The organism is Actinoplanes sichuanensis (assembly GCF_033097365.1).
Taxonomy (GTDB): Bacteria; Actinomycetota; Actinomycetes; order Mycobacteriales; family Micromonosporaceae; genus Actinoplanes; species Actinoplanes sichuanensis.
The window spans coordinates 11893127-11950420 of the sequence record NZ_AP028461.1 but is presented as its reverse complement, the minus strand read 5'-3'; the positions used below and the strand labels follow the sequence as shown (position 1 = coordinate 11950420).

Below are 57294 nucleotides of genomic sequence, written 5' to 3'. Positions count from 1 at the left end.
ACCGTGTGGTCTCTCGACGATTCCCTCAAGAGCCGCTCGACGCAGCTTTTCGACGCTGCAGGGCTTCACGGATAGTCAACTCACGATCCTGGCTGAAATCGACAGATTCGAGGAGTCGATCCAGTTCTCCGAAGATCCAGCCGTCAACCATCTCGGGGTAGTGATTCCTGATTGAAGGAGCGGGTTCTCTCTCACTAATCTCGTAACACCACGTCGAGACAAGGTTGTCGCCCACGGCAAGATCGCTGACCGCCGATCGCAGCCGGGCTGCATGCTCGGCCAGGGAGACCGCCCTCAGTTCCGGGAGCAGGCCGACGTTCATCCCCTCGTGAGCGATGAAGTTCCTGGCCTCGCGAGCCTTTCCCAGGACTTCGCTCACAGAGGCCCGGTCACCGAAGTCTTCGTGCGCCAGGATTCCTTGGATGGTCTGGTGCAGCTTCCTGTCCGGCGGGAGCGACGCCAACGTGTCCTCAAGGGACCGGATGGAGTCCGCCTCCACCGCCGTCACGAGATTGAAAATCTGCAGAACGCTCTTGCACTTGGCTTCAAATGCATTAGCGATATAGAGACTCTTCCCGGCAGCAAGAAGAACTGCGTCGACCAGTTCAGGGTTGCGCGTTGCTCGAACACTCAAAGACCACGACACGCGCCCAGCATAAGCGGCACGTCAACGACAATATGGACTTAGCCAAGCGGCCACCGAGCCTAGACGCTGAGCACGCGTCGGGTAGTGCGCTGAAGGCCGCGGCCTCCGGCAACCTCTGTCCGCGCGCCGAGAACCCGCGGTCTGGCACCTCAGCGACGGCGTGGGTTCTCACATCGTCAGGCTCGGTTTTCATGAACTCACCGGGGATCGGCTTTGATCCTTTTTATTGCATTCCGGGACAAGAGGGGGCTCACGAGAAGGGCGGCGTCGAGCACGAGGGCGGGCGTTTCCGGCGCACGCACTTGGTTCCCGTCCCTGAGGTCGACACCATCGAGGAGCTCAACGAACGCCTTGCGGCGATCGACGAGGCTGAGGACAAGCGGCACATCCACGGCGCCAACACCAGCATCGGGTTCAACTTCGCCGAGGAGGCGCCGCTGCTGGCGCCGCTGCCGGCCGACGACTTCGACTGCGGGGTCACCCTGACGCCGACGGTCCGCCGGGACTCGCGCATCGTGGTGCGCCAGAGCTACTACTCGGTGCCGGCCCGGTTCATCGGCCGGCAGGTGCGCGTCAGCCTGCGCGCCAACGAGCTGCTGGTCTTCGACCGCCACCGGGTCGTGGCCCGGCATCCGCGGTTGACCCGCCGTTACGCCTACCGCGACGAGCTGGATCACTACCTGGAGATCCTGATGGTCAAGCCCGGGGCCCTGGCCGGGTCGACCGGGCTGGCGCTGGCCCGCGCCGCGGGGACCTTCACCGACACCCACGACGCGTTCTGGGCCGCGGCCCGCGCCGCGCACGGCGACGCCGCCGGCACCCGCGCGTTGATCGAGGTGCTGCTGCTGCACCGCCGGATGCCGCACGAAGCGGTCCTGGCGGGCATCACCGCGACGCTGAACGCCGGGTCCAGCAGCCCCGAGCTGGTCGCGATCGAGGCCCGCAAAGCCGAACGCCGGCCGGAGACGCTGCTCGACGACGAGGACCTGGTCGAGTTGGCCGAGCCCGGACCGGGCGAGCAGGCCGCGGCCGGGAAGCCGGCCAGCACGAACGTGATCACCCTGCCCGTCCGCAACCCGGTCCTCGACGACAACCGTCCGTTGCCGTCAGTGGCCGCCTATGACCAGCTGCTCAGGCTCCGATCCTCGAAAGGCACCGCATGACTGCCACCACTGACGCGGCGCGACCGCCCACCGCAACACCCGCCCGTCCACCGGCCAAGACGCCGCGGCAACGGGTCGTTGTCCCGGGCATGGATCCGGTCGACGCCGCGATCGAGCAGGCCGCCCGGACCTTGCACCTGCCGACCATCCGCGACGGCTATGAAGAGGCCGTCGAACACGCGCTGCGGGAGCGGTCCACCTACAAGCAGTTCCTTGCCGACCTGCTGGGCACCGAGGTCGATCACCGCGATGAGCGCCGCAAGCTGCGGCTGGTCCGTGAGGCGAACTTCTCCCGCCCCAAACGCATCGAGGACTTCGACTACAGCGCCAACCCGAACGTCTTGCCCGAGCAGATCAACACGCTCTGCGACCCCGGCTGGGTCGTCGCCGGTCAGCCACTTTGCCTGATCGGTGACTCCGGCACCGGCAAGAGTCACCTGCTGATCGGAATCGGCACCGCGATCGCCGAGGCCGGCTACAAGGTCCGCTACACCACTGCGGCGAACCTGGTCAACGAGCTGGCCGAGGCCGCCGACGAACGGCAGCTGACCAAGGTCATCGCTCGCTACGGGCGCTGTGATCTGCTTTGTCTGGACGAGTTCGGCTACCTCGATCTTGACAAGGCCGGCGCGAAACTGCTGTTCCAGATCTTCACCGACCGTGAGGAACGCCGGGCCATCGCGGTCGCATCCAACGCCCCGTTCTCGGAATGGCATCGCACCTTCACCGACGCCCGGCTCTGCAAGGCCATCGTCGACCGGCTCACCTTCAACGCGCACATCATCGAGACCGGCAACGAGTCGTTCCGGCTGCTCACCACCACCCGCAAACGCGGCAAGAAGTAGTCACCCGCACCCACTCCCGGCGGCCGCGGCGCGAACCGCGTCCGGCCGCCCGGCCCGGCAGGCGAGGAGCACCGTGAACGATCCCAGCCCAGCCGACGCCCTCACCGAAGTGCCAGTGCACGCAGCCGTCCTGGACGCCACCGTCGACCTGCTCGACCTGCTCAGCGACTTCTTCACCAGCACCGACCCCGCGACACGCTCCCGGCTCGGCTGCTTCCTCGTCGACCGTTACGGCCACGAGAACACCACCGATTCGATCACCGAAGCCGCCGTGCTGCTCGAACAGCTCAGCCAGGCCGCCGAACTGCTGCATGCCCTCGCCGGGCAGGATCAGCCACCGACGGACTGACAAGCGTTGCTGTCGCCTCTCTTGGTCACGCACGGCCCAGCGGGCCCTCGGTCCATGCCATCAGGCCGTCGCTGCTGCGTTCACGCGGATCGCGATGACGACGTCGTGTCCCATGTCCGGGTCGACAACGCAGTGCAGCCCGAGGTCGGTGATGCGGCCATCTGGTCCATCTGCTACGCGGGCATCGACAGCGTGTCCCAGCAGTGGACCCAGCGAGTCGATGGTGACCTTCCACAGGTTCGGCCAGGCGCGCCTCGGTCCGACTACGAACGAAAGTTGGACGGCGATCGCCCCGTCCGGCAACGCCCGGGCCGCAGCGATCTGGTTGCGGATCTGCTGCCGGAACGCGTCGGTGACAATGGAGGCCGTCGTTCGGACCTGAAACTGCTGAGCGCCGCCTGGGTCTCGAGCCGGGCGGGCTTGAAAGACCGCGATCGAGGATGTCGGCGCGTGTCGTTTGCTGGCCCATACCGAGACGAACGGGCGCCGGATTGCTGCGGTGAGCCGTGGCACCAGCGGGCAGATGAACGTGTCCAGGTCGTTGGAGGTCAGCAACGGCACACCGTCGGGCAGCCCGAGGTCCAGCGACAGGCCGAGCGGATCAGGCGTTGCCCGCAGGTCCTCAGCGACAACCCGCCGGACATCGCCAGCCAGCGCCGCCAGCCGCTCCTTGCGGCTACTACCGGCCTCAGCATGACCGGCAAGAACGGTGGTGACATCGAGCGCCTTGCCGACCGCATGAGGACGCGCATAGAAGACCGGCATGATCACTTCTAGACGATACCCACTGAGAGCCGAACCGACCGGCCCCAGAACCCTCGATCGACCCTGAACAGGAAGAAGCCGGGCCTGTCGATTCACCTGTCGGGGGCGAACCAGACCGACCCGGTCCTGACTTCGATGCTACGACCCCAGGCAGCTCGATCAGGAGAGCCAAGGTGGGGCCAAAACAAGTTCTCGTCCCACGTTCGAGCGACACCCGCCAAGGCCGGGTGGGGCCAAAACAAGCTGGAATCGCGGCCTCCGGCCGCGACCCGTCGACGCCCTCGGTCACCGCCCGAGTGGGGCCAATAGAAGGTCTACTCGATCAAGCGATGGTCCCGAAAGAAGTTCGATCAGTGGGGCCAGAACAGGCTCTTACAAACAGGTCAGGGCGATCCTGACGTTGTCGTGACCGGCGATCAGCCACAGACCGAGCTCCGGATCGTGGAAGATGCGGCTGCTGGTGAAGCCGTCCAGCGCGTGCCGTATCTGATCGAACTCGGTGCTGCCGTGGGTGTCGCAGGGATCGAGGCGCATGGTGAGGTGTCCCGTGGATGATGAGCGCCCGCTGCTCGGGCGCAGGGCGGCTCAGTTGATGGTGATGTGGTGGCGGGCGAGCCACGCGTTGGTCTCGATGAGGTAGGCCAGGGTGGTGTGCCAGTCCCGGACCGGGGTGGTCGCGGCCGCTGTCAGCAGATGCTCGACGCGCCCCCGGTGCAGCAGCCCGTGCAGAGGCGCAGCGTGGTCGGTGACGATCGCGTGCAGGCGCTCACGGTGGGTTTTCTCCCAGGCCGCCAGCAGATGCGCGCCCGGGAACGGGCGTTGCGGTAGCCAGCTGACCGACGGTGGCAGCAGGTCGGCGGTGGCGTGGCGCAGCAGCCCGTTGGGGATGCCGAGCAGGTGCCGTAGCGGCCATGGGGTGTTCCACAGCAGTTGAGCCAGCAGCCAGTCCGCGATCGGGGTGTGCACGGTGACGCCGGCCCCGGCGGCGAGTTGGTCGAGGCGGACCAGCTGTGACGGCAGGTAGTGGGTGATGGCCAGGTGGTGCATGATCCGGCGCCGGCGGTCGATGACGTCTTCGCCGTCGGTGGCCGGGATGTCCTCGAGGGCCTGCTGGAAACGCATCGTTCGGTAGCCGCCGGGGATCAGGTGCCAGCGGGCGTCGTCGTTGAGTAGATCGGTGGCCGCAAGCCCCGACGGCAGCCACGGAAACTCGTCATGGGCTAGTGCCTGCGGGTCGTGCAGCCAGCGGTAGCCGCCGACGACGGCATCGGCGCCCAGGCCGCAGACGGCGCTGGTGTGGCCGCGGCTGGCGACATGCTGCAGCGCTGCCATCAGCGGGGCGTCGAGGTTCGTCGGGCCTGGGAAGTCGAGCGCCAGCCGGGCGCTCGCGGCGGCGTCGAGCAGCCGGTCCGTGCCCGTGGTGATGATGGTGTAGTCCATGCCGAGATGCGCTGCGGTACGTGCGGCCGCGGTGATGTCGGCGCCGGCACCCGGCGGTTGGTCGCCGGGTTCGGCGAGCGTGAGCGAGTAGCCGCTGCCACGGTTGACGTCAGGCCGGGACTGGAACGCGGCGGTGACGGCGGAGGCGATACCGCCGGACAGCAGGACCGCACCGGCGGGGCGCTGCCGCAGCGGCAAGGTCTTGTCCGCCAGCGCCTGCCGCAGGCTGTGGGCGGTCCCGTCGAGGTCCTGGCCGTGCTCGTCGGCCTGCAACTGCCAATACCGGTGCAGCCGGATACCGGCCGGGGTGGCGCGCAGCAGCTGGCCGGGCAGCAGCTCACGGACGTTGCGGATGACGCCGTGACCCGGCGTGCGGGTGGGGCCGAGGGTGAGCAGTTCGTTGAGGCCGTCGGCGTCGACGATCGTAGGCACGTCGGGGTGCGCTAGCAGGGCGGTGGCCGTGCTGGCGAACAGCAGGCCGTGCGGCTGGGGCATCCAGTAGAGGGTTTTGGTGCCGAGTGGGTCGCGGATCAGCAGTAGTTGCCGTGCCTGGTTGTCCCAGATCGCGATGGTGTAGGTGCCGTCGATGCGGTCGACCAGGGCGGCGCCCCACTGGCGGTAGGCGTGTAGCAGCACCTCGGCGTCGCTGCTCAACGGGCGGGCCCGCTGGTACAGCTGTTCCTCGAGGCGGATCCTGTTGGTCAGGTGGCCGTCGATGAGCAGCATCAGGTCGGGGTCGCGGCGTTCAGGATGGCGCCAGTCGGCGTAGCCGCTCGTGGGGCCGCGGCGGGCGAGGGCGGCATGCCGGGTCGCATGAGCCAGCCCGTCGCTGGTGGGCGCGAGCGCGTCGGCGAGGGCGCGCAGGATCTTTTGCTGGTCGCGGAGGTCGCGGGCGGTGTCGGTCCAGCCGGTGATACCCATGCCAGAGTTCTCCTCGCGGTGCCGGGACGTATGAATGCATGCGGTGTGAGTCAGCAGGTCAGGCGGCGGCGGGGCGGCCGACGACAGCAAGACGCTGAGCAGCGGGCCGTAGGGCGGGCCACAGTGGTGGCCCCGCCGGTAGGCGGAGTGCTTCGCTCGGCTGGAATCCCGCGTCCATCAGCGCACCGAGCTGCACTTGGTTGGCGGCGTAGGCGAACGAGGCGACGCCTACCCGGTCCAGGCGCTGCTGGCGATGGGCCAGCAGGGCGGCCGCGTCGGCCGGGTCCGGTGCGACGAGTACGGCAAGGTGCAGGTGCGGGACCGTTGGCGCATGGTGGGCGGCGATGTCGGCGAGCAGCAGCACGGCGTCGCTGTCGGGGCCGCATTCTTCTTGCAGGCGCCGCAGCTGGCCAGGCGCTGGTAGCGGCCGGGTGCGGTCGAGCCAGATCGCCACTGCCCGGTCACCTACGAGCCGGTCGACGAACCCGTTCTGCAGGGCCTGCTCGATGAGTAGCGCGAAGCCAGCGCGCAGGGCGGCAGGCCGGCGGCGGCGGTCGGGTAGCAGCCAGCCGGCCACCGGCTCGTCCTGGGTGTAGTGCGCCGCCACGGCGGCGACCGCAGGAATGTCGGCACGGTTGATGCAGGTGATTGCCGGCGCGGGAGCCGCGGGGTACTCGATCATGGGGCGCTGCCGCGGAGGGAAGCGGCTGGTCAGCTGCGCCGCGGCTTCCGTGGCGGTGTGCACGCCGAGCTCATCTTCCGGCCGACAGAACGCCGGCCTGTGTGACGGCGCCGCTCTGGTCGGGCCGGGTGTTCGAGATTCGGCCGGGGAGCCCTGACCAGCCGTCGGTGTGGCCGGTCAGGTCGGCGGCTGTCGGTGGTGGCATCGGCCGGTCCTGCTGCGGTGCACAGCTTGCCGAGGCGATGTTGATGACGGTGCTCTCTCCGGAGTGAACCCGGATTTGCATGCCGACGACGGTGGTCGAGCCGTCCTGGTTCTTGGTGCGCACGTCGTAGGCGACGGTCGCCGCGCCGTTCACATCGCCGGTGACGTCGACAGCCCGCGATGTCACGGCTCCCTGACGGCAGTGCGCGATGACGGCAGCTGCGCGGATGGTGCCGCCGAGCACGGTGATGTCGGTGGCGACAGCGTCCGCGTGCCCTTCGCCTGCGATGGCGTGGCCCCATCCGACGACCATCCGGCCGTCGGCCGACCGCGCGCCGCCGGTGTTCTCGCTGGTTCGGCTGGAGGAACTGTAGGCGTTCGGCCCGGCAGACAGTGGCTGATCACCGTAGGCGAAGACGACGAAGGCGGCGTCGTACGGCGCCGGCGCAGGGGGCACAGTGGCAAACAGGGCACCGCCGCCGGCGAGGGCGGTGGCCGCGAGCAGGGCGTACGGGGACACAGTCATCGAGTGGCTTCCTTCTCGTGAAAGTGGCTGGGTCAGCGGTAGACGCGCACGAGCGAGCCGAGCCGGACACGGGTCAGTGCGTCCATGGCCTCGGGCGGTACGCGAATGCAGGTCCGGCAGTCCGGGGCGCGGTCGCCGGCCCGCGCTACCGCGGAGTGAATGGCTACGGTGCCGAGGGAGCCGGTGCAGGCCGACGGGGTCGCGCCGTGCATGCCGAGGGCGAGAACCCTGGCCGGCGCGCCGTCCGGTGTGCCGGCCAGAAGGAAGGTGCGCCCGGCGGGTGTCGGTGTCTCTGAGGTGCCTGGCCAGGCTTTCCAGCTGCGGGCCAGATTCCCGTTGGTGAACAGCTGCAGCCTGTGGGACCTCCGGTGCAGTCGCAGTTCGTACGGAGTCACCGTGAGATCGAGTTCGGCTGCGCGGATCCAGCCGCTGGCGTCACCGGGGTGTGAGGGCAGCAGGACCTGCACCCAGCCGGGTTGCTGGTCGATGACAGGCAGCCAGGTGTCGATGCCGTTCTGCTGGGGTGCGAGCCAGGCGATCGCGGGAGCGGCCGGGGCCGCGTAGACGTGTACCGGCTGCCGGTTGTGGGCGATGACCCCCGCCGTGCCGCGGGCGGCGAGATCACGTGGCGCAGCGTCGAGCCTCTGCGACGGCGTTACCTCTGGCAGTGACGCGAGGTCGCCGATCTCAGCCGTCGACAGTATCGACGGCGGCGTCTCCGAAGGCGTCCTGCGATACGGGTCGATGCCGGTGAGGTGGGCGCTAATACCGCGACGCAGGAGCAGGGGGGTGATCAGAGCGAGCCCGGTGGCGGCGCACACCACGGTTCGTGACCATGGGCTCTGCGCCACTAGGCGGTGGTGAAGGACGTGGGTCAGCCGATGGCCCCGCAGAGGGCGGACCGGCGGCCTGAGCTGTCCGGAACGGATTGCGGTTTTCATGCCCGTCGCGCCTTGTCGGCGCCGCAGGCTTGCCGCTCGGCCCGGCGGCACGCCACGACCAGTCGGATCCGGCTCACCTGGCGCCGAGCCGGTGCCGGTAGGCGCCGAACACTGGCGTTGACGCGCGCGCCCGGCTGGTGTCCGGAATTTGGCACATCGGGTGCCGGGGGCGACGTCTGGCCCCTTCCGGTGGCCTCGTTTAGAGTTCGTTGAACTTTGATCACGTCTCGACCCTCGGCCAATGGCGGCGCGATCGATAGATGACTCCGGTTGTCTCCGGTTGTCTGGGGTTGTCCCGCGAAGACAACGGACGTGATCTGAAGTGGCACGGGCATTGGTCAAGAAGCGGCCGGCGCGTGGTGTTGGCGCCGAACACAGACGCGACTGTGAGTACCCCGGGGGACGAGGACATGAGTGCGATTACGCACGACCTGTTACAGCGGGACACCGGACTTCCGGAGCCGGTACGGCAGGCTCTGAATGAGTACGGCAGGGCCTGCAATCTGGCCGCGATAGCCGTCAATCAGGCGTTCACCATTGCGGTGCAATACACCACCGCCCGGGAGATGCGGGCAGCGGACGATCCAGCAGAGGCGCAGGCAGGATCGGGGAGGCCTTCACCCCAGGCACAGGTCATCGTCGATTTGGAAGCGGTCGCTGACAACTTCCATACGCAAACCTTGGTCGCGCTGGCGCGGGTTGCCGCCTCCTACGCTGCTTACGCGACGCAGGTCGCGGTTGCCGCTATCGCCGGTGAACCTCTGCCGCTGCCGGGCTCGGAACAGATCAGGCCGTCCGACCTGATCGCCGCATTGGATCACTTCGTACCGCAGGTCCGGTTTCTGTCCTCGGGTGAAGATCCGCGGTTGGCGGAGCAGAACGATGCGGTCCGGGCCGCCCACGAGGCATTGCGCCAGGTGATCTCGCATCAACTGTGGGGCCACAACGCCCAGGCGTACGACGATCTGGCCGCCGTCAGGGCGGGCGCTGACCAGCCGCAGGGGATCACTGAGGCGTTCCCCGAGACACTGCACCGCTACGCGGCGACAGTGGCGTGGGCGCTCGGCGTCGTGATGGGACTTCGTGACGAAGGCGACGCCGGATAGACCGGCGCCGCCTCGATCATGTCGTGCGCGGGTGGGGAAAGCCCGCGCGTCCGGATAACTGGGGGACTGGCGCCGCCGAGGCACCTATGGCTGCTGAAGGACCGCCGGTAAACAGCTCACCAGAGGAAGTCGGGGTCCTCTGTCAGGCCAAGATCAGCCACAGTGGTACCGAGTGCTGCGGCGAGCAGCCGCCTGTTGAACTCGTCAGGCTCTTTGTGCCCGTTCTCCCACTTGCTGATCATCGCCTTGAGGGAGATCAGCTCGGCTGTACCTCCGTGATCCACGGCGATGTCTCGCATCCGTTGCGCGAGAACCAACTGCGTCCAGCCCTGCCGCATGCGCAGCCGCCGCAGGCGGCGTCCGAAGCTGAGCCCGGAGAGCGCGTTGTTCTCCTCGCTTCCGGACGCCTGCATCGCTGATTCGTCTCCCCCCGCTGGCGTGACCCGTGTCGAGTCGTCGGCAGACTCTGTGTACCTTTCCGGATGGGCCGATTCGGCAGAATCGGCCATGAGCATGGTCACCACGGCATCCCCCATGGTCGTTAGTGGTCAATCAACCGCATTGCCGCGACCGTGCGTACGCAACCTCCTTTCCGTAGTGCCCCCAGTTATCGAACCGCTTGTCCCCAGGTTGAAGAGCGCTCTCCACGCCAGGTTGGAACAATCCCGGCCGCTGAACCCCCTGGTAGCTCAGAACCCTGATGTTTCGCCTCGCCGCGCCCACAAGATCGCGAGGCTCGCGGCTGGCGGGACGCCGGTCCAGGTAGAGCCACGCGCCAGGTCGTCACCGACGAGGGTGTGACAGCTGGCGTGACAGCGACGGTGATCTTCCGTCCTCTGTGCGCCGAGGACCACGGTAGGTGCCGAGAACCTCACTCGCAGCTGTAGCAGAGATCACATTCGCCGATTACGTCGAGCCATCGATTGCTGACCATGACACTGAGTCACTAATCCGGAACGCCCCCTCGCGGCGCACCCACACCCGTCAATGCGCCGCCGAACATGGCCTGGCTGTGTCGGCATCCTGGTCTGCCCCATCCCTCGCCTCCCGGAGCGAGCAGTGGGACAAGCCGAGTACAACCCGTCGCTGACCAGCACGAACAGCAGCAGCGCATCCCCCGCGTCAAGATCAAGCCAATATCCTGCACGCTACGGAGCGCCGAAGCCAGCCATTGAGAATTCCGCAACTGACAGTTGATGAATTGTCAATCACACTGCGTGCACCGTTGCGGATCCGCAATACACAGCGAACACACAGGCAAGCCGTCCCCAGATAGTTCCGCAACACAATTGACCACCCCCGTCATGATCGACACTGCTAAGTTAACGCGCCTAACAAGAGCCACCTTCACCTTTGAGCCGACGCAGCATGTACCGCGAGGTCAAGATGACACCAGGTCCACGGGGGACCGGCGGGCCCACTCCCAGCGCGAACGAGGAACTGGCTGCGCTGGTTCGCTCCTGCCGGCTACGACTCAACATCGACGACATCCCAGGCCTCAGCGCCCACTCAGCTCGCCGGCCACGGCGCCGGACCGTAAGCCAAGAACTCGTCGCCACCCTGGTCGGCTACAGCACCGCCTGGTACAGCAGCCTGGAACGCGGCGAACCGAAGAACTACTCCGGCGACTTCCTGGACCGCGTCGCCTACACCTTGCGGATGACACCCGACGAACGGCGACTGCTGTTCTGGTTCTCCACCGGCCACGAACCCACCTCGCCCCGGCTGCCCTCCGCCGTCAGCTCCACCCCCACGTTCAAGCACGTCCTCGCGGCTCAACCCTGGCCCGCCTACATCACCGATCCAGCGTGGGATGTCATCGCCTACAACGACATCGCTCGTCAGTGGTTCCCCTGGGTCGACGGCCATGAGACCAACGTGATGCGGTGGGTTTTCACCTATCCAGAAGCCCGCACCCAGCTGCACCAGTGGCGAACGGATTGGGCACCGAAAATGCTCGGCCAAATGCGCGCTGCCCGCGCCCGTTTCCCGGACAACAAACGACTCGAACAAGTCCTCACTGAAATCCTCGACACCAATCACGAAGCACGAAAAATCTGGGATCAGCCGCTGACATACCTCCATCCTGACGGCGACCAGCGCTGCCTCTATCTGCCGCACCATCGCAAGGTGACCCGGGTCGACATCGTCGGGCTCGAACCGATGCGCGCCCCCGGCACCCGCTTTATGCTGCTCATCCCCGCCGACGACCACCCCACCTAACCGTCACAGGGCACCCACCATCGACGCCGCTCTTGGTCGTCCCCGCCAGGTCACCGGCGAGGGGCGATCTGGAACCCAGGCGCAACAGCCCACCCCGTCCTACCGCCGACACCCATGGGTGACAGGTGACAGATGAGGCGCCAGAAGCCGGTTCTTCGACTCCGTGCGCGCGTCACACGCTCGCGCGCCCGCGCGCGTAAGGCCGTCAACCGGGAAATGCCGGCACACCTGTCACCTGTCACCCCGCCGCTCACGACGCACGCCCCAGCAGAGCCTGCTGCCCGTCCTCGAAATCCAGCAGCGCGATCCCCTCGTAGAAGCGGCGCCCCTTGCCACCCCGCGCATCCACCACCCCGAATCGGCGCAGCTCCTGCGTCAGCCGTTTCGCCGAGACCGCTCGCTCACCGGCCTGCTCACACCACTGCTCGTAGGCGTCACGCAGCACTGTCGTTGGCACCCGCAGCGTCTCTGCGGCCTCCCCGTGGCGGCACATCTCCTCCACGAAACGCCCGACCGTGTCCTGGTCACGCGCGTAGGCTGCGGTTGCCGCGGATACCGACGCCGGTTCCTGCAACCCATCCGAGTGATAGGCAGCCGCTCCCGCCACGATCCAAGCCAGCACCGCCGGTGCGTCCTGCGCCAGGATTTCGCCCAACTTCTTGATCTGTCGCTCAGGCGGCACAATATTGACGAACGGAAGTACCCGGATCCGCCGCCAGAACGCCGGCCCACCAGCCCGCGCCGCAGGCAGATGGTTAGCCAGCAACCACAGCGTGTGGCTCGGCAAGAACGTGAAAAAGTCCCGGCGCATGAACCGCGCGTTGATCGAGTCCCGGCCGGTCAACTGCTTGACACGAGCCTCCGCGAACCGCTGACCTTCATCAAGCTCCGTACACACCACCAGCCGGGTACCCGCGAGCTGCGCCAACTCCGCCGGATGCTCAGCGTGCTTGCGCACCATCAGCATCTCCGCCGAAGCGGCAGACGCATACCCGCCTTCGCCCCGGCCCAGCGCGTGCATTCCCGCCTCCAGCAGGGTGCTCTTGCCATTCGCTCCCGGGCCCACCGCGAACGGCAGCAACTGCTCCAGCACCACACCGATCGCGGAGACACCCACCAGCCGCTGCACATAGCCGGCCAACGCCGTGTCCTCGGCGAAGGTGTCCTCGAGGAACCGATCGAACGCGTCCGAACGCCGATCAAAGTCCGGGGCTGCGACCGTGCTCCTGGTGTGCAGCAGCGCCGGATCAGAGGGGGTGAGCGCAGCGGTGCGCAGATCCACCACCCCGCCTGGCGTGTTCAATTCGTACGGGCGCGCGTCCAGCCGATCGATCCCGACGGTGATCCCCGGGTCCGACCGTGCCAGCCGGATCACACCCGACACCCCGCCCGCCGACAGCGCCTGTGCCCGGAACCGGCGCCACGGCCCTACTGACGGCAGCTCTCGGGCCAGCGCTCGCACCAGCTCCCGATGCCACTCCTCGTCATCCCACGCCCAGCGATGCCCTACCCAGCGCAGCCACATCCCGCGCTGCGGGCAATACCGCAACTCGTGCCCATGATGAGCCACCAGAGCCCGGGCAAGGCCATCCTCTGTCGGCCCCCAGGCCGCCACATGCGGTACCGCCTCCGCAACAACCTGCACGGCCCGTCCAACAGTGCCAGCGTTCGGGGCCGCACCGCCTTTGCTCGTCGCGGGCTCTGCTAGTTCCACTGTTCGGGCGCCACCGAAGCCGCCCGCCCGCAGCGCTCGCGCCGCAGCGCTGTGGTCACCGCCGTGGTGCAGCACCGCGTAGGCCCGGAACTTGGTAATCGGACGCTCAACGTCGAAGACCGTACTGCTGGAGAAGACCCACAATCTGTCGCGATCATCCGCGCGCCCGGTCGTCGCCGAGATCCCGGCGGCCTTTCCCGGACGCCGCCAGTACCGCGTACGACCGAGCTGCGATACCAACACCCACCCCGCCGGCTCCAAGATGGCTGTCCAGTCAGTACGGCTCTCGAAGTCATCACCCGGCGCCAACCCGGAAGCGTCCAACGGTTTCGGCCTGGGCGACGGGACCGGCGCGGGAGGCGGCATCGCATCCAGCGACCGCACCACCGCCAGTAGCGCATCACGCTCGGCCGTCGTCAAAGTAGGAATACGGCCAGGCGCCGAGTCACCGATGGCGACCCATGGCCGCCGGCTCTCATGGACCGTCCCGTGCGATGGTGCAACGATCGTGTAGCCACCCTCGCCGCGGGTCTCGGCCAAGGTTTTGATCTTGTCGGCCGGATCGACTGCGAGTTCTCCCTCGGTGGCGGCTCGGCGGGTCAGCTTGAGGTTCCGACCGACCGGTCCACCGTCGACGCGGTAGAGCAGATGCACTCCGCCTGATGGCGTTCGTTCCGTGTAGCCGTCGACGGCGATCCGCTGCCAGAGCTCGCTGAGCCCGGCTGCTTCCACCAGCATGACAAGCTGGCGTGCCAATCCTTCGGTGACAGCCCGGCCTTCTAGTTCCAGCATCTCCAGGTTGCCGGAGGCGGCACCGCACAGCACGGCCATGCCCGGCGGACTGCCGGCGAACCAGGCTTGGACCTCCTCGCGGCTCGCGCGTTCGTTCTGGTAGCGGCGCCAGGGCACGAGGGGTGCCTTGCTGCCGTCGGCTCTGATCGGGATGACTGCGCAGCCGGCATCGTGCCAGGCAAGCGCAGCGGCTTGTGTATCTGGTTGTTGATTCACCCGTTCCCCATCGAGTGCTCCCGGTGAGGTATCCATCCGGGATGAGCTGATCGGGTACGATGAGGGAGTCGCCGACGAGGCAGCCGCTATCGAGCCGCCGGATCGTGGCAGCGATCAGCTGCGAAGGACCGGCGACCCCCACATCACCCCTTGTGGCGTTCAACCGCGCAAGGTGTCATCACCGCGGTCGGCCGCGATCCCTCTGGACCCTGGCCGCGATGCGATTGACGGACTTGTCGCGTGCCTTCTGCTCGGCAGGAATCACCGTGTGCTTGCTCAGGAGTTTGTCGACCTGGGCGCGTGTGAACTTGCGCTTGCGTGCCATGTGCACGTGCTCGACGCGGCCGGTCCGGCACTGCTCCAGCAGCCATCGCTTCGAGACCCGGAGCCGCTGGGCCACTTCCGTGACCGTGTACTCCCATTGCTCGTCGTCTGCGGCAGTCGGGTTCGCTGCCGGCTTTGCCTGCCCCTTCTCCGTCACGAGGTCCTCCGATCACTTCGAGTGGCCTACGCACCAGAACCTGATCGGTGGGACTCGGGCATGCTGGCTCACGGTTAGGCGTCAAGTCGTGGCCCGCCGCCGAGGAGAGGCCGTTCACAGACCTCGTGAGGCACCGGCAGGAACTCTGGTACTTAAAGCAGCGTGATCGACTGCTGGGACAGGGGATAGTTGTCCGCGGTGGTCCCCGGTTGTCCCACCGTCCGACCAGGGCGCGATTGGGTCACTCAACCGAGTGCCGCCCGCCCGGCCCTGCTGTGATACGCGTCACTACATTCCGCCCTTTGGGCGACAATGGCCGACGTGGGAACACGTGCGAACATCCCAGATTTTGGCGAGTTTCCGCAGCTCAGAGCGATTTCGGCGCGATCTAGGGGCGGTTTTCCTCGAACGGGTGTCACACCTTCAGGGGCTTGCAGATGTTCACATCTGTGCACAAAAAAATCCGCACCGTCCTCTTAGGATAGAGGAACGGTGCGTTTTCCCTGCTCAGAAAGGGTGGAGCTGAGGGGACTCGAACCCCTGACCCCCACACTGCCAGTGTGTCACGCGGCGCGCCGTTACCCGGTGGCCGAAGGCCTCTCCTAATTGTAACCGACCCAGCCGGGCTCAAGCAGCCCCCGATCAGGTGCGTGACGTCGCACCGCGCACCGACTTCAGCTTGAGCCCGGATGAATCTGGCCGACCCTACCGGTCAACGACGTTCAGCTCCCGTGAGGTTCGGGCACGGCGACGTCGATCGTGAAGGGGTGGACGCTGGCGTCAGACCCGTCGAATTCCTCAAACCACGATCCGATGCGCATGTCCGCCAGGCCGAGTTGGGTCGAGATGTCATCGTCTTCCTCGAACCCGTCAGCGTTCCCTTGATAGAGCAGCTCGTGGTCGACGTCGTCGAATGCAGCGTCCTGGAATCCGCTGTAGAAGTCCCTGACCTGTTCCTTCGTGACGAATCCGTGGTCGATCAGAAGGTACTTCGCACGTTCGGTCACCACGTGCAGGGCAAGCGCTTCGGCGACGGAGGCCGGCGATGACCACTGCTCGGCGGAAAGACGGCCGGTGATGGCGACCGTCGCGACGAGGAACTTGCGTGCGAAGCGGCCGTCGTAGTGGTGGGCGAACCGTGGAGGCAGGTCCTCCAGGACCAAGAAGCCATCGTTGTCCGCGACTGTGCCGCCGTTCTCCGCCAGCGTTCTGAGGTCCTCGAACAACTCGTCGATGACATAAGTCGACGCGAGCACCAACGCCCCCGCGGCCAGGCCAGCGGCCTCCCCCTTCTCCTCCTCGACAACGAAGACGTCCGGTTCAAAAGCACGGAGCAAGACCGCATGGCGAAGCACTTCGACGCGCCAGTCGACCTCCGAGTCGCCGACGTCAGGCTGCCGTCGCTCGCCGGACCGGCCAGTCGGTTCTTGTTCGCCCATAGCCGGATCATAAGAGCCGCTCATCTCTCAAACCTCTCTCTTAAGTCGTTCGAGGGACAGGGCCACGCCTCGCCTGTCCTCCAAAAAGGTCGAATAGGCTGCAAGAAAGGTCGCATCCCGTACATGCACTACGTGACTCGACAGCCGTGGAAGACCGTCACACAGCCGGATCAGCCCCGCTATCAGCACCGATGGCTTTGAGAAGGTTCTCCACTGCGACCACGTAGCGATGGCCGACCCTCAGCACAGGCACGGGAAAAGACGCCGACCTCGCCAGCCGATAGGCCGTCGTACGTCCGATGCCCAGCACCGACGCAGCCGTCTCGACATCGGTCACGGTGCCGAGCGTGCGGACCTCCGCCACCGTCCATTTTCGTTTCGCCATCCGGCTCCCCCTCACCAGTGATCGCGAGTATGCAGATCGCAACGGTTCACGAACCCGCCGTCACGCCGCGAATCTGCTGGATCAAGGGCAACACAGGAAGAGACCAACTGATAGTTGTCTCCGGTTGTCCCTGGTTGTCGCGCTGCACCGTTGACCCACGCCATGACGTCCGTCGCGGCAAGGCCGGCTCGGCGGGTTCGACATCAACGTCGATGGCAGTCCGGGGCACATCGATGTACGGTGGCCGCTGGTACGGAGCTCGGAATCGGACCTGAGCCACCACCACTTCTCACCGGGTACGGAGCGTCGGATCGCGCCCTCGCCACCACTCGCCACCGTCCTCACTCACCTTCGGCATGCCCGTGCGCGGGCACGCCGTACGGAAGGCAACCCGATGGCCATCTACTCGCAACACCCGTCCCGCGGCAGAGTCCAAATCCTGGCCACCCACCACACCGCCAGCGGCCTCGCCTCCTCGACCGTCACCAGCGTCAACGACACCGCAACCGCGACACCGATCGTCGACGCCCTCAACCGCGTCTCCGCCTGCGCGACCATCCCGATGCACACCCACGACGACCGCGACGGCAACTTCCGCCGCTACCCAGCCGACCACCTCGACGCGCTCGCCGACCCCGAAACGCGAAACGCGCTCCTTCGAGGCACCCACAGCTTCTGGTACGAGTACGTCAAAGTCCTTCTCAACCACGCACTGGCCGACCTTGACGACGCCACCGCCGACCTACCCGCCCCGATTCGCACCGCCATCACCACAGAGCTGCACACCGAAGTCGTATACCTGCGCGCCAAGCCGTCGAAGCACAGCGTCGCCGGCGCCGACAACCAGAGGATCTGGGACCACAGCCATCCCGCGGTGCTAATCGGCGGCGGCATGGAAGAACTGACCGACAACTACCGAGAGCGGCTCGACGAGGCCGAACAACGCTTCCCCAGGATGCTTCTGCACCGCGGGATCGAAGACCTCCGACTGCTGGCCGCGGCCCACCACCTACACGACAGCCTGTTCTGCCGGTTCGAGCCGGAATACCTCTCGATCAGCGAAGACCCCGACAACAGCGAGCGATACTTCGTCGAAGTCGCCGCACCGCACCCCGACAAGCGGAGCAGCAGCGGATGGACCATCGAGCTGCAGCGGTGGATCCCCGACAACGACGACTACGACGAGAACGGCGGCACAGCTACCAACGAACACATCCTGGACTGCCACCTGACCAAGCCTCCGACACCCGAGCAGATCGTCGACTTCCTGAAGCTGTGTACGAACCAACCCGACATACTCACCACCTGGGCCAAGACACCCACCGGTGAACTCCTGGCCGGCACCCGCTTCGTGGTAGCCGAACGCCACGACGAAGTCAGCTGAGACCTGCACGAGGCTGGGGCGGGCCGATCAGCCCACCCCAGCCCCACAAGCACTCGGATCCACGACAACTCCAGGACGCTCCAGAACACCCAGCACCCGAGCGGTCAGGCCGCCTCGTCCCACTCCCCCAACGCCGAGTCCATCAACTCCGCAGCCCGACGCTCGCTCTCCGGCAACACATGCGTGTACACCTCACGCGTCGTCCGCGCATCCGCATGACCCAGCCGCTTCTGCATCACATGCTCCGGCACACCCGCATCCGCGCCCGCCGTCGCCGACGTATGCCGCGCATCGTGCAACACGATCTCCGGCACCCCGGCCTCAACACAGGCCTTCTCCCACATGTCCGTGAAGTACCGCGGGTAATACGGCTCCCCATCCTCACGAGGGAACACGTAGTCGTAGTCGTGGTACAGAAGACCGGCCTCCGCCTTCTCCTGCGCCTGCCGCGCCTTATGAGCACGCAGCACCTTCACCATCGCCGGCCCGATCGCGACCGCCCGCCGGCTCTTGCCCTTCGGCGACTTCTCGATCACCTTCTTGCCACTGATCGTGCGCTGATTGTGGACGTACACGATCCCCAACTCCAGATCAACCTTCGCCCACTTCAAGCCGGCCAGCTCACCACGCCGCAACCCGGCGACAATCGCGAGTCCCCACGCCGCATACAACCGGGCGTCCTTATGGAACCGCAGAAACGTCTTCGACTGCATCGGCGACCACACACCCTTACGCCCATGGTCCTCCCGGTCGACCGGACGAGGCTGACGCACGTTCTCCAGGTTGATCCCCAGATCCTTGAACGCCTTCTGCAACACCCGGTGCGTGGTACGCACCGTCGTCGCCGACAACGGATTCTTTTTCGCGCCGCCCTCTTTCAGCAGCGTCTTGTACATGTCTTGGATGACGCGCTTGTCGATGTTGTAAAGCTGGCGCCCGCCGATGTGCGGGATGACGTACATCCGGATGATGTTGCGGTAGTTGTCCAGCGTGGTCTCTTCGACATCGAGCTCCCGCTCCGACAACCAGCCAGCCAGCTCGGCTGCGACACTGCCGTCCGCGCCGATCGCCGCCTCCCCGTACGCCTTACGCGCCTCGGTTTCGGCTTTCTCAGCGGCACCCATAGAGGGGAATCCGCGGCGCTTGTGCTGGCGTCGTTTTCCGTCTTCGCCGACCGGGAGGTCGATGACGAAGTACCAGTTGGTCTTGCCGTTGGAGAGTTCGTACGAGCCGACAGTCATCAGGTCTCCCCGTGGTCACACGTTCGAGCAGGTGAGATCCACGGTAGCCACCTCTGTGACCACGCCTGTGACCACAAGATCCACTAGAGCGATCTTGGTCGAGCGGTGTTGGTGCATGAAAAAAGCCGCTGACCAGGACTTTCGTCCTTGCCAACGGCCTTCAAAAGCTGGTCGGGCTGACAGGATTTGAACCTGCGACCCCTTGACCCCCAGTCAAGTGCGCTACCAAGCTGCGCTACAGCCCGATCCCGCCCGGAGCCTCAGCCCCGCGCGACATCTCCTACAGACTACCAACCTCACCCGTGGGCTTTTCCGCGACCCCCCGGCCCCGTCTTCTTCCGAGGCTTCACCGAAACCTCGATCGGGGTGCCTTCGAAGCCGAACTCCTCCCGCAGCTTGCGCTCGATGAAGCGCAGGTAACCGGCGTCGAACGGCCCCGTCGTGAACAGCACGAACCGCGGCGGGGCAACCCCGGCCTGGGTCGCGAAGAGCACCCGCGGAGCCCGCCCACCGCGCACCGGGTGGGGTGTGGCCTGGGTCAGTGCGGTCAGCCACTGGTTGAGCGCACCGGTCGGAACACGGGTCTCCCACGAGGCCAGCGCACGCCGGATCGCGGGAGCCAGCTTGTCGACGGCGCGGCCGGTCTTGGCCGAGATGTTGACCCGGACCGCCCAGGTCACCCGCTTGAGGTCGCGGTCGATTTCCTTGTCCAGGTAGAACCGGCGGTCGGCGTCGACCAGGTCCCACTTGTTGAAGGCGATCACCAGGGCCCGGCCGGCCTCGATGACCTGGGTGATCACGCGCTGATCCTGCTCGCTGATCACCTCGCCGGAGTCCAGCAGGACGACCGCCACCTCGGCCGCCTCGACCGCTCCGGCGGTGCGCAGGGACGCGTAGTACTCGGTGCCGGACGCCTGGTGGACACGCTTGCGCAGGCCGGCGGTGTCGACGAACTGCCAGACCTCGCCGTCCATCTCGACCAGGCTGTCGACCGGGTCGACGGTGGTGCCGGCGACCGAGTCGACGACGGCGCGCTCCTCCTTGGCCACCCGGTTCAGGAGGCTGGACTTGCCGACGTTCGGCCGGCCGACCAGCGCCACCCGGCGCGGGCCGCGTGGGCCGCCCTCGACCACCGGCGGGGTCGGCGGAAGTGCGTTCAGGATGTCGTCGAGCAGGTCACCGGAACCGCGGCCGTGCAGGGCGGAGATCGGGTGCGGCTCACCGAGACCCAACGACCACAGGTGTACGGCCTCAAGCTCGAGATTCTGGTTGTCCGCCTTGTTGGCGACCAGGATCACCGGCTTGTGGCTACGCCGGAGCATCTTGACGGCGGCCTCGTCGACATCGGTGGCGCCGACCGAGACGTCGACGACGAAGATCACCACGTCGGCGGTCTGCACGGCGATCTCGGCCTGCGCGGCGATGGCGGCGGCGCGGTCCTTGGCGTCAGGTTCCCAGCCGCCGGTGTCGACGACGGTGAAGCGGCGGCCGCTCCACTGGGCGTCGTAGGGGACACGGTCGCGGGTCACGCCCGGCTTGTCCTCGACGACTGCCTGGCGGCGGCCGATGATGCGGTTGACCAGCGTCGACTTGCCGACGTTGGGCCGTCCTACGACGGCTACTACCGGGACGGGACCGGCGAATTCCTCGGAGGACGAGTCGGAGGAGTCGGGACCGGAGAAGTCGAACCCGCCCTCGAAGTCGTTGAGATCGAGGCCGGCGGGAAGTTCAGTCACTTACTTACCTTGCTGTTCAGCAGATGCAGGAGGTGGGCGACGACGTCGTCGATGCCCATGCCGGTGGTGTCGACCTCGACGGCGTCGGACGCCTGCTTGAGGGGGTCGACGGCACGGCTGGAGTCGAGCTTGTCGCGACGGGCCAGGTCGGCCTCGGTGGCGGCGACGTCGGTGGCGTCCTCGGCGCTGCGCCGGGCGGCGCGGGCGGCGGCGGACGCGGTGAGGTAGACCTTGAGATCGGCGTCGGGGGCGACCACGGAGGCGATGTCGCGGCCCTCGACGATGATGCGCGGTTGGCCGGCGATGATGGCCTGCTGGAGGGCGACCAGATGCTTGCGGACGGCCGGGACCGCGGCGACCGCGGAGACGGCGCCGGTGACCTCGGGACCGCGGATCGCGACGTCGACGTTGGTGCCGTTGGCGGCGAAGTGCGGCGCGGACGGATCGGTGCCGATCGAAAGCTCGGTCTCCAGCGCGATCTTGGCGATCGCGTCCGGGTCGGCCAGGTCGGCGCCGCCCTGGAGCACGGCCCAGGTGACCGCCCGGTACATCGCCCCGGTGTCGAGGTAGACGCCGTCGACCGCGGTGGCCAGGCGTCGGGACACGGTGGATTTGCCGGAACCGGAGGGGCCGTCGACGGCCACCACGCACTTCTCCGGCCGTTCCTGAAGTGCCACCGTGCCTCCTGAGGGTTGCCACCGCCGAACCAACCCTCCCATTGTGCCGAAGGGCATGGCCATCGACGAACCGGGGCCGGTCCGCTATGTTACTCATCAGTAACTAAGGAGGCCTGCCATGCCGACCCTGGACCGCAACGAGGACGTCTATGTCCTCGACCTCGGCGACACCGAGAACCGCCTGCACCCCGACCTGATCGCCGCCGTCAACGGCCTGCTCGACGAGGTCGAGAAGGCACCGTCCCCGGCCGCGCTCGTGACCACCGCCACCGGCAAGCACTACAGCCTGGGGCTCGACCTCGACTGGCTCGTCGGGCACGCCGATCAGCAGGGGACGTACATCGCCTCCGTACAGGAACTGCTCGCCCGCCTGTTGACGCTGCCCATGGTGACCGTCGCCGCCATGCCGGGCCACGTGTTCGCCGGAGGCGCCATGGTGTCGCTCGCCCACGACCTGCGGATCATGCGCGCCGACCGCGGCTTCTGGTGCCTGCCGGAAGCGGACATCAACCTGCCCTTCACCCCCGGCATGAGCGCGCTGATCCAGGCCCGGCTCACACCGCAGACCGCACATGAGGCGATGGTCACCGCCCGCCGTTACGGCGGCCTGGAAGCCGCCGAACGCCACATCATCGACCAGGCCGTCCCGGCCGAATCGGTCCTCTCCACCGCGATCTCCCTCGCTCAATCCCAGGCCGGCAAAGCCGGCCCGACGCTCGGCACGATCAAAACCCGCCTGTACCCCGACGTCCTGCAGCACCTCCGCTCAAACCAGCTTTAGCGGTACGGCCACGCGCCCCACCAAGCGCAAAAGGCATCGACCCCGCCCCCTGGTTTCACGCAAGGCCCCCGGGTTTCAGGCAAGGCCCCCGGGTTTCAGGCAAGGCCCCGGGTTTCAGGCACGGCTGGTTTCACGGCCGCTGATCTCAGGCACGCGTCCCGTCACGGCTGATGTCAGGCACGGCGCCCGGGGCTGCACCCCGAAACACGCAGCCCCCGGCCCCGATGTCGACACCCACGGACCACCCCCGAACGCGCACCGCCCCGCGGCCGACCACCGACGCCCCGGCAGCGCGGCACCGGCAGTGGAGAGAACTCCCAGCTCAGGCACTCGATGTCACCGACCAGCCGAAGAACCCGCGCATCAACCAGAACCGTCATGCCCAGATCCTGCCCGCCGGGTACGACATTTTCCGCCGCCCGAACCCAGGCCGATCCCGGAGCCGAGAAGCTGGTCGTCAGTGCTGCCCGAAGCACCGTCCGACAGCACTGAAAAAGGGCCGTACCGGACCGACCAGCCGGACCGGGCTGGGGTGGGGTGGGCTGGGGTGGGACCGCCCGTGGGAGGGACCGGCGGTGGGGTGGGGCGGACCCGCCTATGGGAGGAGGAACCGGCGGTGGGAGGCACCCGCCCGCGGGAGGCACCGGCTAGCGGGAGGTGACCGGGGCGGGGGTGGGGCGGCTGCGGGAGACGGCCACGCCGGCCAGGCACAGGGCTCCGCCCAGCAGGGTCAGCCAGCCGGGGACCTCGCCCAGGATCAGCCAGGACAGCAGGACCACTACGGCCGGGACCGCGTATGTCGTGGAGCCCATCTTGCCGGCGGTCGTGCGGGCCAGCGCGTACGCCCAGGTGGTGAACGCTATCGCGGTCGGGAAGACGCCCAGGTAGACGACGTTCAGGGTGGCCGACAGCGGGGCGGCGGCCACGTCCGAGATCAACCGGCCGGCGAACGGGAGGCAGGCGAGCGCGCCGATCACACAGCCGAACGTGGTGGCCTGCAGGGCGGTGGCGTGTTTCAGGGCGGGCTTCTGGGCGACCACTCCGGCGGCGTAGGTGACCGCCGCCACCAGACACAACACGACGCCGAGGATCGACGTGCGGCCGCCGCCGGACATCGAGAAGCCGACCACGATCGTGCCGATGAACGAGACGACGATTCCGGCGAGCAGGCGCGGCGGGAAGCCCTCGTGCAGCAACCAGCCGGCGAGCAGGGCCATGATCGCCGGGCCGACGTTGACGAGCATCGCGGCGGTGCCGGCGTCCACCAGCTGTTCGCCCCAGTTGAGGGCGACCATGTAGAGACCGAACCAGATCACCCCGGAGATGATGATTCCCGGCCAGGCGGCGCGCGGCGGGAGGCCCTGCCGGCTGATCGCCAGGAAGATCAGCAGGGTGACGGCTCCGGCGAGCAGCCGCCCCAGCGCCAGCGAACCCGGGGAGAAGTGCGGGGCCGCGGCGCGGATACCGACGAACGCGGACGCCCACAGGACGACCGTGACCGTCGCCGCGGTGATGGCGGCGCGCGATGGCCGTACCGAATCGGGGGTCATGAAGGGAAGCCAAGCGTGTCTCGCGGCCGGGCGCTAGCGAAAATCGGACCTGGCGTTGGCGGAGAGGTCCGCGAGAAGCGGACCGGACCGCGAAACAGAACAGGCACGCGAAAGCGGACCGGACCGCGAAGCGGAACGGGCGCGCGAAAGCGGGAGGGAAGGCGTCAGAGCAGGCCGAGGGCTTCGACGGCCTCGAAGGCGGGGGTCCGGACCGCGTAGCGGGTGATCCCCCAGCGCTTCTCGTGACGCTCGATACTCGCCCGGATCTCGGCCGCGGTACCGATCAGGACGTACGGGGCGGCCAGCAGATCAGAAACGGACATGCCGAACTCAGAAGCGAGCGGAGTCGCGACCGATTCCGCATCGTCGGTGATGGTCATGACCTGGACCAGCGCCTCCAGCGCCGGAGGCGGCGAGTCACGCCCCTCGACACCCTGCCGGACCTGCTCGATCTGGGCGTCGATCTGATCGGGGCGCCAGCGGACGTCGTGCTGATGGCCGTCGGCGAGGGTGCGGCCGAGCCCGGACATGCCGATGATGTCGGCGTGCGCGCCGGCCCAGCGCAGCATCCGGGCGTTCGACGTGCCGAGCAGCAGCGGGACCCGGTCCTGGACCGGCCGTGGTTTGTCGAGTCGCGCGTCCTGGACGTCGAGTTGCGGGGTGTGCACGGTGACGGTCTCGCCGTCGAGCAGGGCGCGGACCGCTGCGGCGACGGCCAGGCAGCGGTCGACGCGGGCCTGGACATCCGGGCGTTCGCGGCCGACGGCGAGCCATTCGGCGGGGGTGTGGCCGGCGCCGAGGCCGGCACGGGCGCGTCCGCCGGAGACGACGTCGAGCGTGGCGATGTCGGCGGCGAGCAGGAGCGGTTCGCGGATGCCGGCGTTCGCGACGTAGGCGCCGAGGGTGATGCGGCTGGTCACGGCGGCCGCCGCGGCGAGGGCGACGTAGGGGGCGGCGCACGATCCGGGATGGTCGGCGGCCTGCAGGGTGTCGAATCCGGCGGCTTCGGCGCGGCGGGCGAGCGCCAGCCAGGAGGCGGCATCGGCAGGCTGCGCCTGCAACGCGAACGTGGTCACCGTCCGAGCCTTCCACCGGCTCAGATCAGGTCAAAACATTTCTGCGTACGGCAGAGTTCCGGAACCCCGACAGAATGAACACAACGGCGGTCTTCGATCAGAGGCCGAGCACAGTGATGGGCGCCACATCGAGAGAGGAGACCACCGCCCATGTTCGGACGAAGAGTCGCCATTCCGGCCGCCGTCCTGATGTTGCTGACCGTCGTCGCGGGTCAGCCCGCCTCGGCGGCGCACCGCGGTGTCGTCGACCGGCCGGTCCCGACCACCGGCTGCGGCACGAAGGCCCCGGCGGCCACGACCACCCAGACGGTGGTGAGTGGCGGCATCACCCGCACCTATCTGCTGCACCTCCCGTCCGGCTACCACAGGTGGACGCCGACCCCCGTCGTGCTGGCCTTCCACGGGCGCACCCGCACCAGCGAGTACCAGCGGGAACTGACCCGGATGGACCGGCTGGACGCGATCGTCGCCTACCCGCAGGGCACGATCGGCAACGACGGTGAGCCGTCGTTCCAGGGCGCGCCATACTCGTCGGGTGTGGACGATGTGCTTTTCACCAGCGACCTGTTGAACCAACTCCAGCGCCGGCTGTGTGTCGACCCGGCCCGGATCTACGTCTCCGGCAAGTCGAACGGCGGCGGCTTCGCGGGCGTGCTGGCCTGCCGCCTGTCCGGCCGGATCGCCGCGTCGGCGCAGGTCAGTGGCGCTTTCTATCCGCAGGGCGGTGTCTGCGAGCCACGCCGGCCGGTCCCGGTCCTGGAGATCCACGGTTCGGCCGACACCACGATCCCGTACGACGGCAGCACCGCGAAGAGCCTGCCCCCGATCCCGACCTGGCTGGCCGGCTGGGCGAGCCGCAACGGGTGCGCCGCCACCCCGGTGACCTCGACGCCGATCGCCACGGTGACCCGCTACACGTGGAAGCACTGCGCCGCGGCGGTGGAGCACCTCCGGATCGACGGCCTGGGCCACGACTGGCCGAGCACCACCCCGAACCTGGACTCGGACGTACCGAGCGTGCTCGACGCGACCCCGATCATCTGGCGCTTCTTCCGCGCTCACCGGCTGAACGGACACCACGCCCGCTGACCGAGACGATCCCGGCACACACCACAGGCGTTGCTTTCGGTATTCGATCGACTACCTTGAGTGCGTGTCGGGTTTCGGGGACTTCGTGAGCAGGCGCCTCAGCGACCACCTCCCCGAACCGGCGTGGGCCGACCTGCTGTCGCTCGGCGTTCCGGTGCATTTCCTGAGCCGGCAGGTCCTCTTCCTGCAAGGCGACGCCGGTCGGCATGTCTATGCGATCCGCGAGGGAACCGTCAAAGTCATCCGTACCGAGCACGACGGCCGACAGACCATCCTGACTCTGCGTGGCGCCGGTGACGTGCTCGGCGACATGGCGGCGTTCGACCGCGGATTCCGGTCGGCCACCGTGATCGCGATGAACCGGGTGCGGGCGCAACTCGTGACGGCCGCCGACTTCCGGGCCTTCCTTAGCCGGCCACATGTCGCCGCCGGATACGCCGTCTACACCGTCGAACGACTGCGTCAGGCCGACATCCAGCGCAGCGAGATCACTCTCTTGCCGGTTCGCACCAGGCTTGCCCGCGCCCTGCTGCGCGTCGCCGACGGGACCGCGGTGCGGATGTCACAACAGGACGTCGCCCTCTACGTCGGCGCGTCACGCAACGCCGTGGTCGAGGAGCTGACCGCGCTGCGCGTCGCTGCGGTCATCCGTACTCGTCGGGGCGTGATCCAGATCTGCGACCTGCCGGCGATGCGCGAGATCGCCGCGCTCTGACGCACACCCGACAGTCACTTCCATCACTGCCGATGTGCCCACCAGCGGGCAGTTCCCCGCCGCCGGTTCTCCGCACGATGACGTCGTCCTTCCGCATCACGTCAAGGAGAACCGATGACCACGGAAACCGGCACACCGTTCGTGACTTCCGAGGACCTTCCGCCGTACCGGGCCGTCCTCGCGGTCGACGCCAAGGACTACACCAAGACCCCGGGCCGCCTGCACCAGTCGATCAGCGGGCTGATCCCCCAACTCGTCCGGGACGCGTTCGACGCCATCGGCCGAGCCGATCTCTGGGACCAGCCGTCGTTCTTCGGGTCGACCGGCGACGGCTTCGCGATCGGCCTGCCCACTCGCGTTCTGCCGTACCTCCTCCACCCGCTGTTGCCGGAACTGCAGCGGATGCTGTCCGCCCACAACCACGAGCGGCGCGCCTCCGAGCCGCAGATCCGGCTGCGGGTCAGCCTCAACGTCGGACCGGTCAAGGAGCACGAGAACCCGTACCTGGGTGGAAACGGTGTGGCTCGCAACGACACCCACCGTCTGCTGGACTCCAAACCGGTCCGGGCGATCCTCGCCGCGGCCAGCCCGCAGGTGACCTTCGTGGCCGCGATCATCTCCGACCGCGTGTACGGGGACGTCGTCGCCCAGGGTTACGCGGGGGTGCACCCGGATCACTTGATCGAGGTGCCCGCGGTCGTCGAGGGTAAGCAGTTCCAGCAACGTGCCTGGCTGTACGTCCCGCAGCCGTCCGGCAACCTGCTCAGCCTCCCGGACCTCACCCCACCGCCCTCCACCCCGTCCGGTACCGGCACCGCACCCGCCAGGCAGCCCGGACCCGGCACGGTCGTGCACGCCCCGGACAACAGCGGTCAGGTCGCCGCGACCGTGCATGGCGGCATGCACCAGGGCTCGCGGGACCGATGATGGCCGCCGACGAAGAACCGGAGCCGGTGCCGGAACCCGCCGAGGAACAGTCGACCACCGACGTCGAGGAGCTGGAGCCTCAGCCGATCGATGCCCCGGACAACAGCGGTCAGGTCGCCTCGACCGTGTACGGAGGCATGCACCAGCACTTCAACGAAAAGCTGACACGCCTGCGCAACGCCCGGTCACTCGACGCGGACGGTGTCACACGTACCCTGAACGCCCTGGTGGGAAGACGGTTCACCGCTTTCCGGCAGACCCTCGACGAGGCGGGCGCCGAGCAGGTGTTGCGCAGGCACCACCACCTCGTACTCATCGGCGAGCCGCGCAGTGGTAGGCGCACCGCGGCCATCGGGATACTGGGCCGCCTTGGACTCCCCCTCCAGGAGATTCCGGCTTGGGACCCCGCTCAGCCGACCCAGTTCACCGCCTCGGATCTGCCCGCCGGCCACCGGACCGGCTTCCTGTTCATCTATCCCGAAGGGCAGCCGGCCGCCACGGACTTCAGCGAACAGCTCAGCGATTACACCGCCGGGTTGCCCGCGCGGGAGTCGTTCTTGGTGATCGTGGTGACGGCGGCGGACTGGCAGCGGCTCGACGGAACCATGGCCGGCAACGTCCTGACTGTGCATGCTCCGGACGGCCGGGCGGTGCTCATCAAGGAACTGCAGTCGCGGGCTCCGGGCCGGAACCTGCGGGCGCTGCTGGACGACGGCCGGATCCGGGAGTTGCTCCGGCGGGCCGCACCGCAAGAGGCGATGCGACTGGCCGACCTGATCGAAGGTGTCATCGGGACTCAGGGCGGCACCCCGGACACACCCGGGTGGCTGGACCTGGTCATCGACGATGTGTGCGGCGGCTTCCAACAGTGGGAGACCGAGCTGACCAACTGGTTCCCAGCGAACCCGGAGATGATCCGACGACTGTTCCTGCTGTCCGTCGCGGTGTTGGAGAACATGCCCGCGACAAACGTCCTCGACTTCGCCGAAGCGCTGCGCGACGGCCTGGGTGGTGTCGCCCCGCAGGGGCACGACATCACCTCTCCGGGAGTCCGGGAACTCACCGACGGGATCGGCGTGGAGCCCGCCGACCCGAGCGGTCGGTTGCGGTTCCGGCGACCGGCCTACGCCGCGGCGGTGATCGACCACTTCCTGACCGACCGCGCCGCATCCTTCCATGAGGCGTTCCGGGACAGCCTCGCCACCTTCCCGGTCCGGAGACCGATCGTCGCCGAGGCCGTCGCCACCGCGGTGCTCGGCATCATGCGCCGGCACCGTGACATCTCGTACCTGATCCCGCTGACGAACCAGTGGGCGCCGCGATTCCACCTGCGGCCCGTCCTGGTGCTGCTGCTGACCGCTGCCGCGCTCAGTGCCGAGATCGGTGCCCCGGTACGGCTCCGCCTCTATCGGTGGGCGGCCGGATCTCGCAGCTACCACCTCTGCAAGGTGGTCGCCGAGGTATGTGCCGGGCCGTTCGCTGACGTCTATCCCGAGTTCGCACTGACCCGGATCCGGAATCTGGCCGAACGGGAGACCGGCCTCGGCGAGCGCGCCCTGGTTGATGCCGTCCTGAAGCTGTGGGAACGGCCGGCGATCCGGCCTGCGGTACTGGCCCGGCTGTTCGCCTGGCTCACCGAACAGGACTCCCCTGCGTTCATCGTGGGTCTCACGGCCTTCACCCGCGCCGGCACCGACGCCATCCGAATCGCGCGGGAGAACTCCCTGGAGCCGGGTGCCGCGCTGTGCAACCTGTTCCGGGAGCCGGATCGCGACGAACGACTTCGCAACACCCTGTACGGCTGGCTCGACATCGCCGCCGCCGATCCCGTCCTGGCCGACTGGCTGATCGAGGAACTGGCCGGCGCGGTCCCGGGCACGGCACCGGCCCTGACGATCACCTCCATCCATGTCTTCACCCGTGACTGGCAGGGGGACGACGGTGTGCCGTTCCGCTCCGCCTTCCGCGGTCGCCTGCTCGAACGCATCACCGCTCTCGAATGGGAGACGGTGCCGAGACGCAGAGGAGTCGACGATGGCGTCGCTGTTTGAACGCGTGTTCCCGCCGATGAGTCCGCAATCCCCGCAGCTCGTCGAAATCGTGGACGATTTCGTCCTCGACCTGCCGAGCCTCATCGAGGGCGACTACTTCCGGGCCGATTGCACAGTTCAGTGGCTGGGGCCGGCCGCCCGAAAGGAACTGGACCGGGAGAAACTGCGGCACACCGTTCTTCGGTACGCGCGGCCGGAGTCGGCGAGACACAGCGCCGCTCATCTCGACACCGCTCAGATCGCCGTCAACGCACGTCTCAGCCGAGCGGTGCCACCGTCCGATTCGGAGGCGCGGCACCTGACGGCCACCGTCCGGCTGAGCGCCGACGCGGCGGTCCAGGAGGCGGCGGCCGATTGGGAGAGACTCCGGCGTGACCTCGAGGTACGCCGACTGAATGATCATTTGGAGCTGGATCGGCTCCGGCATCTGCGCGACGACATCTTCACCAAGCCCGATGTCGCCCGTACGTACTGGCTGGACAAGCATCCGGAGGCACTGGACGCCGTCCTCGAGGAACGCTTCGATCGGGTGGCGGAGATACTGGAGTCCGGGCCGCAGCCGTCGACTCTGGCGGTCGCCAACGTCATCCGGGAGTTCCTGGCCGGCCTCGGGCCGGAACACAAGGAGGTGATGATGGGTCTGCTGCACAAGGCGCTCGCCGACTTCGGCCGGGCCGATCTCGCGCTCCGGCTGCCGCCCGAACCCGATGGTCCCTGACTCAGACAGCCTGTGGGAGTTCGAGTCGCATCTCCGGCTCGAACTCCTGGTAGGTGCCCTTTCTGGTCTTCTTCGCCCGGTACATGGCCAGGTCGGCCTCCTCGAGGAGGCGTTCGGCGGAGCGGCCTCCGCTGTAGGCGACGCCCACGCTGGCGCGGGTGGTCACGGTGCGGCCGGCGATGTCGTAGGGGCGGGCGATCGAGTCGATCACCCGCTGGGCGATGTCGCGGGCCTGGCCCCGGTGGGTGAGCGGCTCCAGCAGTACGGCGAACTCGTCGCCGCCGAGGCGGGCCGGCATGTCGGTGTCGCGGATGGCGGCCCGTAGGCGGCCCGCCACGGCGCGCAGCAGTTCGTCGCCTGCGGCGTGGCCGAGGGTGTCGTTGACCTGCTTGAACAGGTCCAGGTCGAGGTAGAGCAGGGCGGCCGCGCCCGCGGTGATGGTCTCCTCGACGCGGTGCAGGAACAGGGCCCGGTTGGGCAGGCGGGTCAGCGGGTCGTGTTGGGCCTCGTGCACGGCGGCGAGGGTGTGCGCACCGGTCAGGGCGAGGCTGGCCTGTTCGGCGAAAGCGGCCAGCACGTCCCGCCGCTCAGCCGACCGAACCCCGGAGCCGGCACCGACAGCGACAGCGACAGCGAAGCCGTCAGTGAAACCGACGCCAGCACCAGCAGCGACACCGGCACCGACACCGGGGCCAGCACCGGCACCGGCAGCGGCACCGGCGGGGACGACAACCGACGGCGAGACCGGGACGGCATCGGTGGGCATGGCGATGACCAGGGCGCCGGCCACGTCGCCGTTGATGTGCACCGGCGCGGCCTCGAGATCATCGCAGGTCACCGGGGCTCCGGCGGTCACCGCGCGGTCGGCGGCGAAGGTCAGCCCCTCGCACGACGGTCCGCTGACCGAGGCGACCGCGCCCCGCAGGACCAGCGCCACCGTCACCCCGTCGAGCAGGCCGGCCGTACCCGAGGTGATCATGTCGAGGACCTCGGCGAGGGGGCGTTGCCCGGCCGAACGCTGCACGCTGAGCAGGGTCTCCAGGAGACGTTCCCGGCGTTCCAGGGCTTCCACCAACTCCTGCCGGGCGGCCGCCTCCCGTTCCTGGGTGCGGCGCAGCTCACGTTCCGCCTCCAGGGTGCGCAGGCCGCGCAGTGCCAGCCCGAGGACCCGGGCCATGCCCTGCAGCATCTGCCGTTCCTCGGCGGCGAACGGTTCGTCGGTACGGGCGATGACCAGGCGGTCGGCGGTGGGGGCGTCCCGGTCCAGGACGTGCACGGTGACGTGCATGGTCCCGACGCCGGGGAAGGTCGTCTCGTCGCATCCGGTTTCGAGGCTGGTGAACAGCGTCGGCGACGGCGACCGGCCGAGGCCGACCGACGCGGGCACCTCGTCGTCGCAGATAACCGCGGCCACCTCGGCGTCGGTGGCCTCGGTGGCGCGTTGGACGGCGAGGCGGGTCGCGGTGGACACGCTTCCGGCGCGGGTGATCGCGCTGAAGAACTCGGTGAGTTGCAGGGTGGACCAGCCGGACATGACCTCAACCGAAGGCGAGCGCGACGACGGTCAGGTGGTGCATGCCCTTGGCCTGCGGCTTCCGGACGATCTCGCCGTTGGAGTAGAACCCGCCGTACGGGATCGGCTTGAGAGCGTCGTGCAGGCGGGACGCGGCGAGGTCGGTCGCGTCGGGGCCGAGCGCGATCGACCGTACGCAGCAGTCGAAGACCAGAAGTCCGAGGGCTTCGGAAGGAAGGTCGGTGGTGGCTTCGACGGCGGCGGCCGAGGCGGCGTCGACGATCCGGTCGGGGTCGGCCTCCATGAACCAGACCATCGCGCCCTCGGGCGTGTCGGCGAGCCCGGAGATGGACCTGGTGGCCGGGTCGGCGGCGAAGATGACCCGGATGTCCTCGCCGGTGCGGCGGGCCAGGCCGAGCGGCCGGATGGTGGCGAAGTTGAGGAAGGCGGCCGGGTCGTCGGCGAGCGCCGGGTCGGCGCCGGTGCGGCGCAGGTAGACGTCGAGGGCGGGTTCGCCGTCGAGTTCGAAGATGGTGCCCGACTCGCTGCGGGAGACGACCATCGGGTCGCCCGTCTTGCGCCAGCCGTGGGCGATGCCGATGCCGAACGGGGCCGGTGAGCCGAGGGCCGCGCCGAGCACCGCGTTCGGCAGCAGCTGCACGTCCGTACCGTCGCTGAAGAAGTGGAACGTCCCGGTCTGGGTGACGTTGTCGCCGGCGCAGCCGCCGACCAGCGGAATCAGGGCGCCGGCGACGCTGTAGGCGCCGCGGACCATCTCCTGCTGGTCGCTGCTGCGGCCGTCGCCGAGGAGCAGGACCACGCGGTTCTCGGCGTCGACGTCGTCGAGGCAGGAGGCGGCGCGGATGCCGGCTTCGTAGAGGTCGTCGACGTCGCGGGGGACGGCGCGCACGGACGCCTGGTAGCCGCCGAGGGCGTTGACGACGACTCCGGCGCCGCGGCCGTCGGCGGTGAACTCACCCGACGTCGAGCAGCCGATCATGAGGACGTCGCCGCCGGCTTCGGCGTGCACGGCCCGCGCCATCTCGATCGTGGCGTGCGTCAGCGACGCGAAGACGATCAGCAGGCCGGCGCGGCGCCCGCCAAGGGCTTCCCGGCAGGCCTCGGCGCCGGCTGTCGCGGGGTCCGCCGCCAGGCTGCGTCCCACTCCGAACCACCGATCCGCGCCCATGTCCACTCCTGAGATCCGCGGCCCGCGGTGCGAACCGTCCGAGGGATCTTCGGCCGCCCGGTCCGCCTTTTTACCTCTTTCGTACGGCCTACCGGGGCCACTGTGGCTGTCCCCGCGAGGCAGGCCGGACACCGGGCCGCCAGCGCGTCTTTCGGGCGGCCGCAGTGGGTCACCGCTGTGAACGCACCACAGTCGATCATGAGCAGCTCGACGTCCACTCTTGACTAACCCCTTGTGATCGTTAACATACCGGTAATCGGATAGACACCGATGAGTACGAAGCCCCTTTCGGCCGCGGACTCCGTTTCCCCGAACGGGACCGCGCATCCCCCCGAAGGTGACATCCCCATGCGCATCCGCAGACTGCTCGTCGCCGGTGTGACCGGCATCCTCGCCCTGACCGTGGCCGGCACCGCGCCGGCCGCGGCCGCCTACCCCAACCCGGGTGTGGTGACCGGCTCGACCGGCGCCCACGACCCGACCATCGTCAAGCGCCCGACCGGCGGCTACCTGCTGGCCACCACCGGCGACGGCATCACCCTCAAGACGTCCGCCGACCGTACCGCGTTCGCCGACGCCGGCAAGGCGTTCCCCAGTGGTACCTCCTGGGCGAGCTCCTACACCGGCGGCAGCGCCAACCTGTGGGCGCCCGACCTGTCCTACCGCAACGGCAAGTACTGGCTCTACTACTCGGCCTCGACGTTCGGCTCCAGCAAGTCGGCGATCTTCCTGGCCACCAGCACCACCGGCGCGTCCGGCTCGTGGACCCACGTCGGCAAGGTGATCGAGTCGACCACCAGCAGCAACTGGAACGCCATCGACCCGAACCTGACGGTCACCCCGTCCGGCGAGTGGTGGCTGACCTTCGGCTCGTTCTGGTCCGGCATCAAGATGGTCAAGCTGAACTCGGGCACCGGCCTGCGCGCCGACTCCACGCTGTACAACATCGCCGAGCGGTTCGTGAACAGCAAGTCGGTCGAGGCGCCGTTCATCCACTACCGCAACGGCTACTACTACCTGTTCATGTCGTTCGACTTCTGCTGCCAGGGCGCGTCCAGTACCTACCGCACCATGGTGGCCCGCTCGACCAGCATCACCGGGCCGTATCGGGACCGGGCCGGCACCTACACCACCTCCGGCGGCGGCACCGAGATCCTCGCCTCGCACGACGCGGTCCACGGGCCCGGCCACCCGGCGGTCTTCACCGACACCGACGCCGATGTGCTCGTCTACCACTACTACAACGCGTCGGGCGCGGCCAAGCTCGGCATCAACCTGCTCGGCTGGGACTCCTCGGCCTGGCCGTACGTGTACTGACCGCGGACGGCGCCGGCACTCCTCCCTGGTGCCGGCGCCGCGACCGGTTCAGATCCCGGCGGCGCGCACCGCCTCGTACAGCTCCCCGGCCCGGCCGATCAGTTCCTTCACGTCGCGCATCCCGGCCGGGAGTGTCAGGTACACCTGGTCGGCGCCCGCCTCGGCGAACGCCGCCACATCGGCGACCAACTGCTCGATGCTCGCGGTGAACGGCTGTCGCGGCTCCACCGACGTCTCGGTCACCCCGAGCACACCGATCTGCACGACGCACTCGATCGGCGTGGTCCGGCCGGATCCGGCGGCGAGCTCCCCCAGCCGGGCCAACGTCGCCGCCACCTGCTCGGGCGTGACCCCGCTGGCCACCCAGCCGTCGGCCCGCTCGACCACCCGGCGCAGCGCCCGGTCGGCGCCGGCACTCGCGCCCAGCAGCACCGGGATCCGGCCGGCCGGCTTCGGGCCGATGTCGGCCGCGCCCACCTCGTACCGCCTGGTGGAGTAACCGACCGGATTCGGTCCCCAGACCGCCGCCGCGATGTCCAGGAAATCGTCCAGCGCCCGGCCCCGCTCGCTCAGCGGCACCGGCGCACCGGCCGCGAACTCGTCCGGCGACCAGCCCGTGCCCAGCCCGGCGACCAGCCGGCCACCACTGAACGCGTCGAGCGTCGCCAGCTCCCGGGCCAGCCGCAGCGGCAGGTGCAACGGCACCACGAGCACCCCGGTGGCGAGGGTGATCCGCTCCGTCACGGCCGCCGCCGTACTGAGCGTGACCAGGGCATCCGCCACCCCGCGGTAGATCTGCGGCCACTCCAGCCCGGGCACCCCGTAGAGGCCGTGCACACCACTCTGGTCCTCGGGCACGAGAACCCGCTCGAAGACCCACAGACTGTCGTAGCCGATCTCCTCCATCGCCCGCGCCGCGGTGACCACGTCCGCACCGGGGGCGAACTGACTGAACTGGGGAAGGCTGACGCCGAGTTTCACCATGCCCCCGACGATTCCACACCGGACGGTCGGGTGCTGACGGGTTCCGGACGGGCGCGCTCCCATACCTGTGAAGATCCGATGAATTCAGTTGATCCGATCGGCCCCCCGATACGTGGTCTTGGATACAGGAATTTCCGTGCAGGTTTTCCACCCAGGCCATGGAGGCACACGTGCTCGCCGTCGTCCGCATGTTCGCGTTGCCCCGCAGGGTGACCGCGTTGCTCATAGCCGCACTGGCTCTCGTCCTGTTCAGCCCGCAAGCGGCACTGGCCGTCGAGCCGGGCGTGCCGGACCCGCCGACCAACCTGGTCCCCGACACCGGCGAGGGCAAGCTGGCCGCCGCCGACAAGGACTTCGTGATCAAGGTTCGGCTGGCCGGTCTGTGGGAGATCCCGGCCGGCGACATGGCGCAGGACAAGTCGAGGAGCAACCGGGTCAAGGGCATCGGCGCGGACATCGCCGAGCAGCACAAGGTTCTCGACCAGCTGACCCGGGACGCGGCGAAGAAACTGAAGATCACGCTGCCGAACGAGCCGAACGAGGATCAGCAGGGCTGGTTGCAGGAGATGGAGGACGCCGCCGTCGGCCAGGAGTTCGACCAGATCTACATCGACCGGCTCCGCGCCGCGCACGGCAAGATCTTCCCGGCCATCGCCACCATCCGGACCAGCACCCGCAACGACACCGTCCGCAAGCTGGCCCAGCGCGCCAACCAGTTCGTGATGACCCACCTGACCCTGCTGGAGAGCAGTGGCATCGTCGACTTCGCGGCGCTGCCCACCGCCCCGCCGCCGAACGCCGCCACCGCCACCACCGCCGCGGCGAACCCGGTGCTGTCGGCCTCCGACACCGCCACCGGCGGCACCCCGTCGGTGAGCCTGCCGGTGGTGGGCGCGGTCGTGATCGCGGCCCTGGCCGGCGGCCTGCTGGTGACCCGCAAGATGATGAACGACCCGCGCCGCCGATACCGCCAGCGACAAAGCCGAGGCGGATACGGCTACTGACGACGGCCCACCGAAAGCGGTGATCACCCCGTGGTGATCACCGCTTTCGTCATGTCGGGGCGGCCGCCGGGCGGCCCCTGACGGCACCCCCGTCGATACGGTATCGTCCCGTGCTTCGATGATCTTTCAATCGACTGCTCGGGACAGGGATGACTGCCGCACGAACCAGGATGCTCGCCGCGCTCTCGGTGCCGATGTGTGCCGCCGCGCTGATGGCCTCGGCGCCCGCGCGGGCCGACTATCACGACACGAAGATCCTCAGCACGACGATCAACAACGGCCGGCCGATCGTCATGGGCGCCAGCGGGTCGGCGACCGCGACCGTCCCGGTCACGGTCGAGATCTACGACGACTCGGGCGGTGTCGAGACGATCGACGCCCAGCTCAAGAGCGTCAACCTGTCGTTCTTCGACTTCCTCGAGGAGATTCCGGACAACGACGGTGACAACATGCGCTGCGTGGCGAAGACGGCCACCACGCAGCTCTGCTCCGGGACCGCGGTCATCCACCAGTACGACCTACATGACAACTCGGCCGGTCAGGCGCTGTGGCTGCACATCTCCGGCTACACCATGGACTCCGAGCAGTACGTCCTCTACGGGCACACCGCGGCCCCGGTCCGGCTGTTCAAGCAGACCTGGCTGACCACGGCGAACGCCACCCCGGAACCGGCTCGCAAGGGCTCGAACCTGACGGTCACCGGCACGCTCACCCAGCCCGACTGGAGCTACCTGCTGGCCGACGGCAGCACCAAGATGACGGTCGGTTACGCCGGCCAGCCGGTACGACTGCAGTTCGCCCGGGCCGGCAGTACGGCGTACACCACCGTCAAGACGGTCACCTCGGGCGCCGGCGGGGCGTTGAAGGCGGCTGCCCCGGCGAATCTCTCGGGCACCTGGCGCTGGTACTTCGGCGGCAGCGGCACCTCGGCCGCCGCGGTCTCCGGCGGCGACGCGGTCACCCTCTACAAGGTGGCGCGCCTGACCGCGAACGCGACACCCGAGCCGGTCCGCAAGGGCGGCAGGCTCACCGTGACCGGACGCCTCACCCGGGCCACCACCGACGCCGCCACCACGTTCACCGGCTATGCCCGCCAGCCCGTGCGCCTGCAGTTCCGGCGGGCCGGGAGCAGCACGTACACCACGATCAAAACCGTCTGGACCGATGGGTACGGCTACCTGCGGACCACCACGAAGGCCACCGCCGCCGGGTACTGGCGCTGGTCGTACGCCGGAAACGGATCTGTCGCGTCGGTCTCCGCCACCGGTGACGGAGTCGCCCTGAAGTAGCGGCGCGGGGGCGTCGCGGACAGCGGCGCCCCCACGCACTGATCAGGCGAGGTTGATGTAGTCGAGTTCGGCGTAGCCGGTGCCACCCGCGAAGTTCGGGGAGCCCTTGGCCAGCCGGATCATGTTCCAGCCGGCCTTCAGGGTCACCGAGGTGCTGACGGTGGAGCCGAAGACGCCCCACGCCGCGGTCTGCGGGTAGCTGACCGTCTGCCAGGCGCCGCCGTTGTAGGCCAGGCCGTGTGTGGCGGTGGCCCCGCTGGCGTTGGCGTATCCGATGGTCATCGTGTAGCTGCGGGCCGTCGGCACGTTGACCAGGAAGTCGACGAACGACTGGTTGCGCGGATTGGCCGTGCCGTCGATCTGCCCGACGTATCCGCCGCTCGACGCCGACCCGGAGGAGAACCGGTTCGCGTTGACGACCGTGGCGTTCTCCGCCTCGTAGCGCTGCTGCCACGTCGGGACACCGCTGGTCGGGGTGATCAGCAGCTGGTAGGAGTCCCAGGCGTGCATGCCGGTGACCGGGACGCTGATCGCCCCGCCGGACACCGGGTAGGTCGCCGACGACACCGCGATCGGCGCCGACTGGTTGGTGGTCCGGCCGGTGATGCCGCTACGTACGACGGTGGCCCGGACCTGCGAGCCGAGCGCGCCGAGCCCGGTCACCCGGACGGTGTTGTTCCCGCTGTCGCCGCCGAACACCACGTTCACGATCTTGCGGGTGCTGTCGTAGGCGGCGACACCCTCCAGCCAGGAGCCGGGGGTGGTCCGCACGACGTTGCCGGCCATGTCGCCGTACCACTTGTAGGTCCAGTACGAGCTGGTCGGCGCGTTGTTGTGGAGCAGACCGTCAAGGGTGCCCGCCTCGTACCAGTAGGCGCGTTCGGCCGACCGGATCCCGTGCCGTTCGAAGACCGCCATGTAGTGCACGGCCACGCTCGGGATGTCGACCTGGGACGGCGAGGCGTACTCGTTGATCGAGATGGGCCGCGGCGAGATGCCCAGCGAGCTCTCGATGGCCCGGTAGTCGGCGACGTGCGCCTGGACGTTGAGGTACGAGTCGTTGTCCAGCTCGTGCCAGACGATCACGTCCGGCAGGGTGGCGGTGTCGCGGGCGTTGGTGAGGAAACCGACCATCCAGTCGTGGTTGTAGATCGAGTGGCTGGGCCCGACGATCGGGGTGACCGTGTCGAGGGTGCGGATCAGCCGGTGGGTCCGGGTCCACCCGGCGTTGAACGTGCCGGCGGCGCTGGTGTTCCAGGTCCAGTCCGGCTCGTTCCACAGCTCGTAGCCGTCGACGTTGGTGGTGCCGGTGGCGGCCAGCCGGGTGTTGACCATGGTGCGGACCTTCGACTCCCAGTCGGTCCAGCTGACCCACTTGTACGGGAAGTCCTTGTAGATGTCCGGCAGCCGCCAGAACTGCTGTGCACCGGCGCTGGTCACCTTGCCGGCGGCCAGGTGACCGTCGCAGCACGGGGTGGTCGCGCCGTTGCCGAGCTGCTGTACGCCGGGCGGCGGCTGGGTGAGGTGGTTGAGCCGCAGTGGATACATCTGCTCCAGCGGCGGTTTGGTGCCGGTGTCGACGGCGTAGAGGCCGCCGGCCGCGACGTGCGTGACCGGGCGGACGACGGTGCCGACGTCGACGGTGAGGGTGTTGCCGGCGGCCTGCGCCGGGCTGGGGACGGCCAGCCCGGCCAGGACGAGCAACAGTGCGGCGGGGATGCGGTGGCGCACGGTGTCACCTCGGTGGGGGTGATAGGGGATTCTTAGTCCTCCTGTGCGGCGAGCGGGATCCAGACCCGCATGGGCCCGGGTTCCCGGTTGGCCCACAGGAAGTAGGGGATGGCGGTGACCGTCAGGGCCGCCGCCGAGCCGCCGTCCCACCGCAGGTCACGGTAGAGCGGGGTGTTCTCCGCGGCCCGGGCGCGGACCCGGACCTGGAGGGTGACCGGGGCGAGCCCGGTGCTGTGGAAGGCGACCGCCGCCGGGGACCGGGCGTCGAGCTCGTAGTCCTCGAAGAGGGTGCCGTCGGCGGGCATGTCGGCGTGTTCCAGGCAGTACACGATCGGGCCGCGGACCAGGGCGGCGGCCCCGCGGACGGCGTCCACCCGCGGATGTCCGGCGACCAGGCGGGCCGGCATGGCGAGGGTGAGCACGACCTCGTCGCCGGTGTGCCAGATCCGGTTCAGGCGCAGGTAGCCGTCCTGCGCGCGGGCCGGGGCCGGGGTGCCGTCGACGGTCAGCCGCACGTCGGTGCACCAGGCCGGCACCCGCAACGACAGCGTCCACGGCTCGGCCCCGGTGTCGGCGATCGTGACGGTGACCTGCTCGTCCCACGGGTAGCGGGTCTCCACCCGCACGCCCCGCTCACCTGAGAAGAACGCACCGGAACCGTAGAGGTGCAGCTGGAGGCCGCTGTCGTCACCGGTGGCGGCGTACGTGTGCAGCGACGCCATCAGCCGGGCCAGGTTCGGCGGGCAGCAGGCGCAGTCGTACCAGTCGAGGCGGTGGCCCGGCGCGTTCTCGTCGCCGCTGTCGTGGCCGGTGCGCCGCTGCAGCGGGGTGGAGTAGAAGAACGCCGTCCCGTCGACGGCGGTGCTGGCCGCGATCGCGTTGTGCAGTACCCGTTCCATCTCGTCGGCGTACTTGACCTTGCCGGTGGCCAGCAGCAGCCGCCAGGCGAGCTGGAAACTGGCGATGGCGGCGCACGTCTCGGCGTAGGCGCGGTCCGGCGGCAGTTCGTAGGCGTCGCCGTAGGCCTCGTCGCGGTGCCGTGACCCCTGGCCGCCGGTCAGGTAGGTACGGCTGTCCAGCGCCGAGTCCCACAGCTGTTCGGTCTTCGCGAGCAGCGCCTCGTCGCGGGTCTCCACCGCCACGTCGACCGCACCGGCCAGCAGATAGAGCTGGCGCACCACGTGGCCGGTCACCTCGGTCGCCTCGCGCAGCGGCTGATGGTCCTGGAAGTAGGCGGGACCGAACCGGCCGGGGCCGATCACCCCGTGGCCACGGTTGTCCAGCAGCCGGGCGGCGAGATCGAGGTACGGGCGGTGTCCGGTGACCCGGTACAGCTCGGCGAGCGCCGTCTCCACCTCCGGATGGCCGTCGGTCTCCGGCGATTCGCCGTACCGCTGCACCAGAAGATCGGCGAAACGGCGCGCGACCGAGACGACCTGCTGGGCCACCGCATCTCCGGGCGCGGAACGCGCGGCCGCGACCGCGGCCTGGATCAGATGGCCGGCGGTGTACATCTCGTGGCTGAAGTGCAGCTCGTTCCACTGCCTGTCGCGCTTGTCCGGGTCCTGGTAGTAGGAGTCCAGGTAGCCGTCCGGGTCCTGGGCCTTCTCCAGCAGGGCGGCCGCCTCGGCGGCGAACTCCGGTGCGGCACCCGACCAGAACGCCGCTTCGAGCGTCTTGTGCACGTCGGTGTCGGCGAACCAGAAACCCTTGAACGCGGGCTCGCCGTCACCGGTGACGCGGCGCAGATTGCCCAGGTTGCCGTAGGTGTCGAGCCGGGCGACACAGTGCGGCAGGGTGGCCTCGGCGTTGCGGGCCTGCCAGCCGCCGAGCAGGCCGTCCGGTGCCAGCCGCACCCGGTTGGCGGGCAGCGGCCACAGGGTGCCGAGCGCCTGCGGGGTGGGCGCGACGGGGCCGTGGAGATCAGAGCTCATGGTGTTCCTCTAGTCCTTGACGGCGCCGGCGGTCACACCGGCGGCCACGTAACGCTGGGCCAGGATGAGCAGCAGCGTCGCGGGAATCGACGCGATCACGGCGGTCGCCATGATCGCGTTCCACTGCTGGTTGTTGTTGCCGATGTAGTGGTAGATGCCGAGGGTGATCGGCTGGGCGTCGCCGCCGCCGTCGAGCGTCGTCGCGAAGACGAAGTCCGACCACGCCCACAGGAACGCGAACAGGCTGACCGTGACGATCGCGTTGCGCGACACCGGCAGGATCACCGAGACGAAGGTCCGCCACCTGGTCGCGCCGTCGATCATCGCGGCGTTGATCAGCTCGTCGGGGATGCCGGACATGAACGCCGTGAAGATCAGCACACCGAACGGCACCGCGATCGTCGAGTCGGCCAGGATCAGGCCACCGACCGTGTTGAGGACACCGAGTCGCAGGTAGATGGCGTAGAACCCCATCGCCATGATGATTCCGGGGATCATCTGGGCGATCAGCAGCACGAAACCGAGCGCGCCGCCGCCCTTCGGGCGCAGCTTCGCCAGGGCGAATCCGGCCGGCGCGGAGAGCACCAGGGTCAGGATCACCGTGCCGAGACCCACGATCAACGACGTGCCGAGGTACGGCAGCTGCTGATCGATGACCGCGCGGTAACCCTCCAGCGTGCCGTTGACCGGGAACAGGTGCGGTGGGTCGGCCCGCATGTCGGTGTCCCTGGTGAACGACACGTTGATCATCCAGTAGACCGGGAACAGCATGACCGCCGTGAAGAACAGGCCGAGCGCGGTCTTGGCGTACCTCATGCCTGCCTCCTCTGGAAGCGGATGTAGAGCAGGCCGAAGACGAGCGCCATCACGATCAGCAGGTTGCCGACCGCGGCGCCGGGGCCGAACTCGGGCAGCAGGCTGCCGAAGCTGAACCGGTACGACCAGGTGGCGAAGGTGATCGAGGCGTCCGCCGGGCCGCCCTTCGTCATGATCCAGATCAGGTCGAACACCTTGAGCGTGTAGACCAGTCCGAGCAGCAGCGTGATCGCCGAGACCGGTCGCAGCAGCGGGAAGGTGATCCGCCAGAAGCGTTGCCAGCCGGTGGCGCCGTCGATCGAGGCGGCCTCGTACACCTCGGCCGGGATCGCCTGCAGTCCGCTGTAGAGCACGACCAGGTTGAACGGGATGCCGATCCAGATGTTCGCGATGATCACGCTGGTCAGCGCCCAGTCCGGCGAGGTCAGCCAGTTGACCGGGTCGAGCCCGACGCTCTTCAGGGCGAAGTTGACGATCCCGGAGTCGCTGTTGAGCATCCACGACCACGTCGACGCGCTGACGATCAGCGGCAGCAGCCACGGCACCAGGAACAACGCCCGCAGCGTGGCGGACAGTTTGAAGTTCTGCGCGAAGAACACGGCCAGGGCCAGCCCGATCGCGAACTGGAACGCGATGCTGACGACCGTGAACGTCAACGTGTGCAGTAGCGCCGGCCCGAACGCCGGATCGGCGAACACCTCGCGGTAGTTGTCGAGCCCGGAGAACGGGGCGTTGCCCTGCACGAACGAGCGGACCGTGTAGTGGCGCAGGCTCAGGTCCAGGTTGCGGTAGAGCGGGTAGGCGTAGAACGCGAGCAGGTAGATCACGATCGGCGCGAGGAACGCCCACGCCGTCCAGTGCCCCCGGCCCCGCCGGACCCGGGCGGATTCCCGGGTCCGGACGAGGGTCGACGCGTGACTCGTCACTTGGTGGCCGCGGCGGCCGTGGTCTGCGCCGTCTTCAGTGCGTCGGCCGGGGACGCCGACCCGCTGAGCGCGGCCTGGAACGCGGTCCACATCGGCTGCGAGATCTTCGGGTACTTGGTGCCCAGGTCGTCACTGGTCCGGCCCTTGGCCGCCTTGACCGCCTGCACCCAGACCGTCAGCTCCGGGTTGGCGGCGACCTGCTTCTGCTGCACCGCCTCGGTGGCGGCGATGTAGGACAGCGTGGTGTCCGTGGTGAGCGCGTTGTCGCTGCTGCTCAGGCAGGCGATCAGCTTCTCGGTGACGGCGTAGCGGGCGGTCTCGGTCTGGACCGGGGCGGTCACGAACTCACCGCCGGTCGGGGCCGGTGCGGTGCCGCCGGCCTGCGACGGGATCGGGATGATGCCGTACTCGAAGCCGGTCTTCTTCGCGTTCGCCAGCTGCCAGGTGCCGTTCTCGCTGAACGCGAAGTCACCGGCGGCGAACTCCTGCCAGCTGGTGGTCTGGGTGTTGTTGAGCACCGAGTTCGGCGCCAGTCCGTCCTTGAGCCAGCCGTTCCACAGCTCGAGGGAGGCGACGCCCTGCGCCGAGTCGAGCTGGGTCAGGTTCGCCCCGGAGCCCCAGAACCACGGCAGGAACTGGAACGAGCCCTCCTCGGTACCGATCGCCGAGAAGGTGATGCCCTTCTTGCCGGTCGCCTTGACCTTCTTCAGCGCGTCGGTCAGCGACGCCCAGTCCTTGATCGCCGCCGGGTCGACCTTCGCCGCGTCCAGGACCTTCTTGTTGTAGTAGAGCGCGAGCGTGTTGGCGCCGATCGGGATGCCGTAGGTCTTGCCGCCGATCTGCCCGGCCGCCAGCAGGTTCGGCTCGACCGCGGCGGTGTCCACCTTCAGCTCGTCGGTGGTGGTGAGCACCCCGGCGTCGGCCAGGGTGGAGACCACCGGGTTGTCGACGATCAGCACGTCCGGCGAGTTGCCCTGCTGGGCGGCGAGCAGCGCCTTGTTGGTCAGGTCGGTGGTGTCGTAGCCGGTGCGCTTGACCGTCACCCCGGCGTCGGTGCCGCACTTGGTCAGCAGCTTCACCCAGTCCGAACCGTCGTCGAACTGCGGGTACGGGTCCCAGATCGTGTAGTCGCCGCCGGCCGCGCCGGTACCGGTGTCGCCGGGCTCGGAGCCCTTCGAGCAGCCGGCCAGCAGGCAGACGGAGATGGCGAGAGCCGCTGCCGCACGCAGACGTCCCCGGGTAGTGGTCATATCGGATCCCCTTGCACGTGGAGGAGGATGGCGGGAGGGGTGGCGGTCCATATTCAGGAACGCTAGGAAATCGATTGCCTAGACGCTAGGTAGCGTCTTGCTCGCATGTCAAGAGCAAGTTACGGTCACATGACGAGGGTGCCGGAAACGGTGCCGGAAACTGGGGAGGAAACGCTGAGCACCATGGATCGCGCGGTCACCATCAGCCAGGTGGCGGCGCTCGCGGGGGTCTCCACAGGCACGGCGTCGAAAGCGCTCAACGGCCGGGGCGCGCTGCGGCCGGAGACTCGGCTACGCGTGCAACAGGCCGCTGAGCAGCTCGGCTTCGTCGCCAACGCGGCCGCCCGGAGCCTGCAGACCGGCCGCACCTACACGGTCGGGATGATCACCACCGACAGCATCGGCCGGTTCAGCATCCCGCTGCTCATCGGCGCCGAGGACGCGCTCGGCGCCGGCCAGATGTCGATCTTCCTGTGCGACGCCCGCGATGACCCGATCCGCGAGCAGTACTACCTGCGTACGCTGCTCAGCCGCAAGGTCGACGGGATCATAGTGACCGGACGCCGCACCGACGCCCGCGCGCCGATCGGGGTCGGCCTGCCGGTCCCGGTGGTCTACGCGTTCATCAGCTCGACCGACCCGCAGGACTGTTCGGTCGTGCCGGACGAGGCCGACGGTGCCCGCCGCGCGATCCGCCACCTGCTCGCCGTCGGCCGCCGCCGGATCGCGCACGTCACCGGCCCGGAGCACCATCACTCGGCCAGCGTCCGGGCCCGGGCCGCCGAGGAGGCGCTGGCCGGCGAGGGTTTCCGGCCGGCCGTCCCGACGCTGTACGGCGAGTGGAGCGAGGCCTGGGGCCGCCAGGCCGCCGGGATCCTGCTGAACACCGGCGCCGACGTGGACGCGGTGTTCTGCGGCAGCGACCAGATCGCCCGGGGTCTCGCCGAGGCGCTCAGCAAGGCCGGCAAGCAGATCCCGCGGGACGTGGCGCTGGTCGGTTTCGACAACTGGGACGTCATGGTGGAGGGCTGCCAACCGGCCCTGACCAGCATCGACATGGATCTGGAGGGGATCGGCCGGTCGGCGGCGGAGATGTTGCTCGCGGCGATCAACGGCACTCCGGCGCACGGCCGGCACGCCCGCCCGGGCCGCCTGATCCCCCGCTCCTCGACGGCGGTCTGAGCCCGGCCGGCCCGCACCGGCGCCGCACCGGAAGGCAGCGGTGAGAGCCAGCCGGCGACTCTAGGCAAACGTTTTCCTGCGGAGGCATTGACTGGCGTATCTGCGGTTCGTAACCTGGGCGAAATCCCACGTTGACAGAACGCAATCGCTTGCCCGCGTTCGCTTGTTAACGCTCACATCACGCTACGGAGCGATGCATGAGAGCCTGGAAAGTCCCCGTCCTCGCCGTGATACTCGCCGCGACGCCCGCGACACCCGTGCTCGCCGCGGCCGATCTGCCCGCCCCGGTGCTGGCCTACGAGTTCGACAGCGCCGGCCCGACGATCACCGACAGTTCCGGCAACGGCCTGGACGGCACGCTGGTCAACCCCGGCACCGCGGTCTTCGCCGACGGCGCCCTGACCCTGCCCGGCGGCGCGCCCACCTCGAACGGCGCCTACGTCACCATCCCCCGCAAAGCCCTCGAAGGCCGCACCGAACTGACCGTCGCCACCCGCGTGAAGTGGGACGGGACGACCGCGCCCTGGCAGTGGATCTACGCGCTCGGCAAGGACAACGGCCGCTACCTGTTCAGCACGCCCTACAACGGTGACGGGCGGCTGCGCACCGCCATCACCAAGGGCGGCGGCGGTGCCGAATCGCAGGTCACCGGCTCGGCGGCGCTGCCCGCCAACGCGTGGAAGTCGCTCACGGTCACCCTCGGCGGAGGGCGGCTCACCACGTACCTCGACGGGGTGGCGGTCGCCGCGACGACGACCACCCTGACCGCCGCCGACCTGCTGGACGCCGGGACCACGTCGGCGGGTTTCGTCGGCAAGTCGTTCTACCCGGACCCGCTCTTCGACGGCGCGATCGACTCGTTCCGCCTCTACGGCACCGCGCTGACCGCCGATCAGGTCGTCACCGAATCCGGCGTCACCCCGCCGTCCGTCACCGGCATCGCCGAGACCGCGTTCGACGTGCGCACCACGATCGGCACGGCGCCGGCCCTGCCGGCCACGGTCAACGGCACCTTCACCGATGGGTACGACCGGAGCGTCCCGATCTCCTGGGCGCCGGTCGACCCCGCCCGGTACGCCCAGCGCGGCACGTTCACCGTCGCCGGGACCGCGGCCGGCCGGGCGGTGACGGCGACCGTGACCGTGATCCGCGAGGGTGAACTGGTCATCGACCTGGCCGACTCGACCGGCCCGTTCCACGGCGGCGCCTCCGGAACCCTCTACGGTCTCTACGGCGACGGCGTGCCGACCAACAACCTGATCGAGGGCATGCGCCTGCGTACCGTCTCGACCAAGGCGCAGGACGGCCCGCAGCATCCCGGCGCCGACGCCCTCGAAGTGGTGAAACCGCTGGCCGACAGCACCGGCGGCGACACCTACATCTACATGACCGACATCCACCGCGGGTTCCCCTACCAGTGGCCGGGCAGCACGCCTGCGGAGAAACTGAGCCTCTTCAAGGAGAAGATCGCCAAGCAGGTCGACCAGGTGCTCACGCTGGCGCCCGAATATCAGGACAACGTCGTCTTCGTGCCGTTCAACGAGCCCGAGGGCAACATGTTCGGCACCGGCGAATGGAGCTACAACGGGGTCAGCTGGCTCAGCGACCCGGACGACTACTTCCAAGCCTGGGACGACGTCTACGCCCTGATCAAGGGCAGGATGCCCGCCGCGCGGATCGCCGGTCCGAACACCAGCATCCTGTTCGACCAGGTCAAGGGCTTCCTCACGCACACCGTCGCGGCCGGAACCGTGCCCGACGTGATCACCTGGCACGAGCTGAGCCACCCCGAGGCGGTCCGGGACAGCGTCGCGAAGTACCGCGAGTGGGAGAAGACGATCATCGGCCGGGAACTGCCGATCAACATCAACGAGTACGCCTTCAACTACCACACCAGCGTGCCGGGGCAGATGATCCAGTGGATCTCGGCGATCGAGGAGTCGAAGGTCGACGCCGACATCGCGTACTGGAACATCGACGGCAACCTGTCCGACTCGGCGGTGCAGGCCAACCGCGGCAACGGGCAGTGGTGGCTGTACAACGCGTACGGCGGCATGACCGGCGACACCGTGCGGGTCACCCCGCCGTACCCGGGCCGCAACTACTCGCTGCAGGGCGTGGCCAGCCTGGACAAGGCGAAGAAGCAGGCGCGGGCCATCTTCGGCGGCGCGACCAGTGCCGGGTACATCAGGTTCGACAACGTGCCGAAGAGCTTCGGGAAGAACGTGCACGCGTGGATCCGGGAGATCCCGTGGACCGGGCAGGTCGGCGACTCGGCCCAGCCCCGGCTGCTCGCCGAACGTGACTTCAAGGTCGTCGACGGTTCGGTCGCCGTGGAGTTCGACAGGCTGATCGAGTCGTCGGCGTACGAGATCGTGCTCGGTCCCGGCAGCAAGAGTGCCGCCGGGAAGACGCCGACGCTGTGGCAGGGCTCGTTCGAGGCCGAGGACGCGAAGTACACCGGTGGCGGCTACAGCCGCAACGGGCCGGAGGGCTCGCCGTCGGACGTGTCGAAGTTCTACACCTCGGGCGGCTTCAACGTCGGCGGCCTGCGCACCGGCAGTGACGGCGTCCTCGACTTCACCGTCGACGTGCCCGCCGACGGCACCTACGACCTGAGCGTCTTCGCCAACTCGCTGAACACCTACAACCTGGTGCAGGAGCAGGGGCCGACGAACGTGTTCCTGCGCGTCGACGGCGGCGCCGAGCAGGAGGTCCACCTGCCGCTCGGCTACAAGTGGGTGGTCTGGGACCACGCCGACACCACGGTCGCGCTGACCAAGGGCACGCACACGATCTCGCTCGCGGCCAAGAGCCTGGACGGTGTGCGCGTCACGAAGGGCGACGCGATCGTCGACCGGATCACCCTGGCCCTGCCGAACCCGGCCGCGGCCACCGCGGTCTACGAGGCCGAGCTCGCTTCTCTGCACCGGGCACGGGTCTCCGACGGCCACGCCGAGTTGGGCCGCCGTGGCAGCGCCACGTTCTGGGTCTACTCCAAGGCCGACGCGGCGGCGATCGTGGAGGCCGTCGGCAGCCGTGACGTCAAGCTGACGGTCAACGGGATCGTGGTCGGCGACCGCAAGGCGACGGTGTCACTGTCCGGCGGCGTCAACAAGGTCGTCGTCACCGGGGCTTCCCCGAACGCGAAGATCGACCGGCTCACGGTCCGTGCCGGGTCGCTGCCGTCGGTCGCCTACGAGGCCGAAGCCGCGACTCTCGCCGGCACCGCCACGGTCACCGCGAAATCTCTGGCCGGCGGCGGGGCGGCGGTCACCGGGGTGACCGGGGCGAGCACCCTGACCTTCGCGGTCAAGGCCGACAGGGCCGGGACGTACGCGCTACGGATCCGCTACTCGAACCCGGAGCAGGCGGTCGCCACCCACTACAACCCGGACCCGCTGACCAGGCACGCCGACCTGACGATCAACGGCGGGCCGGTCAAGCGGGTGCTGTTCCCGCACAGCTTCCACGACAACAACCTCTGGGAGCTGACCGTGCCGGTGACGCTGAAGCGCGGGATGAACTCCCTCGCTTTCTCGTCGGCGGAACTGCCGAACTTCGACGGGCTCACGTACGCCTCGCAGACCTGGCCGGACGTGCTGCTCCGCTCGAAGTACGCGCCGGTCATCGACCGGGTGACAGTCGCGCCCTACAGCAGGTGACTGGTCCAACCAGTTGACGGGTTGACGTGATGGCGGGCACACTGCCGCCATGACGTTCGCACCACTCGACCGGCAGTCCGTCTCCGATCAGGTGTTCGGCCGGCTGCGTGACGCCGTTCTCAGCGGCCGTTACGCAGCCGGCGACGCCCTGCCCGGCGAGCGTGACCTGGCCGCCGCGTTCGGAGTCAACCGGCACGCCGTCCGGGAGGCGCTACGCCGCCTCCAGCAGCTCGGCCTGGTCCGGGTCAGCCAGGGCGGCGCCACCCGGGTGCAGGACTGGCGGGCCACCGCCGGCCTCGACCTGGCCATGGCGCTCACCCAGACCGGCGACGTGCTGCCGGTGCCGACGCTGGCCCGCGACGTGATGGAGATGCGGGCCGGCATCGGTGCCGACGCGGCCCGGCTCTGCGCCCTGCGCGCGGATGCGCAGGCGCGGGCCGCGGTCGCCGCCGCCGTCGAGGATTACGCCGCCGTGGTGCCCGACCTCACCGCGATGGGCGTGGCCGACCTGGCCGTGTGGCGGCGCATCATCGAGGGCTCCGGCAACATCGCGTACCTGCTGGCGTACAACAGCCTCACCGCCGGTGACCTGGCCGTCGGGCACGTCCCGCCGCACCTGCGGGCCGCCGAGCTGCTCGACGTCGCCCTGCACCGCCGCCTCGCCACGCTGATCGCCGACGGCGACGCCACCGGCGCCGAGCGGGCGGCCCGGGCGCTGCTCACCCCGTCGGTGCCCGCGTCCGACTCCACCGCCTCCAGCAGGAGGGCCGACCGCCGATGATCCCCGCCGTCCTCTACGCGGTCCCCGCGTTCCTCCTGCTCATCGTCATGGAATTCCTGTCGTTCCGGTTCCTGCCGGACGACGAGGAACGCGGCTACGAGGCCCGCGACACCGCCACCAGCCTGTCCATGGGCCTGGGCAGCCAGATCATCGGCGTGCCGTGGAAACTGTTCACCGCCGTCGCGTTCGCCGGGCTCTACGTGATCAGCCCGGTCAAGCTCGACCCACACGACTGGTGGGTGTGGGTGCTGCTGTTCTTCGTCGACGACCTGGCCTACTACTGGTTCCACCGGCTGCACCACGAGGTGCGGGTGCTGTGGGCCGGGCACGTGGTGCACCACTCCAGCCAGTTCTTCAACCTGTCGACGGCGCTGCGGCAGAGCTGGACCCCGATGACCGCACTGCCGTTCTGGCTCGGGCTCGCCGCCCTCGGCTTCCCGCCCTGGATGATCTTCCTGCAGCAGTCGATCAGCCTCGCCTACCAGTTCTTCCTGCACACCGAGCGGGTCGACCGGATGTGGCGGCCGATCGAGTGGTTCTTCAACACACCGTCGCATCACCGGGTGCACCACGGCTCCAACGACCCGTACCTGGACCGCAACTACGGCGGCATCCTGATCATCTGGGACCGGCTGTTCCGCAGCTTCGAACCCGAGGGCGAGACGGTCCGGTACGGCCTGACCAGCAACATCCAGACGTACAACCCGCTCAAGGTGGCGACACACGAATACGCGGCGATCTGGCGGGACCTGCGGGGCGCGCGTTCGTGGCGGCACCGGGCCGGCTACCTGTTCGGGCCGCCCGGCTGGCAGCCGACCGCATGATCCTGCGCCTGTATCTCGCGATCGCGGCGATCGAGATCGTCGCCGTGGCCGCCGACTGGACAGCCGTCCAGTGGATGACCAAACCGCTGCTCGGGCCGCTACTGATCCTCTACATGCTGACGCGCGGGCGGCGCGACCTCGTCACCGTGGCGCTCGGGTTCGCCACCGCCGGGGACGTCGCGCTACTCGTGCCGGGGCAGGTCGCGTTCCTGATCGGGATGGGGTTCTTCCTCGTCGCGCAACTCTGCTTCGTCGCGGCGTTCCGGCCACTGCGCGCGAAGTACGCGGTGCCCTACGGCCTGTTGTGGGTGCCGGCCAACCTGCTGCTCTGGTCTCGGCTGGGTGCTCTGGCCGTACCCGTGCTGATCTACAGCCTCGCGCTGACCATGATGGCGGCGGCAGCGGCCGGAGTCTCCCGGCGGGTCGCCGCCGGTGGTCTGCTCTTCCTCGTCTCCGACCTGCTGATCGGGCTCGGCGCGGCGGGATTGCGGCCGCCCGCCCACGGCGTCCTGGTGATGACCACCTACGCCGCGGCGCTGTACCTGATCACCACCGGATGGGTGCGCGCACGATCATCATCGACCTGATCGGGGTGCGGGCCCTGCCGGATTCGAACCGGCGTCCTTCGGCTTTGCAGGCCGACGCGACGACCTCTGCGCTACGAGCCCGCACCGGCCGTGATCATATCCGCGAGTTCTCTCAGGACGGTCGCCCGGTCGCGCATCAGCCGATCCCCCGAGCGGTCCGCGGCGTGCGCGGCCTGCGCCGCCAGCATCCGCAACCGCGGCACGTGCGCCCGCGCCTCGACCGACGCCGGCAGACGTGCCGCGACCAGCCGTAACACCTCCGGGTCGGGGTTGTCGATCGCCCCGCCCACGGCGTCGGCGGTGACCAGCGCGCCGCGGGCCAGCAGCGCCCGCGCCAGGTCGGCGGTCACCGCGTGCGCGCCGGTACGCAGCGTGTTCGTCACCGGGACCCGCCGGTCGAGCAGGCTCCGGGCCGCCTCCAGACGGCCGTTGACCAGGGCGATGTCGATCGGCGCCAATCCGCCGCGGACCGGTTCGGTCAGGTCGCAGCCGGTCTCGGCCAGGTGTGCCAGCAGGCCGGTGTCACCGGCGGACGCGGCCCGGTCCAGCGCCAGCCGCCGCAGCCGGGGCGACTCGACAAGCGTTCCCGCGGCCAGCGCCGCCCGCCAGTCCAGAACCGCCGACCGCACCAGGTCACGCAGCTTGTCCGCGACCGCCGGATGCTCGTCGGCCAGCTCGTCGACGGCGTCCCGCAGATCGGCGCCGGCGTCGGCGTCACCGCCCGCCCACGGGTCGTCCTCCAGCGCCAACTGCCTGAACAGCGCCCGCACGTCCGCCGCGAGCCCGCCCGCCCGGTCGCCGTCGGTCAGCTCCCAACCCGGCGCGAGCCCCTGCTGCCAGTAGACGACCCGCCCGGTCTCGATGTCCGCATAGAGCCGATCGAGGTACTCGAACCCACCGAACGGCAGAAACCGCACATTTCCCGCCTCTTGCTCGTGGTCGATCCAGCCCCACAGATCGTGATATCCATCCGAGCCCGGCCAGAACAACTCGGTGAACGAGATCTGCCCATCCAGCTGATAGTCGATCCGCCCACCGAAACTCACCCGCCACAGCGCGGCCAGCGCCGCCGGCACCGGCCCGGCACACCGGGCCGCCACCGCTTCCAGGGTCTCGTCGTCGATCGGCGGCCGCGCCCCGAGGATCAGCCGGTCAGCGAAAACGGCGATCCCGGCTTCGCCGGCGATCCACCGATCCTTTTCATCGAGGAACGTCGCTGACACCATGCGGTCACCCTACTCATTCGGTACGGGGCCGCCCGCCCCGCCGAACCACGCCGCCCCCCGACTACGACGCGACGTCACCGCGGTTCCGGCCCACCAGCGCGCCTTTCGGGCGGAATCCCCCGGTCACCGCCACCCCGACCCCCTCACTCGCGGACGATCGGGATGCAGTTGCCGGTGTGGTAGCTGCCGTCCGCGGCCAGGGCCAGACCGTGGCCGGACTTGGCGATCCGGGCACAGACCTTCACGGCGTCACCGACCGCTTCGAAGTCCTGGTCGGTGATCTTCCGTACCGACGGCTGCTTGTCCTCGTAGTAGTACTTCCCGTGCGCGGTCGCCTGGCTGCCCATCGTCGACTCCTTCGGCGACTGCCCGTCACCGCCGTAGATGTGCAGGTGGAAGCCGTTCACCGTGTCCGGTTTCTCGTCGTTCCACTCGGCTTCATACCAGAGGGTGAACTTCCCGTCCCGGATGGTGGCCCGGGTGAGGCAGACCCAGCGTGCACTCTGCCGCATCTGATCGGTGCAGGCCTCGTCCGCCGGGAGCAGCGCGGCGGCGGTGCTCGGTGCCGCGCTCGGCGAACCTGTCACACCGGCCGGGTCCTGGCTGTGCTGCCCGCCGCTGTGCTGCGGGCTCGCCCCGGCCGACGGCGTCTCCGGGTTCTTCGCGCCGTCGTCGAGCCGGCCCAGTGCCCAGGCCGTGCCCGCGACGCCCGCCATCATCACCACCACCAGCGCGGCGACCAGGACCGTGCCGAGCGAACGCCCCGATTCGGCGGCGGCTCCACCCTGATTCCCGCCGGGAATCGGCGGGTGCGGTCCACCCTGACTCCCGCCGGGGATCGGCGGGTGCGGTCCGGCCTGACTCCCGCCGGGGATCGGCGTGTGCGGTCCGGCCATGCCGTCGCCGTCGACCGGCCGGATCGCCGCGCTCGCCTCGGCCGCACCGGAATCCATCGCGCCCGAACCGGCCTCGCTGGACAGGCCCGCACCCGAACCGGCCTCGCCGGACAGGCCCCCACCCCAACCGGAATGGCCGGACACGGCAGCGGCGGCGGCGTCCTGGGCCGCGGCACTCGAGGCGTCCTGGGCCGCGGCACTCGAGGCGCTCTGAGCCACGGCACTCGAGGCGTTCTGAGCCACGGCGCGCGGAGCGTTCTGGGTCGATACGGCGGCGGAGGAACCGGAGACGTCGGGTGTGGCGGGGATCGGCAGGGCGTTGTCGGGCCAGGCCGCGGGGACCGCCTCGGCAGCGCCGGTCGCCCACGGGTCGACGGCCGCGGGCAGCACCAGAGCGGTGCCCGCCTCGGAGATCTCCGCGCCCGCCTGCCACGCCGCGCCGAGGGCCACCGCGTGTTTGGGGTGCGCGTCGACCGCCACCGGGCGACCCAACTCCGCGGCGACCATCTGGCCCACCAGCGGAATCCGGGACGAGCCGCCGACCAGCAGAACCGCGTCCAGGTCGCCCGGCTCGACACCAGCCGACCGGATCGTGCGGCGCAACACGTCGATCGGCCCGTGCAGCACCGGACGGACCATCGACTCCAATTCGGCGCGGGTGAGCCGTACCTCCGTGGTGAGGTTCGGCAGTGACACCGGAATCGTCACGTCGGTGTCGGCCGACAACGCCTCCTTCGCCTGCACGCACTCCTCCCGGAGGCGGGCGACGGCGGCGGTCGCCGCCGGATCGTCCTCGTCGAGGGAGTCGAGGGCGCCGCCGAGCGCCCCGGCGACGTGGGCGAAGACCGCAGCGTCGAAATCGATCCCGCCGAGCCGCTCGATCCCCTCCGGCTTGCCGATCAACTCGAAGCCGCCGACCGTCTTACGCAGCACCGCCGCGTCGAAGGTGCCACCACCGAGGTCGTAGACGGCCACCGTCGCACCCGGCTCCAGCCGCTGCTGCCGGGCGTAGAAGACCGCCGCGGCCTGCGGTTCGGTAACCAGCTGAACCGGCCCTTCGATGCCGGCGAGCCGGATCACCTGATACAACAGATCGATCTTGTACGGCCCCCAGTTGGCCGGATGCGACACGCAGATCCGCTCCGGCTCACCGCCCTCACGCGACGACACCTCGTCGATCACTGATCGCAGCATCCGGGCCATCAGGGACTCCGCCGAGTACGGCACCCCGCCGAGCAGGATCGGAGTCGGGTCGCCGAGGCGGCGCTTGAACTCCCGGGCCACCCGATTCGGTTCGGTCAGACCACGCCGACTGGCGGTCTCACCGGTCAGAACCGTCTCGTCGGACCGCAGCAACACCACCGACGGAACAGCCGCCGACCGGCTGCCCAGCGACGCGATCTCGACGTGCCCGTCGCGCCACACCGCCGCCGCCGTGTAGGTGGTTCCCAGGTCGATACCGAGCGCATACATCCCGAGTGACTCCGGATCCGGTCGAGCCGAGACCGACACGTGTCCGCCTCGGCTCCCCAGTAAGGGGCCCCCAGAATAGGGTCACCCGATCAACGGGACCGCCCCGGGCGAGTCACCCCACGACCTTCCGGGGTGACTCGCTACACCCACTCGCCGTACATCGGCGGCCGAGACGGACCGAGCCGACCGGGTCACACCCGGCGGACGACCAGTCCCGGTTTGACCTCTGCCGCGGCTCCCAGTCGTGTGATGTCGTCCGGATCGCTGGTGAACACGATCGCGCCATAGGCCAGAGCGAACGCGACCACGGTGGCGTCGACGACATCACGGGTGCCCGCCTTTCCGCACAGCACCCCGGCTGCTTTCGCCGTCTCCATGCCGACCGGGACGACTTCGCAGCTGTGCAGAAACCTGCCGAGCTGCACTTGGCGGCGCCCATCACGCCAGGCCTGCGCCACGATGACAGCGGGAATCAGAAGACGACGCCCCTCCTCCACCGCCAGGTGATGAATCGTCCACATGCGCCGGTCATTGTCGTCGATCGCCAGCAGCACGCCGGCGTCGTACACGTACGGAATAGTCATGCCGCCGTCGTCTCGGCGACGTCGAAGGCCTCCGCATCCGCCGCGGCCATCTCGGCCCGTGCAGCCGCAAGCTCCTCGAGCGTGAACGCCCCGTGCTCGGCCTGCCAATCGGCGACGAGCTTTCGGCCGACCCTTCGGCGCAGCTCGTTCTCCGCCGCACTCGCCACCAGTCGCGACAGCGGGACGCCTTCCTCACGTGCGGCCGAGCCGAGAGCCTCGACCAGTTCCTCGGGGAGCGTTACCGTGACCTTCTTGACCGCCATAGAAACACCATACGCCGATATGGCGTTCGTTGCTGGTGAGCATTCCGGATCGCTGACCAGCAACCGAGGACCGGTCAGGGGCAGACAGTGGGCTCCAGGAAGAGGTCGTACCACGAGTCCGTGCCGCCGAGGACGGCTTCCAGGCTCGCGGTGAGACCGCAGTCACCGCCGGCGGCGGTGGCCGTCAGCGTGTAGGTGCCCGCGGCCAAGCCGGGGAACTCGAAACCGCCCCACTCGTTGGTGGTGGCCTGGAGACCGCCCGGCTGGAGCGTGACGGTGACCCCGGCGACGGCTTCGCCCCACACCAGGCCGCCCAGCGTCGCCGCCGGAACCTCCGGCTCGGCCGGCGGCGGGCACGGCTCGCCGTCCTCCGTGTACAGGGTCAGCCCGAAGGTGATTCCGTACTGGTCGACGAAGAGCAGCTGGCTCCTCGAAACCGGGCAGTCGCCGTTCAACGTCGTGGACGCGGACACCAGGTACTCACCGACCGGAAGGTCCGTGAAGAGGACCCGGCCGGAGGCGTCGGAGTTCTGCTGGTAGCCGCCCGGCTCCAGAGTGACCGTCACACCTTCGAGCGGAAGCCCACCAGGATCCTTGACCCATCCCTCGAACGTGCCGGTCGGTGCCGCAGGGTCGGCGAGAGCAGGCGCCGCCCCGGTGGTGAGAAGAAAGCCGGCCAGCAACACCGCGAGTGCGGTGGCCAGCAGACGCCGGACCGAGACAAAGAACATGAAGCCTCCCCCGTGATCCACATCAGACCAGGGGATCCAACCAATCAACATCAGCCGATGTAAACCGATTTCGGGCTTCATGCGGCCCGGCGTCCTCGGCGTCGACCTGATCGAAAAGGCCGTGTCGTTCGGCCCGGGTGCGTTCGTAATCCAGCCGAGCGGCGTCATACGCCTCGGCTGCGCCGGGTTCGGCAAACCGCCGGTCTCGCATCGCCGCCCAATCGACGCCCTCGCCCATGACCAAGTCCTCCTCAGCGCAGCCGTATGTTCCTCAGCGATGCAGAGCCACTCCGGTTCCATCGAAAGTGTGGGCCCGAGGAACTTGCTTCGGCCGTCGGGATCGCGC

At 68.9% G+C, this 57294-nt stretch carries 52 protein-coding genes and 2 tRNA genes (1 of these 54 running past the window's edge); 21 read left to right on the top strand and 33 right to left on the bottom strand.

The window, feature by feature from the left end; all coding sequences use genetic code 11:
• Positions 1–75: the end of a hypothetical protein gene (locus Q0Z83_RS54745; protein WP_317791473.1), read on the top strand. It extends 1287 nt beyond the left edge of the window; only the last 75 of its 1362 coding nucleotides appear in the window; its start codon lies off the left edge, out of view; it ends in the stop codon at positions 73–75.
• Here Q0Z83_RS54745 and Q0Z83_RS54740 read toward each other — a convergent pair.
• Positions 26–646: a hypothetical protein gene (locus Q0Z83_RS54740; RefSeq protein WP_317791472.1), complete on the bottom strand. Its 621-nt coding sequence runs from the start codon at positions 644–646 to the stop codon at positions 26–28. The two genes, Q0Z83_RS54745 and Q0Z83_RS54740, sit on opposite strands and share 50 nt — an antisense overlap.
• Before the next feature lie 302 nt (positions 647–948).
• Here Q0Z83_RS54740 and Q0Z83_RS54735 point away from each other — a divergent pair, with 302 nt between their 5' ends.
• The 3 genes from Q0Z83_RS54735 (at position 949) to Q0Z83_RS54725 (ending at position 3003) form a co-directional block, all read left to right on the top strand.
• The gene (locus tag Q0Z83_RS54735) at positions 949–1809 is read left to right on the top strand and encodes a Mu transposase domain-containing protein (protein WP_317791471.1); all 861 of its coding nucleotides are present in this window, start codon (positions 949–951) and stop codon (positions 1807–1809) included.
• Complete coding sequence (istB, locus tag Q0Z83_RS54730; RefSeq protein ID WP_317791470.1) at positions 1806–2654, top strand: IS21-like element helper ATPase IstB; 849 nt, start codon at positions 1806–1808, stop codon at positions 2652–2654. Before Q0Z83_RS54735 ends, istB begins: the two co-directional genes overlap by 4 nt.
• 73 nt (positions 2655–2727) lie before the next feature.
• Entirely contained in the window at positions 2728–3003 is a 276-nt protein-coding gene (locus tag Q0Z83_RS54725; protein ID WP_317791469.1) for a hypothetical protein, read from the top strand.
• 60 nt (positions 3004–3063) lie between these two features.
• On the opposite strand, the gene Q0Z83_RS54720 is transcribed toward Q0Z83_RS54725, so the two are convergent.
• The 6 genes from Q0Z83_RS54720 to Q0Z83_RS54695 all read right to left on the bottom strand — a co-directional run bounded on the left by Q0Z83_RS54720 (position 3064) and on the right by Q0Z83_RS54695 (position 8365).
• On the bottom strand, positions 3064–3768 hold the full coding sequence (locus Q0Z83_RS54720) for a hypothetical protein (RefSeq protein WP_317797388.1): 705 nt from the start codon (positions 3766–3768) through the stop codon (positions 3064–3066).
• A 372-nt stretch (positions 3769–4140) separates the two neighbouring features.
• Entirely contained in the window at positions 4141–4302 is a 162-nt protein-coding gene (locus Q0Z83_RS54715; protein ID WP_317791468.1) for a hypothetical protein, read from the bottom strand.
• A 51-nt stretch (positions 4303–4353) separates the two neighbouring features.
• Positions 4354–6129, bottom strand: a complete 1776-nt coding sequence (locus Q0Z83_RS54710; RefSeq protein ID WP_317791467.1) for an asparagine synthetase B family protein — start codon at positions 6127–6129, stop codon at positions 4354–4356.
• Between the two features lie 58 nt (positions 6130–6187).
• Entirely contained in the window at positions 6188–6874 is a 687-nt protein-coding gene (locus Q0Z83_RS54705) for a hypothetical protein (protein WP_317791466.1), read from the bottom strand.
• Between the two features lie 7 nt (positions 6875–6881).
• A complete protein-coding gene (locus Q0Z83_RS54700) occupies positions 6882–7541 on the bottom strand; it encodes a hypothetical protein (RefSeq protein WP_317791465.1) in 660 nt (219 codons plus the stop codon).
• A gap of 32 nt (positions 7542–7573) precedes the next feature.
• The gene (locus Q0Z83_RS54695; protein WP_317791464.1) at positions 7574–8365 is read right to left on the bottom strand and encodes a hypothetical protein; all 792 of its coding nucleotides are present in this window, start codon (positions 8363–8365) and stop codon (positions 7574–7576) included.
• A gap of 527 nt (positions 8366–8892) precedes the next feature.
• On the opposite strand from Q0Z83_RS54695, the gene Q0Z83_RS54690 reads away from it, so the two are divergent.
• Complete coding sequence (locus Q0Z83_RS54690; protein ID WP_317791463.1) at positions 8893–9588, top strand: hypothetical protein; 696 nt, start codon at positions 8893–8895, stop codon at positions 9586–9588.
• Positions 9589–9704: 116 nt separating this feature from the next.
• Here the strand turns inward: Q0Z83_RS54690 and Q0Z83_RS54685 are convergent, their stop codons facing one another.
• Entirely contained in the window at positions 9705–10103 is a 399-nt protein-coding gene (locus Q0Z83_RS54685) for a helix-turn-helix domain-containing protein (RefSeq protein ID WP_317797387.1), read from the bottom strand.
• Between the two features lie 853 nt (positions 10104–10956).
• On the opposite strand from Q0Z83_RS54685, the gene Q0Z83_RS54680 reads away from it, so the two are divergent.
• Positions 10957–11811, top strand: a complete 855-nt coding sequence (locus tag Q0Z83_RS54680) for a helix-turn-helix transcriptional regulator (RefSeq protein ID WP_317791462.1) — start codon at positions 10957–10959, stop codon at positions 11809–11811.
• A 250-nt stretch (positions 11812–12061) separates the two neighbouring features.
• Here Q0Z83_RS54680 and Q0Z83_RS54675 read toward each other — a convergent pair whose 3' ends face one another.
• From Q0Z83_RS54675 to Q0Z83_RS54660, 4 genes are all read right to left on the bottom strand, one after another.
• Positions 12062–14533 carry a phage/plasmid primase, P4 family gene (locus tag Q0Z83_RS54675; protein ID WP_317791461.1) on the bottom strand — a complete coding sequence of 824 codons (2472 nt, stop codon included), beginning with the start codon at positions 14531–14533 and terminating at the stop codon, positions 12062–12064.
• A 178-nt stretch (positions 14534–14711) separates the two neighbouring features.
• Positions 14712–15014, bottom strand: a complete 303-nt coding sequence (locus Q0Z83_RS54670) for a helix-turn-helix domain-containing protein (protein ID WP_317791460.1) — start codon at positions 15012–15014, stop codon at positions 14712–14714.
• Positions 15015–15736: 722 nt separating this feature from the next.
• Positions 15737–16453: a hypothetical protein gene (locus tag Q0Z83_RS54665; protein WP_317791459.1), complete on the bottom strand. Its 717-nt coding sequence runs from the start codon at positions 16451–16453 to the stop codon at positions 15737–15739.
• A 157-nt stretch (positions 16454–16610) separates the two neighbouring features.
• On the bottom strand, positions 16611–16838 hold the full coding sequence (locus tag Q0Z83_RS54660; RefSeq protein ID WP_317791458.1) for a MerR family transcriptional regulator: 228 nt from the start codon (positions 16836–16838) through the stop codon (positions 16611–16613).
• Between the two features lie 394 nt (positions 16839–17232).
• On the opposite strand from Q0Z83_RS54660, the gene Q0Z83_RS54655 reads away from it, so the two are divergent.
• The gene (locus Q0Z83_RS54655) at positions 17233–18222 is read left to right on the top strand and encodes a hypothetical protein (protein WP_317791457.1); all 990 of its coding nucleotides are present in this window, start codon (positions 17233–17235) and stop codon (positions 18220–18222) included.
• A gap of 104 nt (positions 18223–18326) precedes the next feature.
• Here the strand turns inward: Q0Z83_RS54655 and Q0Z83_RS54650 are convergent, their stop codons facing one another.
• The 4 genes from Q0Z83_RS54650 to cmk all read right to left on the bottom strand — a co-directional run bounded on the left by Q0Z83_RS54650 (position 18327) and on the right by cmk (position 21876).
• Complete coding sequence (locus Q0Z83_RS54650) at positions 18327–19463, bottom strand: tyrosine-type recombinase/integrase (protein ID WP_317791456.1); 1137 nt, start codon at positions 19461–19463, stop codon at positions 18327–18329.
• Positions 19464–19631: 168 nt separating this feature from the next.
• A tRNA-Pro gene (locus Q0Z83_RS54645) sits at positions 19632–19708 on the bottom strand.
• A gap of 51 nt (positions 19709–19759) precedes the next feature.
• Entirely contained in the window at positions 19760–21199 is a 1440-nt protein-coding gene (der, locus tag Q0Z83_RS54640) for a ribosome biogenesis GTPase Der (RefSeq protein WP_317791455.1), read from the bottom strand.
• Positions 21196–21876, bottom strand: a complete 681-nt coding sequence (gene cmk, locus Q0Z83_RS54635; protein ID WP_317791454.1) for a (d)CMP kinase — start codon at positions 21874–21876, stop codon at positions 21196–21198. The genes der and cmk overlap by 4 nt, the downstream gene beginning before the upstream one ends.
• 118 nt (positions 21877–21994) lie before the next feature.
• On the opposite strand from cmk, the gene Q0Z83_RS54630 reads away from it, so the two are divergent.
• The gene (locus tag Q0Z83_RS54630) at positions 21995–22657 is read left to right on the top strand and encodes an enoyl-CoA hydratase-related protein (protein WP_317791453.1); all 663 of its coding nucleotides are present in this window, start codon (positions 21995–21997) and stop codon (positions 22655–22657) included.
• Positions 22658–23304: 647 nt separating this feature from the next.
• On the opposite strand, the gene Q0Z83_RS54625 is transcribed toward Q0Z83_RS54630, so the two are convergent.
• Both Q0Z83_RS54625 and Q0Z83_RS54620 read right to left on the bottom strand, forming a co-directional pair.
• Positions 23305–24207 carry a DMT family transporter gene (locus tag Q0Z83_RS54625; protein ID WP_317791452.1) on the bottom strand — a complete coding sequence of 301 codons (903 nt, stop codon included), beginning with the start codon at positions 24205–24207 and terminating at the stop codon, positions 23305–23307.
• A 164-nt stretch (positions 24208–24371) separates the two neighbouring features.
• Entirely contained in the window at positions 24372–25283 is a 912-nt protein-coding gene (locus Q0Z83_RS54620) for an LLM class flavin-dependent oxidoreductase (RefSeq protein WP_317791451.1), read from the bottom strand.
• Positions 25284–25433: 150 nt separating this feature from the next.
• Between Q0Z83_RS54620 and Q0Z83_RS54615 the strand changes: the two genes are divergently transcribed.
• The 5 genes from Q0Z83_RS54615 to Q0Z83_RS54595 all read left to right on the top strand — a co-directional run bounded on the left by Q0Z83_RS54615 (position 25434) and on the right by Q0Z83_RS54595 (position 30783).
• Positions 25434–26372 (top strand): alpha/beta hydrolase family esterase, encoded by a 939-nt coding sequence (locus Q0Z83_RS54615; protein WP_317791450.1) that lies wholly within the window; start codon positions 25434–25436, stop codon positions 26370–26372.
• A 64-nt stretch (positions 26373–26436) separates the two neighbouring features.
• Positions 26437–27087 carry a Crp/Fnr family transcriptional regulator gene (locus Q0Z83_RS54610; protein WP_317791449.1) on the top strand — a complete coding sequence of 217 codons (651 nt, stop codon included), beginning with the start codon at positions 26437–26439 and terminating at the stop codon, positions 27085–27087.
• 114 nt (positions 27088–27201) lie between these two features.
• A complete protein-coding gene (locus Q0Z83_RS54605; protein ID WP_317791448.1) occupies positions 27202–28014 on the top strand; it encodes a hypothetical protein in 813 nt (270 codons plus the stop codon).
• On the top strand, positions 28014–30065 hold the full coding sequence (locus tag Q0Z83_RS54600) for a hypothetical protein (RefSeq protein WP_317791447.1): 2052 nt from the start codon (positions 28014–28016) through the stop codon (positions 30063–30065). Before Q0Z83_RS54605 ends, Q0Z83_RS54600 begins: the two co-directional genes overlap by 1 nt.
• A complete protein-coding gene (locus Q0Z83_RS54595) occupies positions 30049–30783 on the top strand; it encodes a hypothetical protein (RefSeq protein WP_317791446.1) in 735 nt (244 codons plus the stop codon). The genes Q0Z83_RS54600 and Q0Z83_RS54595 overlap by 17 nt, the downstream gene beginning before the upstream one ends.
• 1 nt (position 30784) lies before the next feature.
• Here Q0Z83_RS54595 and Q0Z83_RS54590 read toward each other — a convergent pair whose 3' ends face one another.
• Positions 30785–32317 (bottom strand): GGDEF domain-containing protein, encoded by a 1533-nt coding sequence (locus Q0Z83_RS54590; RefSeq protein ID WP_317791445.1) that lies wholly within the window; start codon positions 32315–32317, stop codon positions 30785–30787.
• Between the two features lie 4 nt (positions 32318–32321).
• Positions 32322–33485, bottom strand: a complete 1164-nt coding sequence (locus Q0Z83_RS54585; RefSeq protein WP_317791444.1) for an FIST signal transduction protein — start codon at positions 33483–33485, stop codon at positions 32322–32324.
• Between the two features lie 348 nt (positions 33486–33833).
• Here Q0Z83_RS54585 and Q0Z83_RS54580 point away from each other — a divergent pair, with 348 nt between their 5' ends.
• Entirely contained in the window at positions 33834–34802 is a 969-nt protein-coding gene (locus tag Q0Z83_RS54580) for an arabinan endo-1,5-alpha-L-arabinosidase (RefSeq protein WP_317791443.1), read from the top strand.
• Between the two features lie 48 nt (positions 34803–34850).
• Here the strand turns inward: Q0Z83_RS54580 and Q0Z83_RS54575 are convergent, their stop codons facing one another.
• Positions 34851–35786: a TIGR03619 family F420-dependent LLM class oxidoreductase gene (locus Q0Z83_RS54575; protein WP_317791442.1), complete on the bottom strand. Its 936-nt coding sequence runs from the start codon at positions 35784–35786 to the stop codon at positions 34851–34853.
• Between the two features lie 170 nt (positions 35787–35956).
• Between Q0Z83_RS54575 and Q0Z83_RS54570 the strand changes: the two genes are divergently transcribed.
• Entirely contained in the window at positions 35957–36790 is an 834-nt protein-coding gene (locus Q0Z83_RS54570; RefSeq protein ID WP_317791441.1) for a DUF4142 domain-containing protein, read from the top strand.
• Between the two features lie 149 nt (positions 36791–36939).
• Complete coding sequence (locus tag Q0Z83_RS54565) at positions 36940–38079, top strand: hypothetical protein (RefSeq protein ID WP_317791440.1); 1140 nt, start codon at positions 36940–36942, stop codon at positions 38077–38079.
• Between the two features lie 42 nt (positions 38080–38121).
• On the opposite strand, the gene Q0Z83_RS54560 is transcribed toward Q0Z83_RS54565, so the two are convergent.
• The 5 genes from Q0Z83_RS54560 to Q0Z83_RS54540 are packed head-to-tail and all read right to left on the bottom strand — an operon-like array spanning position 38122 to position 44736.
• On the bottom strand, positions 38122–39810 hold the full coding sequence (locus Q0Z83_RS54560; protein ID WP_317791439.1) for a carbohydrate-binding protein: 1689 nt from the start codon (positions 39808–39810) through the stop codon (positions 38122–38124).
• Positions 39811–39842: 32 nt separating this feature from the next.
• On the bottom strand, positions 39843–41744 hold the full coding sequence (locus Q0Z83_RS54555) for a glycoside hydrolase family 127 protein (protein WP_317791438.1): 1902 nt from the start codon (positions 41742–41744) through the stop codon (positions 39843–39845).
• 9 nt (positions 41745–41753) lie between these two features.
• Positions 41754–42560 (bottom strand): carbohydrate ABC transporter permease, encoded by an 807-nt coding sequence (locus Q0Z83_RS54550; protein WP_317791437.1) that lies wholly within the window; start codon positions 42558–42560, stop codon positions 41754–41756.
• Positions 42557–43486 (bottom strand): carbohydrate ABC transporter permease, encoded by a 930-nt coding sequence (locus Q0Z83_RS54545; protein WP_378078339.1) that lies wholly within the window; start codon positions 43484–43486, stop codon positions 42557–42559. The genes Q0Z83_RS54550 and Q0Z83_RS54545 overlap by 4 nt, the downstream gene beginning before the upstream one ends.
• Complete coding sequence (locus Q0Z83_RS54540) at positions 43483–44736, bottom strand: sugar ABC transporter substrate-binding protein (RefSeq protein WP_317791436.1); 1254 nt, start codon at positions 44734–44736, stop codon at positions 43483–43485. The genes Q0Z83_RS54545 and Q0Z83_RS54540 overlap by 4 nt, the downstream gene beginning before the upstream one ends.
• Before the next feature lie 183 nt (positions 44737–44919).
• On the opposite strand from Q0Z83_RS54540, the gene Q0Z83_RS54535 reads away from it, so the two are divergent.
• The 5 genes from Q0Z83_RS54535 (at position 44920) to Q0Z83_RS54515 (ending at position 51775) form a co-directional block, all read left to right on the top strand.
• Positions 44920–45918: a LacI family DNA-binding transcriptional regulator gene (locus Q0Z83_RS54535; RefSeq protein WP_317791435.1), complete on the top strand. Its 999-nt coding sequence runs from the start codon at positions 44920–44922 to the stop codon at positions 45916–45918.
• Between the two features lie 197 nt (positions 45919–46115).
• On the top strand, positions 46116–49583 hold the full coding sequence (locus tag Q0Z83_RS54530) for a LamG-like jellyroll fold domain-containing protein (protein ID WP_317791434.1): 3468 nt from the start codon (positions 46116–46118) through the stop codon (positions 49581–49583).
• A 49-nt stretch (positions 49584–49632) separates the two neighbouring features.
• Entirely contained in the window at positions 49633–50364 is a 732-nt protein-coding gene (locus Q0Z83_RS54525; protein ID WP_317791433.1) for a FadR/GntR family transcriptional regulator, read from the top strand.
• Entirely contained in the window at positions 50361–51188 is an 828-nt protein-coding gene (locus Q0Z83_RS54520) for a sterol desaturase family protein (RefSeq protein WP_317791432.1), read from the top strand. The genes Q0Z83_RS54525 and Q0Z83_RS54520 overlap by 4 nt, the downstream gene beginning before the upstream one ends.
• On the top strand, positions 51185–51775 hold the full coding sequence (locus tag Q0Z83_RS54515; protein ID WP_317791431.1) for a lysoplasmalogenase: 591 nt from the start codon (positions 51185–51187) through the stop codon (positions 51773–51775). Before Q0Z83_RS54520 ends, Q0Z83_RS54515 begins: the two co-directional genes overlap by 4 nt.
• 8 nt (positions 51776–51783) lie before the next feature.
• Here Q0Z83_RS54515 and Q0Z83_RS54510 read toward each other — a convergent pair.
• The 7 genes from Q0Z83_RS54510 to Q0Z83_RS54480 all read right to left on the bottom strand — a co-directional run bounded on the left by Q0Z83_RS54510 (position 51784) and on the right by Q0Z83_RS54480 (position 57186).
• Positions 51784–51856, bottom strand: a tRNA-Cys gene (locus tag Q0Z83_RS54510).
• Positions 51847–53001, bottom strand: coding sequence for an ankyrin repeat domain-containing protein (locus tag Q0Z83_RS54505; protein ID WP_317791430.1), 1155 nt, complete (start codon positions 52999–53001; stop codon positions 51847–51849). The genes Q0Z83_RS54510 and Q0Z83_RS54505 overlap by 10 nt, the downstream gene beginning before the upstream one ends.
• A 143-nt stretch (positions 53002–53144) precedes the next feature.
• Positions 53145–55409 (bottom strand): Hsp70 family protein, encoded by a 2265-nt coding sequence (locus tag Q0Z83_RS54500; protein ID WP_317791429.1) that lies wholly within the window; start codon positions 55407–55409, stop codon positions 53145–53147.
• Between the two features lie 152 nt (positions 55410–55561).
• Positions 55562–55939, bottom strand: a complete 378-nt coding sequence (locus Q0Z83_RS54495) for a type II toxin-antitoxin system VapC family toxin (protein ID WP_317791428.1) — start codon at positions 55937–55939, stop codon at positions 55562–55564.
• A gap of 11 nt (positions 55940–55950) precedes the next feature.
• Positions 55951–56217 (bottom strand): ribbon-helix-helix domain-containing protein, encoded by a 267-nt coding sequence (locus Q0Z83_RS54490; protein ID WP_317791427.1) that lies wholly within the window; start codon positions 56215–56217, stop codon positions 55951–55953.
• Positions 56218–56291: 74 nt separating this feature from the next.
• Positions 56292–56948, bottom strand: a complete 657-nt coding sequence (locus tag Q0Z83_RS54485; protein WP_317791426.1) for a carboxypeptidase-like regulatory domain-containing protein — start codon at positions 56946–56948, stop codon at positions 56292–56294.
• A gap of 22 nt (positions 56949–56970) precedes the next feature.
• Entirely contained in the window at positions 56971–57186 is a 216-nt protein-coding gene (locus tag Q0Z83_RS54480) for a hypothetical protein (RefSeq protein ID WP_317791425.1), read from the bottom strand.
• Positions 57187–57294: the final 108 nt, after the last annotated feature.

What these genes read in the sequence shown, in the direction of transcription:
- Q0Z83_RS54660 (WP_317791458.1), bottom strand. Translation starts at nt 16,838, where the DNA reads ATGGCGAAACGAAAATGGACGGTGGCGGAGGTCCGCACGCTCGGCACC.
- Q0Z83_RS54600 (WP_317791447.1), top strand. Translation starts at nt 28,014, where the DNA reads ATGGCCGCCGACGAAGAACCGGAGCCGGTGCCGGAACCCGCCGAGGAA.
- Q0Z83_RS54525 (WP_317791433.1), top strand. Translation starts at nt 49,633, where the DNA reads ATGACGTTCGCACCACTCGACCGGCAGTCCGTCTCCGATCAGGTGTTC.
- Q0Z83_RS54480 (WP_317791425.1), bottom strand. Translation starts at nt 57,186, where the DNA reads ATGGGCGAGGGCGTCGATTGGGCGGCGATGCGAGACCGGCGGTTTGCC.
- Q0Z83_RS54605 (WP_317791448.1), top strand. Translation starts at nt 27,202, where the DNA reads ATGACCACGGAAACCGGCACACCGTTCGTGACTTCCGAGGACCTTCCG.
- Q0Z83_RS54665 (WP_317791459.1), bottom strand. Translation starts at nt 16,453, where the DNA reads ATGGGCGAACAAGAACCGACTGGCCGGTCCGGCGAGCGACGGCAGCCT.
- Q0Z83_RS54720 (WP_317797388.1), bottom strand. Translation starts at nt 3,768, where the DNA reads ATGCCGGTCTTCTATGCGCGTCCTCATGCGGTCGGCAAGGCGCTCGAT.
- Q0Z83_RS54520 (WP_317791432.1), top strand. Translation starts at nt 50,361, where the DNA reads ATGATCCCCGCCGTCCTCTACGCGGTCCCCGCGTTCCTCCTGCTCATC.
- Q0Z83_RS54710 (WP_317791467.1), bottom strand. Translation starts at nt 6,129, where the DNA reads ATGGGTATCACCGGCTGGACCGACACCGCCCGCGACCTCCGCGACCAG.
- Q0Z83_RS54625 (WP_317791452.1), bottom strand. Translation starts at nt 24,207, where the DNA reads ATGACCCCCGATTCGGTACGGCCATCGCGCGCCGCCATCACCGCGGCG.
- Q0Z83_RS54615 (WP_317791450.1), top strand. Translation starts at nt 25,434, where the DNA reads ATGTTCGGACGAAGAGTCGCCATTCCGGCCGCCGTCCTGATGTTGCTG.
- Q0Z83_RS54530 (WP_317791434.1), top strand. Translation starts at nt 46,116, where the DNA reads ATGAGAGCCTGGAAAGTCCCCGTCCTCGCCGTGATACTCGCCGCGACG.
- Q0Z83_RS54505 (WP_317791430.1), bottom strand. Translation starts at nt 53,001, where the DNA reads ATGGTGTCAGCGACGTTCCTCGATGAAAAGGATCGGTGGATCGCCGGC.
- Q0Z83_RS54535 (WP_317791435.1), top strand. Translation starts at nt 44,920, where the DNA reads ATGGATCGCGCGGTCACCATCAGCCAGGTGGCGGCGCTCGCGGGGGTC.
- Q0Z83_RS54585 (WP_317791444.1), bottom strand. Translation starts at nt 33,485, where the DNA reads ATGGGCGCGGATCGGTGGTTCGGAGTGGGACGCAGCCTGGCGGCGGAC.
- Q0Z83_RS54685 (WP_317797387.1), bottom strand. Translation starts at nt 10,103, where the DNA reads ATGCTCATGGCCGATTCTGCCGAATCGGCCCATCCGGAAAGGTACACA.
- istB (WP_317791470.1), top strand. Translation starts at nt 1,806, where the DNA reads ATGACTGCCACCACTGACGCGGCGCGACCGCCCACCGCAACACCCGCC.
- Q0Z83_RS54490 (WP_317791427.1), bottom strand. Translation starts at nt 56,217, where the DNA reads ATGGCGGTCAAGAAGGTCACGGTAACGCTCCCCGAGGAACTGGTCGAG.
- Q0Z83_RS54575 (WP_317791442.1), bottom strand. Translation starts at nt 35,786, where the DNA reads ATGGTGAAACTCGGCGTCAGCCTTCCCCAGTTCAGTCAGTTCGCCCCC.
- Q0Z83_RS54515 (WP_317791431.1), top strand. Translation starts at nt 51,185, where the DNA reads ATGATCCTGCGCCTGTATCTCGCGATCGCGGCGATCGAGATCGTCGCC.
- Q0Z83_RS54540 (WP_317791436.1), bottom strand. Translation starts at nt 44,736, where the DNA reads ATGACCACTACCCGGGGACGTCTGCGTGCGGCAGCGGCTCTCGCCATC.
- Q0Z83_RS54580 (WP_317791443.1), top strand. Translation starts at nt 33,834, where the DNA reads ATGCGCATCCGCAGACTGCTCGTCGCCGGTGTGACCGGCATCCTCGCC.
- Q0Z83_RS54700 (WP_317791465.1), bottom strand. Translation starts at nt 7,541, where the DNA reads ATGACTGTGTCCCCGTACGCCCTGCTCGCGGCCACCGCCCTCGCCGGC.
- Q0Z83_RS54550 (WP_317791437.1), bottom strand. Translation starts at nt 42,560, where the DNA reads ATGAGGTACGCCAAGACCGCGCTCGGCCTGTTCTTCACGGCGGTCATG.
- Q0Z83_RS54650 (WP_317791456.1), bottom strand. Translation starts at nt 19,463, where the DNA reads ATGACTGTCGGCTCGTACGAACTCTCCAACGGCAAGACCAACTGGTAC.
- Q0Z83_RS54590 (WP_317791445.1), bottom strand. Translation starts at nt 32,317, where the DNA reads ATGTCCGGCTGGTCCACCCTGCAACTCACCGAGTTCTTCAGCGCGATC.
- Q0Z83_RS54680 (WP_317791462.1), top strand. Translation starts at nt 10,957, where the DNA reads ATGTACCGCGAGGTCAAGATGACACCAGGTCCACGGGGGACCGGCGGG.
- Q0Z83_RS54630 (WP_317791453.1), top strand. Translation starts at nt 21,995, where the DNA reads ATGCCGACCCTGGACCGCAACGAGGACGTCTATGTCCTCGACCTCGGC.
- Q0Z83_RS54655 (WP_317791457.1), top strand. Translation starts at nt 17,233, where the DNA reads ATGGCCATCTACTCGCAACACCCGTCCCGCGGCAGAGTCCAAATCCTG.
- Q0Z83_RS54565 (WP_317791440.1), top strand. Translation starts at nt 36,940, where the DNA reads ATGACTGCCGCACGAACCAGGATGCTCGCCGCGCTCTCGGTGCCGATG.
- Q0Z83_RS54715 (WP_317791468.1), bottom strand. Translation starts at nt 4,302, where the DNA reads ATGCGCCTCGATCCCTGCGACACCCACGGCAGCACCGAGTTCGATCAG.
- Q0Z83_RS54595 (WP_317791446.1), top strand. Translation starts at nt 30,049, where the DNA reads ATGGCGTCGCTGTTTGAACGCGTGTTCCCGCCGATGAGTCCGCAATCC.
- Q0Z83_RS54485 (WP_317791426.1), bottom strand. Translation starts at nt 56,948, where the DNA reads ATGTTCTTTGTCTCGGTCCGGCGTCTGCTGGCCACCGCACTCGCGGTG.
- Q0Z83_RS54555 (WP_317791438.1), bottom strand. Translation starts at nt 41,744, where the DNA reads ATGAGCTCTGATCTCCACGGCCCCGTCGCGCCCACCCCGCAGGCGCTC.
- Q0Z83_RS54690 (WP_317791463.1), top strand. Translation starts at nt 8,893, where the DNA reads ATGAGTGCGATTACGCACGACCTGTTACAGCGGGACACCGGACTTCCG.